The following is a 54,366-nucleotide window of genomic DNA, read 5'->3' as shown; positions in this document are numbered from 1 at the left end:
TTTACTGTGTAGAGTTCGGGTAGTATTGGACTTTGTTTTGTTAAGCAAACTCATCCACTCTACTTCAGCCTGATGTGATTTCTGTTCGTCGGTTCAGAATTTTGCCTCTAGCTTCCTTCAGATTCCACGTCACCATGGACACCCTTGCTCTTGGCTAACGGTTCCTACTACCAAGCCCGTAGTGGACTTTCACCACCTAGTTGTTGCTCATGCTGGGCACACTTAAAGAAGCCTAAAGCTAAGCTTTAGGCTTCTTTAATAGTCTTATTTATCTTCTTCCTCATCTTCCATGTACTCTTCTAAGCCATAATTGTCTTTACAGTCACAGCTTCCATCTCTGCAGCATTGATCATCATCATATTCATCAAAGTCAAAACCATCGTCGTCAAATTCATAGTCACTTTCATCACCGTATATGTCTTCTTCTACATCAGCCAAATCTTCGTCTATAAAGTTAACATATTCTTCTAGGTCCATATGATCTTCGATCAAGTCTCCTATAACATCAGAAAAATCTTCCAATGTCTCAACAATGCTCAATAATAGCTTCCCTTCCTTTGAATTCTCGTCAATTCCTAATCCGTCTGCAAGGCCTTTCAAATAAGCTACTTTTTGTACTAAATAATCCATATAAACCCCTCCTATACTCTTGATAAGTACTCACCAGTTCTTGTGTCAATCTTTATGATGTCTCCAACATTGACAAATAATGGCACACTTATAGTCATTCCTGTTTCCACAACTGCATTTTTCGTTGCTCCTTGTGCTGTGTCTCCTTTAACTCCCGGCTCAGTATCAATTACTTTGAGTTCGACGAAGTTTGGAGGCAATACTTCAAAAGCTTTCCCTTGATAAAATCTTATTATCGCTGTATCATTTTCCCTTAAATACTTTATTGCATCTTCAACAGCTGTGTAATCTAAAGGTAATTGCTCATAAGTATCATTATCCATAAAATAATATAATTCTCCATCTGTGTACAAATACTGCATTTCTTTTGTTTCAATTACTGCTTTTTCAAATCTTTCTGTTGGATTAAATGTAACTTCTTTTAGCCCTCCAGAAATTACATTTCTTATCTTTGTTCTGACAAAAGCTGCTCCTTTTCCTGGCTTAACATGTTGAAAATCAACAACTTGGTAAACATCTCCATCCCAGACAAAAGTAACTCCTTTCCTAAATTCACCTGCTTGTATCAAAATATTCCCTCCTAATCTCAATTCATTAATGATTTCCTAAAATATTATATCAGTAAGTCATATGTCTAACAAGTTAAATGTTTTGTAATTATCAATAATCTCATTTAAAATAATCTCATCATTCTTCCCTGTGAGGTCTATCTTGAAATGGCAAGCCCTTAAATATAGTTTTTCTCTAAAAATAAACATATCTCTTAACTGTGCGTATAAATCTTCGTTAGCGTTTAATAGAGGTCTTTTAACATGGCTATTTTTTAAATTGTTTTGAATGTTTGCCAAGGTGTCATTTAGAAAAAAAACAACTGCATGAGATTTAATCAGAGCAATATTCTCCTCATCTAATATGATACCCCCTCCTGTTGATATAACACAATTTTTTTTAGTCACTATCTCTTTTAGAACATATTTCTCTTCACTCCGAAAATAGCTCTCACCATGTATCACAAATATATCTTCAATGCTCATTTTGTTTCTCTTGACTATTAATTCATCAGTATCAAAAAAGTCAAAGATTAACTTTCTTGCAAGTTTTCTTCCCTTTACTGATTTCCCAACTCCACTCATACCTATTAATACAATTGCTTTCATATTTACTCCAATCAATATATAATTTTACTATTTCTTAATTCACCTTTTATATAATTCGGCAAATATATTCCATATTTATTCATTATTTCAGGGGAATACTTTACTTTTAAAGCTTCAGGGAGAGTAAAACTATTGCTTGATATGAGTTTCCCAGTTATTAAAGCACTTTTCCCATCTTCAATATACATTTCTCCCCCATTAACTATGATGATGCCATTGAATTTGAAATTATCAACTATGTAAATATCACCCTCTACATAAATAATTCCCTTAAAATAATCATTTTCATTATTCGAATCAATTATCAACTTGACTTTATCATAACTAGCTTTATTTTCTATGTAAATAAATGCTTCATTTGGCAACTTATAGTCGTTATCAATAGCTTCTTTCCTATAAACTTTGTACTCACTAGTACTGATTCTCTTTAATGTGATCTCTTCGCTATGATATAACGTCATTGAATGCATTCCACTCTTCAATGGTGGAATTTCATAACTATCAGCTAAAACTGACCAGAAATCAAGTAGATCTTTCTCTAAATCGGGTCTAGTTATAAAACTGTTATCATTAACATAAAATAAATTATTAAACGTAAAAACTTCATTAACATAATCTATATTTGCTTTTAATACGGCATTGTAGTTTTTATTGGGTGATTTTATTGAAACATTAATATATGGGTGATTGTCTTTTATATTATACTCCAAATCAGCTACTACATTTCCCTCTAAATCTCCATGATTAATATTTATTTTATTATGAGAATTTATCAACGGTGAACTACAATACTTTATTATGGATTTATTTACTTCACTATCAGCCTTTTTAAAGTCGTTTATTAAACAATTTAGCGAAGTCTCCAAATCATAATTGTTCTGCAATTTATCTCTGAGATTGTTTTGAAGATAACTCTCCATTACAGTGATATGCGATACATATAAGCAAATCATAAAAACAATCAGCATCGTAATGAGTGCAAATATAGTAATCGAACCCTTTCTCATTATTTACCTCATCTGTATATTTTATTCTCTACATTTATTCCACTGCTTATTTTGTAAGTAACTACTTCTCCAAAAGTAAAATCTAGATATATCATATTATTGTCGATATCTAAACCCGAATTGCCAATATCAGTTATACCGGCATCTAATTTATTGTAGCCATTGAATTTTGAAATATCTGGTAAATTAGTTGAATCTGTTTGATAACTCAATCTCACAATATCTTTTCCAGTATAATAATATGTCACATAATTGTTCGTTTTATCATCAATATTTAATATTACATATTTCAGATTAAATGGATATGTACTATCTAAGTTCTTTATCAGATAAGACGGTAAGATATAATCTCCATTTCTTATCTCATCTGATAAATACTCTATCACATATGTACCACTTACTAAGTAATCATCTTTTTCATTCTGAAAACTCATTGTTTTAGTAGAAACAAATATAATATTGTAAATTCCTATTACAAGTATAGACACTACAGCTATGGAAATAATTAACTCTATTAGAGTAAAACCATCATTTGATAAATCTCGAGCATTCAAATGAAACCTCCATTTCTGGCCTCAAAGCGTTTGTTAATTTGCAGGTGTAATATATCAATTCACCTTCAATTTTATTTAATTTAATCTCACAAATATACTTGTTTTCAATCTTATCGCTTGTATAAATGTAAGATCCATTAGTCAATAATTCAGTAAATAAAGCTTCATTCTTTTGAGTATTTGATTTCAATTCTTCAACTATCTCTTGACATGTATATGTCATGCTTAATTTTAATTCCGTTTTTTCGGTATTCGCAAACGAACTCTTTAATAAATTGTAGCTAGTAACACTCACTAGACCAAAAATAGCTAAACCTACTATTATTTCTACAAGTATAAAGCCTCTCTTCATTGTGATTTCACCTGACATTGTGGATATTTATTCTCCCTGTGGCAACTTCTATAGTTACATTGTATATTCCATAATTTTTTGTTGAAAAATTGATAGTTCCAGCAGTAGACGGCGCACCAGTGGTTTTAAAAACAATGCTACTTTCACCCGATGTTTGATTGCTACTAGATATAGTTATATAATTTAATTTTACTCCATTCTTGAAATTGTATTCTTTGATAATTTTATTTTTTTGAATTATCTTATACTTATTATTAGGAACATCAATTTTAAATTCAACTGGTGTGTTTTCTACCAATGCCTTTGCACGTGAATATTTTAAGTCTTTCTCAAAATTTTTTATTTCATTATACTCTCTATAACTTATAAGCAAAGAAATATTGGGAATACTTATTATCAGCAATATAGAAAGCAGGGCTAACACTACAATTAGCTCAATAAGTGTATAGCCCTTTTTCTTAGTCATCAGTACCTCCACTCGTTTAAATGATATAACATGTATGAAGCTTCTGCTCTTGTAATTTTATTGTTCATGCTGTCAAAACTTTTAGATCTGACTGTCTTATCGTACATGATCTGAGTAGCTATATCCGACCATTTAAATTTAGGTTTTTTTGTAACCCTTTGAATGATCAGTTCCACTTCTTTGTATGAAATATTGTTATTTGGTTTAAAAGTTTTATCAGGATAACCCTTTATATATCCCATTGAAAGTGAATAGCTAATAATTCTGTCATAGTTTTCAAATGTCTTGTAGTCTTTGAAATAAGTGGCATTTGCGACATAGCTTGGAAGAGTCCAATCTTCGATTCGACTAAGTAAAATCAAGAATTCTGCCCTTGTAATTTTATTTTCCGGTTTAAATGTCGCATCAGGATACCCCAATATTATGTTTCTGCGAACCATCGTGTTTATTTCATCTTTAGCCCAGTGGTTTCTTGTATCTATTAAGGTTTTTAAATTATTGTCAATAAAGGCTGCATATATACTTTCTTTATTTGCTATTGTACTTGGCATTACCGATGCTTTTATTTTCCCTTCTGTCACTAAAGTAGGCAGATAATACCATTTCTCGTTGACTAGTTTGTAAATTCCTACATTGTCTGGCTTTCCGTAATAAGGAAACTCGATGTCTATTAGTCCTTCATTATCTAATGATATAGAAGGGTTATCCAACTTGACTCTAAATATATCAGATACTAGAGTTAAGCCATTTGTGTTGAAATACTCGCTGTATTGATCTTCCAAGCTGACATATACATCTTTGTAAAATACTCCGCCAGGTATAGTTACACTCAATCCATTTTTATGGCTAATATTATCGCCTGAGATACCAATAATCTTAGAAACAGTTCTGTTTTGAGCTTCGCTAGCAGCAAGCGATCTATAAGTTTGATTATATGATATTTCGTAATTAGCGATAAATCCTTGTATAAAAGCATCTTTGTATTCTTTCGTATCTTTTGTTAAGTTGAACATAGTTACAATTTTCTCATCTGTAGGTAAATCTCTCTTGTAATTTATATTGTATTTCATAAGATAATCTTTTTCTGCAAGTGTTTTTCCCATAACAGCACCCGCACTGTTGCCGTCGCTTAATCCTTGTGACATGCTAGTCCTAACTGGCTCAATAAGCGCTTTCTCATAAGCATCGTTGTAACCTTTCTCAAATGCTATCTTAAAGGTATCTAGAAATTTTATCCTATACTCTGCATTCATCAAAGTTAAATTATACTTATTTACAATATCTGTATCTGAAGGCAGCCTATAGCGCCAATTACTGCTTACCCCAATTTTATAATCACTTGCTCCAAAACGCGCGCCTTCTGCATTCCCTAATGCATCCGCATAGTTAACAGATGGCGAGACCCCGTTTAGCGCATCGTTATAACCTGTCTTAAACCCTTCGCTGTAGTCTTTCCAACCATTCGCAGCATCCTTTGGTATATATCCATCATAACCATTGAGTGCATGAATTGTAAGTGCATTTTCTGCAGTTAATGCAGTCCCATATTTAGCATAATATTCTCTACCAACTGTATAGCCAGCATCATAATCAGGACTATATGCTCCATATGCCACTCCCGAAAAAGTCAGGAGGAGTATTATTATTAATAATATAACGAACTTTTTCCTATCCATTTTTTATCCTCCTATCTCTTTTTCAATACCAAGATTCTACCAGGCACGATTACATCTCCTGATGATATATTGTTGTTTTTCATTATCTCATTTTTATAATCTGTAGTGCCATAAAATCTCCTTGATATATCTGTAATCGTATCTCCTGTAACTACTTTATAGAAGAAGTATTCACTAAGTTCTTGACCTTCAGTTTCATAATGGTGTGGATAAAAGACTTCCAATTTATCAAATAAAATAACGCCGAAATCATCAGTGTTTTGCGGAACTTCATAATAGATGCTCGTTATTTTTATTGGATATAGCGAAAGCTCTTTTGGTAAATCAACACTTAAGTTTTTCCATCCTAACCAAGAAATACCCTCTTGTACTTTAATATGCATTGCATCTCCGTTATTTGTAGTTATTCTTAAGCCAATATTGCCAGGGCTATATGCAAAAGAGTAAACCCAAAATGAAAGTTTTTCAGGAGAATAATTAAATTGTATTTTTTGATTTGTAATATCAACATATACTCGATTCTCATCTTGTAACGAAATAATGTTATACTCAAGTCTAGCGGAATATTTTCCAGATTGCTTGATAGTACTTGGCATAACATTCCCACTAGTGTACTCATGAGAAGGAATGAAGAAGTAATTTTTGACTTCAAAGTCGTTTATTATATCACCTTTAATCTCTGTCACACCTTCTGATCCTCCAGGTATTGATCCAGTTCCGCCACCATTGCTTCCATTTCCGCCATTTGTTCCCCCTGAACCTGTAGAGCCTCCATTTCCCTCATTCTCAGTAGGAGAAGTAAAGCTCTCAAAGCTGTCAATGATGTTATTGTTCTCAGAATTGTCTGCAATATCAACATAAATAACATTTGGATCTTCGTCTACGAGACCCTCCAAACTATATACTTTAAAGCTTAAATTCCCTGAAACCGATTTGTCATCCAGTCTATCCATTGACAGATTTTCGATAGCCATTCTGCGCGGGCTTTCTTTTACAGTACTAACCAGTTCAAGCATTCCATCGTAACTGCTCTTAAAAGGTATGGTAATATCCATTCGCTTTACATCTGTATCTCCAATCGTCTCGGTAGAAGGTTGACTAAATGAAAAGTCCGATATTTCAACATCATCATATGGCAACAAATCATTTAGCAAGTAAATAATCTGAGCTTGATCAAGTGCGGGGAAGTAGTTTTTTAAAATCTCATTTCTTTCTCTTTCAAGCATTCCCCATTCTTTTTTTATCTCTGCTTCTCTCTTCATCATGGTATTTATCTCTTCTATTTGAAGATCTAAATCATTTTTTTTAGTTTCAAGCTCTGAAATTTTTGCAGCCTGTGGAGTTAGTATAAAATAATTTCCTAAGAATACAATTAATGCAATTCCCAAAATGCTCAACAACACTTTCTCATTTTGTGTTAGCGGCCTTTTTAACAAAGATCTGCTTTTACTCGCCTTTTTGTTCTTCTGTTCCATCTTCCTGCACCTCCTTTATCCCAGCGCTAATATCAAATCTGTAATATGAATCAACCTTTGTGATGCTTGGAACAAAAGTGCTTGTTATAATATCTATCGTCTCCAATCCCTTTTGAAATTCTGCAATCGAGTATCTGTCCATTGAAAAACCGGATATGCTAAGGTTTGCATTTGATGCTTGTAAACTTGATATGAAAACACCCTCTGGCAATTTTTTGCTTATTTCCTTAAAAAGGTCTGGAGTTATATTTTCATTTTCTACTATGTTTTTGTCAAGTGCGACTATTTTTTCAACTTCTGATTTGAATTGGGCTACTTCTTCATCAAATTTTTTTATCTCTTCCACTTTTTTGACTGTCTGAGGATCGTTGACAATTGCCTCACGATAATTAACATCTTTGTTTAGATTTGAAATTTTTAGTTGATTATACACCCCTAAAATTATGACAATAAGTAATGAAAGTCCTATCAAAGAATATAATATGGATAGGAAACTTATCTTTGTACTTTTTTTATCTATATAAGGTTCAAAAAAATTTAAATCTCTCATTTTCCCACCTCTTCTAGCCTTATTAAACCTCCAACTGCTGCTGCATAGAGATTTAAATAGGATGGTAGTTTTATATTCTCCATGTTTCTCAATGAATAGGAGTCAATGTCAAAAAATTCCTTAAACAACTCATCTATGCCAATAATTTCCGATCCTATTCCTCTAATGACTATATAGTTGATTGGATTAGTATTTTCTCTTGTCCTATAATATCTCATAATAAGTTCAATTCTTTCAAAAATATCGAAAATTTCTTCTTTCGAAAGCTTATAGAAAATTTGATCGATTTCATTTTGACTATCTTTTAAAGTACTAAACGAGAAAAATTTGTCTTTTAAATTATAATCTTCCATGTCTGAAATTGAAGATTTTAAGTTGTCTAGACAATCACTTAGATTTTTATCAATTATTCTTGAAATCTTCAATTTTTTATCATCGATAATTACTAAGTCTGTCTGTTTTAAACTCATATTGATAATTGCGACACAATTTGCTTTAGGTATAAGAGTATTCAATCTCCCGCCGATATTAACGAGTTTGGTTATGGCATTGCCTTCGTAATCCATAATTAATGGCTTTAATTTACATTCCTTCAGCAAAGTCATGTGAGCTTGTATAATACTATCTTTTATGCCAACAAGCAAAACTGATTGTTTTTCAAGTCCTTCTTCTAGGACAGTTCCTAAGTCAAGGTATTTAACTACATAATCTTCAGGATTCACTGGGATGTATTCTTCAAGTTGATAATTTATTATTGAATCCAATTCCTCCTTTTCAACTTTTGGAAATACCGCTTCCCTCATTACAACTGAAGTTGAGTTGATCACTGCAACAGCGTCTTGAGAATTGACTTTGTTAAAAGACAGTGCGTTTTGAAGAAGATAGGACATCTTCTCCATGTCAAGTATTTCACCGTCCTCATATAGACCTTCTCCTAATTCTATTCTAAAAGCTCTGTCAACGGTTACAACTTTCTTATTGAATTTCCCAGAAACCACATTCAAACTATCAGGTGAAAAATTAATGCTTATCATTTTCCTGGAATTAAAAGAGACCAAATAAATCCCCCCTCTGTAGTAAAAAAACTATATAAACAGCGAAAAATAAAATGAAATGATTCCGTCAGAGAAAAAATATGATAAATAAAAAGCTATTATAATAAAAGGTCCAAATGGAATAGGATCCTTCATTGTCTTAAATTTAAAAGCGAGTAAAAATAAAGAAATGATTGCTCCGATTATAAATGACAAAAGTATCATAAGTAGTGTATTTTTAAAACCTAGTGAAAATCCCAGTGCGCCAATTAGTGTAATATCTCCACCGCCCATTCCGCCGTGAGATACGAGTAAAATAATTAAAAAAAATCCAGCACCTGTTAGTAAGCCTAATACACTATCCAAAAATCCAAATGGAATATCGTATATGAAATAGCTTGCTGTTTTAAGAATTATATTTAATACTAATGCAGATAAAACTAAGCTATCGGGTATTATTTGGTGTTTAAGGTCTATAATCGCGATACTCAACAATATCGAAGTGAGCAAAGATAAATAAATAAATTCAAGAGTCAATCCAAATCTAGTAAAAAAAGACATATATATAATTCCATTTATAAGCTCAATCAAAGGATATCTTATGCTGATTTTTTCTTTACAGTATCGACATTTTCCTTTTAAAGTCAAATATGAAAATAGAGGTATATTGTCATACCACTTCAATACATGCCCACAATTCGGGCAATGTGACCCAGGAAATACAATGCTTTCTTCCCTGGGTAACCTGTAAATCAAAACATTTGTAAATGAACCAATTGCTAATCCAAATAGAAAAATAAAAATACTCATCTATAGCTCCTTGTCATTTAAAAGCCTCAATATTTATGTAGTCTTTTAAGAATTCATATTGGTTGTAGTAATCTAAAATTATATCAGCTTCTTTTTTAGCTAAATCTTCTTTGCCAGTTTTTATATAAATATCATAAAGAAGTATATGAATGTTTACTGCATCTTCTACGCCTATGTGTTTGTCAGATTCTGGCAATGCCATTATTTGATATTTTTCAAGTTTTGTAGCTTCTATTAAAGTCCTTATGGCGCTTTCAGTATCTCCTTGAGATAAGTAAAAATTTGCTAATTCAAAATGCCTAGAAACTACATATGCAGCATATTTTTTACCAAGTTCATATTCTTTCTTAGCATTTTCATAATCGCCTTTTGAATAATACAGCTGAGCTAAGTGTGTATGAAGTTTGCCATCAAATGGGGCGAGTTTTGTCGCTTTCTTAGCTAGTTCAATCCCCTTATCAAGCTTTTCTAAATCTAAAGTCTCGTTGTAATCTTTAACATAAATATTGCTTTCAAAAAGCATCCCATTCGGATTAATTGGATAGATGGTGTTTATTGTTTTATAAACTTTTAGAGCTTTTAAATCATCCCCGTTATCTTCAAATTTAAATCCTATTTTATAAGCATTTGTAGATACAGTATGCAATAAAACTAGTATTAATAAACTGATTGATATTATCCTTGAAAACAGAGGCTTTATATTTAAAGTATACTTTGATTTATAACTAGATAAATTCAATCCAATTATCCAAAATGCTGTCATGGTAACTGCCGGAAAGTTCCAACTAAATTCTATGAAAATGTGAGCAAAAAATGCCACAATAGCTGCAACTGATCCAGCAAAGAAAACGTCGTGTTCTTTCTTGTAGCTTTTGTACAATGAGTAGATGACAGACAGAACAAATACAAGGAACAAAATAAACCCAACAATCCCAAGCTCTGTCAGAGTTTGTATATAGTGATTATGCGCAAATCTTGAATACCACTGATTATTTCCATAACCCACATAATATGCAGAGAAAAATGTACCCAAGCCATATCCTGTCATCGGCTTGTCTATAAATGCTCTTAAGCCCGCTTTCCAAAATTCAATTCTCCCAATGAAAGATGTTCCAGTCAGTGAATCTTTTCTAATTAGGTTGCTCAAAAAATCTATATTTATATTTAAATTCTTTTGAACGATAGGAGTTATATACACTAAACCTCTAGTTAAAACAAACCCTGTCGCAATAATAATAAACACATTTAATATACTATTTTTAAAATTTCCCTTGCTGTCTACAAAAACAAAAGGCAGAGCGACAAACAAAGCAAGCAATGCACCTCTAGAACCGCTTAACAACAGAGCTATAAAAAAAACAATTGACGATAAAGCGAATTTTTTATCTGTGTTCTTTAAATAAAAGCCGAGTGAAAATAGAAACAGCATCACTAAATATGTACCAAAAGGATTTGGGTTGAAAAAAGTGGAAACAATGCGCTGTGGTTCTACAAACACATATTCCAATATGCCCAATAATGCAATTAGGGTTCCAAACAATGTGACAATTCTTATTGTCTTTATTTTTTCTTCTCTTGAGAGATTCGTTGTCAAATATAAAACCAAGCCATAAAGCACTAGCTGCAGCAATTCGATAACAGTTCTGAGTTTATATATGCTCCAAAAAAAACTTATTCCTGCAAACATTACAAAAAAAAGATAAAAGTACAATGGCGAGTTTTTCTCTATGCTAATTTTCTCTTTGTATTTGAAACTATAGTAAACTATACCTCCTAATCCTAAGATTAGGAGGATGTTTACTATATCATTATCCATCACGGCGTTAAGTATTGGGATCAATGTTAATGTAAGATATAGGTATATGAGTTTAAACATAGTTGATGAAGTTATTTAGCTAGATAATATGTTCCGTCACTTCCAACAAGCATTTCATTTGTTTTAATAGGCAATTTTTGAATATTAACCTTTGGCTCTCCATTCTCAACAACATATTCTGCATCTCCAGGTCCTTCTGGCCAGTTTTCCATTACGGATTGCGCTCCTTCTTTATCTACACTGGCTGTAGGAATATTTTTTTGTGCTGCGTACAATTCCACAGCCGACTCAATGCTTCTTAGGTTTGAAATTACTGTCTGAGTATTGGCAGACTCTCTAGTACCTGTAAATCTAGGTATAGCTAAAGCTGCCAAAATCCCTAGTATTGCAATTACTACTACTAGTTCAATAAGTGTAAATCCTTTTTTGTTTCTCTTTCTTTGAATGTAATTAATCATTTTTCTTCCTCCTTTATTATTATAAATAGTATTGCCTAAATGGTGTTGACTACTTCAAACATTGGTAGATACATTGCAATGACGATAAAACCTATAATTAGTGCCATAAATACAATCATCAAAGGTTCTAACATGCTTGTTAGTTTAGTCAATGCTACATCTACCTCTTCATCGTAGAAATCAGCTGTTTTTAGCAAGATATCATCAAGTGCTCCTGATTCCTCTCCGATCTTTACCATGGAGTCTACCATTGGTGGGAAAATTTCTATATCCCTTATCATACGAGACAATGGCACTCCTCTTCGTATGTCCTCTATACCTGAGATGAGCTTTTCTTCTACGACTTTGTTGTTTACTACTTTTGATACCACCTCCATACTTCTTAATAACGGAATGCCAGATGACATAAGCGTTGACAGAGTCCTAGTAAACCTTGATGTCACTATCTTTACAGTGGGACCTTTAACAATTGGCAATTTTAATTTTATGCTATCAAAAAATCTTCTGCCACTTTCGGAATTTATGTAACTAGAAATTCCGAATACTATTAAAGCCACTAATCCGATGAATATATACCAATAAGATTTCAGAAAGTCTGACAATCCTATGAGTATTCTTGTTGGTAAAGGCAAAGGTGTATCGCTTCCTTCAAACATGCCTACAAATGTTGGCAATATGAATATTAACATAAATATAACAACAGCAATACTTACTACCATGAGAACTATTGGATATACCATTGAACTTCTGACTTTGTTTTCAGTCTTGTTTTCTTTTTCAAAATGTACAGCCATTCTTTCAAGTATTGTGTCTAAATTACCACTGACTTCACCAGCTTCAACCATGTTAATGAGTATGGAAGGGAATACTTTTTCGTGTATTCTCATAGCTTCTGACAATGTAACCCCTTTTTGTACATCTTCAGCGACATCAGTTATAGCTTTTCTTAGAGTTTTATTTTCTGTCTGAACTGATAATATATCCAATGAATTTACGATATTTAAGCCAGCATCTAACATAGTATAAAATTGTCTGCAAAAAACTGCAAGATCTTTCTTTTTTACTTTTTTGGCAAATATTTCGATACCTGCTTCAGCTTCAACATCTCTGTCAATCGAGACAGGCAAGTAGCCATTATTTTTTATCATTCTTAAAACATCATTTTCACTATTCGACTCAACTGAACCACTTACTTTAAATCCATTTTTAGTTATCGCAGTATAGTTGTATTTCATTATAGATCACCTTTATAAATATTTTTTAATTTCCTCTTGCGAAATAGCTCTGGAAATAGCTGAGTCCTTTGAAATCTTTCCGGCTTTATATAATTGAATTAAAGAATTATCCATTGTCTGCATCTTATTTTTGGATCCTGTCAACATAGCTGTTTCAATTTGATGTATTTTTGATTCACGAATCAGATTTCTAATAGCAGGTGTTGCAACCATCACTTCAAACGCTGCAACCCTACCATTGCCATCTGCTCTAGGCAACAATTGCTGAGTAATAATAGCTTGAAGCACAGAAGCTAGCTGTACTCTTACCTGTTGCTGCTGATAAGGCGGAAACACATCTATAATTCTATCAATAGTTTGTGGTGCACCAATTGTATGCAATGTTGACAAAACAAGATGTCCCGTTTCAGCCGCTGTTATTGCAATTGAAATTGTGTCTAAATCTCTCATCTCTCCAACAAGTATTACATCAGGATCTTCTCTCAATGCTCCTCTTAGTGCATTGGCAAAGCTTTTTGTGTCCGACCCGATTTCCCTTTGATTAACTATCGATTTGTTGTGTTTGTGTAAATATTCTATTGGGTCTTCCAAAGTTATAATGTGACATTTTCTGCTCTTATTAATTTTGTCTACCATTGTTGCCAAGGTAGTTGACTTTCCACTTCCAGTTGGTCCTGTAACAAGTATAAGTCCTCTGGGTAATTCTGTCAATTCACTTATGACATTTGGTAAGCCCAATGAATCCATGGATGGTATATCATATGGGATAATTCTAAGAGCCATCCCAAAACTGCCTCTTTGCTTATATGCATTAACTCTAAATCTGCTTACACTTTGCATGGAATAAGAAAAATCAAACTCACCTTCATCTAAAAAATGTTTTAACTGATTTTCATTCATTGTCTGTTTTACCAAATATTCTGTGTCTTCAGGATATAAAATAGTATCACCGTAACTTACTAATTCACCATCAATTCTGAAAATCGGTGTCACTCCAGCCGTTATATGAATATCCGATGCTTTTCTGCGTATTCCTTCAAGAACAATCTCTTCTATATTCAAATTAAAATCACCTCTATCCTAAAGTAAATCCTACTTTAAGTACTTCCTCATAACTAGTTTGACCTTTTAATGCAATATCTACAGCCGATTCTAACAATGTAGTCATACCATTTGCAATTGATTTTTCTCTTATTAAATCTGTTGTTGCATTTGAATCAACAAGCCTTCTAATTTCTTCATTAATGGGCATTATTTCATGTACAGCAGCTCTCCCTTTGTAGCCTTTATTACATGAGTTGCATCCTACTGCTTTATAAAGTATAACTTCTTTGTCCAGGTTTAAATTAAGCATAGTTTTTTGTGTTTCACTAGCAATGTAGCTTTCTTTACATATTGGACATAATATTTTTACTAATCTTTGTGATACTATCCCAACAACTGCTGATGATACTATATATGGTTCAACGCCCATGTCAATCAGCCTTGCTATTGTAGATGGACTATCATTTGTATGAAGAGTTGAAAGAACTAGATGGCCAGTTATAGCTGCTCTAACTGCTATCTCTGCAGTTTCACTATCTCTAATTTCTCCAACCATAATAATATCTGGATCCTGTCTTAATATTGATCTTAATCCCGATGCAAATGTAAGACCTGACTTAACATTCACTTGAACTTGATTAATCCCATTTAGCTTATACTCAACTGGATCCTCTACAGTAATTATATTCTTATCTACTTGGTTTAATTCACGCAAAACTGTGTATAAAGTAGTTGTTTTCCCACTTCCTGTTGGACCTGTAACTAGAAGCATTCCATAGGGTTGTCTTAGAATGTCATCAAATAATTTTAAATTGTGTTCACTTAATCCCAAACCCTCTTTAGTGAAATTAAAACTTGATTTATCTAAAATTCTAATTACAATTTTTTCTCCATAAATTGTTGGCAAAGTCGATATTCTCATATCAATCTCTTTATTGTTAACTTTAGTTTCTACACGCCCATCTTGAGGAACTCTTTTTTCCGCTATATTCATACGCCCAATGATTTTGATTCTAGTTATTAGTGCAGATAAACTAGTCTTAGGCAATTTCATAATTTCATGTAAATCTCCGTCAATTCTTAATCTAACTCTAATGTCATCTGAATTTGGTTCAATATGAATGTCAGAAGCATTTTGTCTGATAGCTTGTTCAATTATAGTATTTATGAGCCTAACAATTGGAGCAGATGCAACTTCTGCTTGTTCTTTATCTATGCTCTCTTCTTCCTTAAAATCAAGCTGATTATCATTATTAAAACCGTCTAATACTTTTTGGGATATAAGACTCGAATATAATTTATTTATTAATTCTTCAATTTCATTACCTGTGGCTAAAACAGGTTCTACATCCATCTTGGTATACATTCTAACATCATCAATTGCATAAAAATTAAGCGGATCTTCCATAGCCAGAACAATTTTGTTATCCCTAATATCAATAGGTAGAACTCTGTGTTTTCTCACTACTGATTCTGGCAATAACTTGCTAATTTCTGTGTTTATCTCGTATTTAGCTAAATCTATTTTAGGAAATCCAAGTTGAGCTTCTAGTACTTGTAATATATCATCTGGGGTAATCCATCCTTTGTTTAATAGAATTTCACCTAACTTATTATTAGTAGTTTTTTGTTCGTCTAAAGCTTCTTTAAGTTGTGACTGGCTTATTTTTCCAGAATAGAGTAATATTTCTCCAATTTTTAATGTATTTTTTTGCATGTCTTACCTCTTTCTCTTAATTAGTTATCTGAAATTTTCCATTTTCTCCATTATATATCGATATTTTTCCAAACAAAATTGATGTTACCGCTCCTTTATCTAAGGAATTGTCTCCTATAGGTAAATTTATATTACTAGGTTTGTTTTTTAAATTTATAATTAATTTCTTTTTGTCACTAACATCTACCACCGCTGTATTAATCGCTCCAAAAACAGAATTTAGTTTAATTTTCGATTTATCCGGATCTTTTACTTCTTGGTTAAATGTTATTTCTATTGTCTTATCCATATTGTAGGTTGCAGATTCAACAATTAGAGGTTTCGTAATGTATATAAGATTGCTAATCTTCTCTTCACCAATTCTACCAGCAATTGAGTATGGAGTTATTCCATACCTTATATATCTATTGCCAAATCTATCAATTAAATCTTCATCGGTCAAATTTAGATTAGTTTTTAACTCATAAGAACTTAGTCTATTGTAATTATCCTTTATGTTTGGTATAAAAGCTAAATTATCTGATTCAGAATACTGAAGTTGTTTTTTAGCTTCATTCCATTCTTTTATTGCAAAATAATTCTTCATTTCATTTCCTGGTGTAGCTCCGTAGTCGGTTTCATCTGTCATATACCACCTATAGACGTTCATTAAAAAATCTGGTTTTGTAGCATTTGTAACTGCAACTTCTGCAACAAACATTTCCCAATTAAAATCTAAAACATCTACATATAATGGTTGGGGATTATATTGAGTGTTAGTTCCTATATTATTAATTTTTATAATAGGATTAGAAGATAGAACAGGAACTGTATAGTTTATTGTTTCTTTTGGAATATATGCATAAATCTCATTTTTGTTATTTGTGATAAATTTTATCTCATGAGCAGAAATTGCTTTCCCAAATATCGTAAAATCTTTTTTTGGATTTGTTGGATTTATCTTTTTCTTTTGCTCAATAATATTCTCTATGTTTTGCTGCTCACTGTACATGCTAACGGTCCTATTTTCCATCTCTACTATATTTTTATACCCGTATGAAATTGAAGTCATGAAATACATCGATATCAATGCTAATATCGCAATAGCTAAAATTAATTCAACTAGAGTATAACCTTTTTTTTTCATAGTAGTACCTCCTAATTCGGTCCACCAATATGCCAAAGTGCGTCAGATATTTCTCTTTGAATAGATAAGAAAATTTGATTTAAAGCCTCTTGACTATCTGCTTTGTAATATACCGTATCACCTCTTGTAGCCTTGGCTATATCTTCTAAACTCCCATAATCTGATTGATCACTTGAAAAACCGATAACAAAAACATTTATTGCTTCATTTGTCCCATTCTTATATGTTTTTACCAGTTCTCCAATTTTATCAACATATTCAGTGCCATAAGCATCAAGATATACCCCATTTCCTATTACACGACCATCTTGATATTTTTTGTCTCTATAATCTGGGTAGAATAATTCATAATTAACTGTCTTGACATCAGAATTACCAAGAAAATATGATGTATCAGTTCTACAATAATAAAAAAAATAATCGTGCTTATAGTATCTATATTCTAATCCTTTATAATTATATACTGGTCCATGGTAATTGTAAAAAATTTCCTCATTTCGTAAACGATGTTGAGTAGCACTCGCAAGTGTCGTAACCCCGTCAACTAATATTATCATGAAATTTTTGTTAGTTTTGTTTATGTTTTCCTGCCTTTCGTTGAATTCTTTTATTCTGTAATATCCTCTCCTTATTCCATCTCCTGTATTTGTCCCTCCGTTAGCTTTTAGATTATTTATTGAAGCCAAAAAATTTCCCTTATTTGCTTTAGAATTTAACATTTCTGTTGGACCATTTGCCGTTGTGTTAAATGGTATTAAACTTACATATATATTGGGATATTCAGAAAAGCCATTCAATAGTTTTGTTGCCTCATCTTTCATTATAGAAATCCTACTTTTATTATTTGAATTGGCATTCCCTCCGCTAAGAGAATAAGCCATACTTCCAGAAGTATCTAATATCATGCTTACTACAGCTTGAGAATTTGAAACCTCTGTCAATTTTTTATCATTTCTATACGCCAATGTGTTTGCTATTTTTCCATATGCTCTATCTACTACTTGGAGCGAATTAACACTTTCAAGTTCAGATGTGATTTCCCTGTTACCATCTTCTTGATTAAGAATAGTTAAAGTAAATTCTAGCAAATTATCTTCATTTGGCTTTGATCTTTTATTGTATACAATATCTAAAGTAGACCTGCCATCAACTCCTAATAGCTCAACTTGTTTGTGCGTTTGTGATGTGTCATCCCATCTCCATTCAACTAATTTATCTTTAGAATCATTTAACATAATATAATTCCATTCCTCAGTAAGCTTATTAGAATTATCTCTATGCAGTATGAATATTCCGCCTGAATCTCTAATAGTATTATTTAAAATAGTTGCAACAACTCTCAAATCAGATTGTAAATCGAATTCCTCTACCGCCATACTATTTGCATTTTCGCCTAATAAAAGCATACTAGTTGCCGTAGGCACTACTAGTCCAATCAGGGCCAGAACAAGTATCAATTCAATTAATGTCACAGCTTTTCGGTTTTTCATATTATCAACTCCTATTTATTAACCCAAACATTCTCTCCTGGATCCTCGGGATTGATGTATAAAACTCTAGTAAATGTCATTTCTGCATCATCTAAAGTTGCTATTGAATTTATTTCTATCCATCCTTCATAATTTTCATTGTTAGATTGCTTTGCTGTTATATTGATAATTCCATTATCTAATGTTAATTTTTGAGTATATACTATTGTGTTGTTTCCTTTAAGCTTTTTAAATAAGTCATTATTGTCCATAAAAAGTGATTCTTTAGCAAGTACAGTCCCTGAATATGCCAAATAGTAGGCTTCCATGGTTTGCTCTTGTAATCTTATTTGATAATTATTAGTGTTTAATAAGTGTAAAATTACTGTTACAAAAAGTATTAATACCATGAAAATTAACAAAGAGAAAACTAGAAAACTACCTTTTCTTTTTCTCATATTAAAACTCCTCGTATAATATGTTTAGAAGCACTTTTGCTGAGTGTTCTAAGCATATTTTATTTTTAATACAATTTTTATTTGAGATATCCTAATGCTATAATTATCTTAAGAATAATTGGCAAAGGACAATTCATTTTCTCCTTGCAAGACCTTAAAGGTTATTGCCTAAAAAGCATGCTTCCTGACTTAATTATCATAATCCTCCAACTCAGATGCTGCATCTCTTTTACTAGACCAACAGCAAGGTAATTTTAAAAGATGAATGCTAATAGTGCGAGGTTGAGGTTAGTAATTAAGATTAGGATATCTCTTTTACTAATTGTTCTCCACTTAAACCGAAAGGCGGTGATATTATGAAGAACAAATTTCTTAACACTTTATTTATTGGTATTGATGTAAGCTCTAAGACTAATGTCTTATGTGCTCTTGATTTCGAAGGCAATAAACTTCTTAACCTAAAGGCTTTAAATGATCAAAATGGTGCTGAATCCATCTTACAATCTCTATTAGATTGCTTGATCTCCAAAGAACTTGAAAATGCTGTTATTGCCCTAGAATCTACTTCCGTATACAGCATTCACATAGCTAACTTTTTATCTTCAAGTGAAGAATTATTACCTTTTAATCCTAAAGTTTACTGTCTTAATCCAAAGACTATTGTAAATTACAGAAAGTCTTTTGTAGATATGGATAAAACTGATCCACTGGATGCTTATGTGATTGCTGATTTTGCTAGATGCGGCCGAATCTCTTCTTCCCCTTGGCGTGGTTCTCAGTTCCTTGCCCTCCAAAGACTGACTCGCCATAGACTTCATCTAGTTGAATGCATTACTCGTGAAAAAGCATATATGGTTTCTAATATATATCTTAAGTTCAGTCAGTTAGCTGTCCTTGATAAAGAAGAAAAGCCTTTTTCTAACAATTACGGTGCTACTTCTATGGCTGTTTTAACCGAGTTTTTGTCATTAGATGATATTACCTATTCTCCTCTTGAAGATTTAGTTGCCTTTGTAAAGGAGAAAGGTAAGAATCGTTTTGAAGACCCAGAAGCTACTGCTAAGCTTTTACAAAAGGCTGCAAGAGACTCCTATCGACTAGATAAAGTATTATATGAACCTTTAAACGTCTCATTGGCTTCTTCTTTTAATGTTATCAAAACATTTGAAACTGAGATTAAAAGCATTGATAAAGCCATTGAACAGAATATTAAAGGTCTTAATACTAATGAGTATCAATCTCTTATGAGTATACCAGGAATTGGTCCTGTGCTTGCTGCCGGAATACTTTCTGAGATTGGATCTATTAATGCTTTTGAATCTAATGATGCCTTAGCTAAATACGCAGGCCTTACTTGGAGAACCAATCAGTCAGGTAATTATGCTTCTGATGAAACTTACATGACTAAAACTGGTAACAAATATTTAAGATATTATTTAATTGAAGCCGCTAACAGTGTCAGAAAACATATTCTAGAGTACAAAACCTTTTACAACAAGAAATTTGGTGAAACAACAACTCACCAGCATAAAAGAGCACTCGCACTTACATCTCGTAAATTAGTACGCCTGATTTTTGGATTGCTGACTAAAAATCAAATCTACTCCGGTGATAAAGTAGGAGAGACACAGTAAAATATATTTAAATTGAAACCCGTTTTTTTTACTAAAAACGATAGGTTTTATTTGAGTTACCCTTTTTTAATCGTTTCTTTTCTTTTACTTAGAAATTATCTCTTGACATATTACCAGATTGCTTTTACAAAATACTATATTAATTATTATAATACTCTGTCTAGAAAAAATATTCAATAAATATTAATTTTGATTCAAGAATAATATTTATATCTCAATAATATATTATCGCTTTAAAGCGTTATTGTCAATAAAAAAAGCAGGTTTCCCTGCTATAATTTTTGCCTAATTATATCGTTTATTTTTGTTACAATTATGTCTATGGCTACTTTGTTGTATCCTCCTTCTGGGATTATAATGTCCGCATACCTTTTGGTAGGCTCTACAAATTGTAGATGAGCTGGTCTAACAGTGTTCATATATTGGTTAATAACAGATTCCAAAGTCCTACCTCTAAAGTTTATATCGCGATTAATTCTCCTAATCACTCTTACATCAGCATCAGTGTCGACGAAAATTTTTATATCCATCATGTTTCTGAGCTCTTCATCGTATAGTATCAATATACCTTCTAATATAATTATGTCTTTTGGCTCAACTAAAATTGTTTCTTTTTTACGATTGTGATTTTCAAAATCATAAATAGGTTTTTCTATTGGCTCCCAGTCAATTAATTTTTTCAAGTGATTTATTAATAGTTGGTTGTCAAATGCGAGTGGGTGGTCATAGTTAGTCTTTACTCTTTCTTCAAAACTTAAGTCGCTTTGGTCTTTATAATATGAGTCTTGTTCTATTACAGCAACATTTTTGTCTGTGATAGCTTTAAATATTTCATTTGTAACTGTAGATTTCCCAGAACCTGTACCTCCAGCTATTCCAATAATTATAGGATTCTTCATTTGTCATCCTCTCTTTTCTTTCTAATTAAATAAAAAGGTTTGACTTTTTTATCAATTTTTGTCTTAATTATTTGCTGAGCATGTGGAGCAGACTCTATAGCTTCATCATCCTCATTCCACATTTCATTGATTTCCAGCTCAAAATAATCTATATCAGGTCCAAAAACTTCAACTACATCTCCAAGGTTAATTCTATTTCTCTGTTCTATTGTCGCAATTTGTGTATTATCATCGTAATCTACAATCATTCCCACAAAATCATATTTCCTGATATATGAGTTTGTAGTAAAAACTTGAGCGTTAGTCTTTGCTTCATTGTAGAAAAATCCAGTAGTGAAATCCCTATGGCTTACTTTCCTTAGTTCATTTAAGAGCTGTTCATCAAATTTATAATTAGTTGGATCCTTGTAGTAATTATCTATCGCTTTTCTATAAGCACCTACAACTGTAGCTACATAATACGAACTTTTTACCCTGCCTTCTATTTTGAAGCTCTTAATCCCAGCGTCAATAAGTTCATCAATATGTTCAATCATACACAAATCTTTTGAATTAAATATAAATGTACCCTCTTCATACTCTTCTATCGGAAAGTATTCTCCAGGCCTTTTTTCTTCTACAACATTGTACTTATATCTGCAAGGTTGGGCACAGTCGCCTCGATTTGCATCTCTGCCTGTCATGTAACTGCTCAGCAAACACCTGCCAGAATAACTCATGCACATGGCTCCGTGGACAAAAACCTCTAGTTCTAAATCATTAGGTACCTTTTTTGATATAGCTCTTATCTCATCTAGCGTCAATTCCCTAGCTAAAACAATTCTTTTTATTCCAAGATTATACCAGAACATAATAGTTTCATAATTAGTTACGCTTGCTTGAGTGCTTAGATGGATTGGCAAATCTTTTGCTGAATTTCTCACAATGCTAAAAATACCAGGGTCCGAAACAATTACCGCATCAACATTGGCTTTATATAGTTCTTTAACATACTCATCTAATCCAATCAAGTCATTATCGTGAGGCACAATGTTTAATGTTACATACACTTTCTTGTCTAGACCATGTGCAATTTTTACAGCTTCCTCTATGTCTTCTAATGTAAAGTTCTTTGAAGCTTTTCTCAGCCCAAACGCTTCTCCTCCAAGATATACTGCATCTGCGCCATAGGTGATTGCCATTTTCAATTTCTCAAGATCACCTGCTGGAGCTAATAATTCAACTCTTTCCAAACTCAATCCCCCTTGTACGTTAATGCCACTCCATCACCTATAGGTATAACAGAAGTTAAGTAGCCATCTATATTAGTAATATATTCTAAATATTTTCGCATGTTATTTACAATTGTTTTCTTTCTCTTTTCAACAGAATTTTCATTGGCTGTCATCCCTTTAAATAATACATTGTCTGATATGATGACGCCACCATTCTTTAACAACTTTCTTCCCATATCAAAATACTCTGTATATCTAGATTTGTTGGCATCTATGAATATCAAGTTATATTCTTTTGTCAACATTGGTAAAATTGAAATAGCATCTCCTTCAATCACTTGTATATTATTTGATAAATTGGCATTTTTAATGTTTTTCAATGCTATATCAACTAGAAGAGGATCTATCTCAATAGTTGTTATTTTACATATTGAATCTAGATTTTGAGCCATCAAAATGCTAGAATAGCCAATAGCTGTCCCTATTTCAAGTATTTCATACGGTCTAATAATCTTCAGTAGGATCTTTAATAATTGAGCTGTCTCCCTTTGTAAGATAGGAACTCTATTGATATCAGCATATTCTCTCATTTCACCTAATATTTCATTTTCATTTTGGCACAAATTTTGTATGTAATTAATTATTTTCTCATCAACAATATTAGTTGTCATTCTACCATTCCTTATATTTTGAAGCTTTGTCATAAACGTAAAGTATTATATTTCCAAATATCAATACTGATGCCAATTCTCCAGCACTTATTCCGAGAACAGTATATAAATATGGTATTTTAGTAAAATAGGATACCCAAATAGATACAATGAATCCATTTAATAATACTGGATACACAATTGCCAATAATTTGTTCTTTGCTTTCGATGTCAAGTAAGCTGCTGCAAGGGTTACTAAAGAACCTCCTATAATATCTACAAGTCCAAAACCTGAATAAGGAGCGAGAATAACATTGGAAAGCAATACCCCAACAAACAAACCAGGAACTGCTGCTGATTCAACGAATGGCAATAATGCTAGACCTTCAGCAATACGGAGTTGTACTGGGCCATATGTTAAATTAAGAATTGGAAATGGCAATGCTTGTATTATTATGAGGACAATGTATATGGCCGCTATTAGACTGGCTTTTGTCAAATATTTTATATCCATCTTCATTTTGTTTTCTCCTTATAAATTTAGTATAAATGGAACTAAAATGGGTACTGCAAATGTGCAAGTAGCACCAGTTATAAAAGCTATCAATGCAATTTCAGAGTCTGTTGCTTTTGATATAATCGGCAAACTAGTGTCCATTGCTGTTGCACCGGCAGGCGCTATCGCTTCTACAAATCCTATTTTTTTGGCTATCAAGGGGATAGTAATAATCGCTATAAGCTCTCTTATTACATTTGATATAAATGCTAAAGCTGATAGTTCATTTGAATAGCTAGCTATGAGTATCGAAGATAACGAGTACCATCCTAATCCCGCTCCAATCGCTCCTGCTTCATTAAATGGTAATTTCAGTATTATTCCTGCAATAGCAGATCCAGTAATACTTCCTATGATTATAGCTATTGGAACCAACAAAATCTTAATACCTTTTGCTTTTATTCTGCTAAATACAGATTTATTTAGTCCAATATCAATGCCTACAAAAAACAGTAGCAACATCAAGCCAAAATCTATTATGTAGTCTGCATAATTTAGGATGTCTTTTGGCAATACATAATACCCTGAAACAATTCCAAGTAAAACAGCAATTACAATTTTAAGAGTCATTCCTTACCTCCCAAACACAATTTATTAATGATGTATACAAAAATGATGCTGAACCCAACAGTGAATATGCTCATAATAAGTGCATTCAATCCGATTGACAAGAATGAGTTGATAACTTTTTCATCCATTCCTATCTTAACACCCATGATGAAAAGTAAAAAAAGCAGACAGGCAGTTTGGAAACTGCCTAGCCTCTTTATGAAATTTTCTTTTAATTTAGCTCTTGCGCCAATTAAGCCGCCTAATACAATTATTCCCAAATACAAGAAAAGCCTAGTAGTCATATTAGTTAAACCTCCATAATTATTGGCAATATCATTGGATTTCGCTTTATTGTAGTATATAGATAAGTTCTTAAATCATCTCTAATATTAGACTTTATAGCTGACCAATCTGAGATCTTTTTTGCTTCGCAAACATCTAATGTCTGTTTTACAATTTTTCTAACTTCTTCCATTAGTTCTTCAGATTCTCTGACATATACGAAACCTCTAGAGACAATATCTGGCCCTGATTCTACTGCGCCAGTTTGTTTATTAATAGTTACTACCACAACAATTAAACCATCTTCAGATAAGTGCTTCCTGTCTCTTAAAACTATATTTCCAACATCACCAACACCTAGCCCATCTACTAGGATATTCCCAGCTTGAACCATTTGTCCTAAATTAGCACTGCCTTTAGTAAATTCAAGAGTCTGTCCGTTTTCCAATATGAAAATATTTTCTCTAGGTGTACCTAGTTGATGACTAATATCCGCGTGATGTTTAAGATGTCTTGTTTCTCCATGCACTGGTACAAAATATTTTGGTTTTACTAAGCTATGAATTAACTTTAACTCTTCCTGACAAGCATGGCCAGATACATGTATATCAGCCAATGCTTCATATATAACATTTGTACCTTTTTCCAATAATTTGTTGATTACTTTAGAAACAGTAATTTCATTTCCAGGAATTGGTGTTGCCGAAATGATCACCATATCATCAGGCATAAGCTCAATTTTTCTATGCTCATTGTTGGCAATCCTAGTCAGAGCACTCATAGGTTCACCTTGGCTTCCTGTAGTGATAATTACAATTTCCTTTTTATTATACTTATTCATATCATTTATATCTATCATTGTGTCAGGTTTAACCCTCAAATATCCAAGTTCATTTGCAACATTCACAGTATTTACCATTGATCTACCTGAAATTACTACTTTCCTATCATTCAATTCTGCTGCATCTATTATTTGTTGAATTCTATACACATTTGATGCAAAAGTCGCAACGATAATTCTTCCTTCTGCTTTATAAAACAAGTCTCTGAAAGTTTCACCGACAGTTCTCTCGCTCAAAGTATACCCTGGTCTGATTACATTCGTTGAATCAGACAACAATGCAAGTACACCCTTGTTTCCAAGCTCAGCGAACCTATTTAAATCCATAACATCTCCTGACATAGGTGTAAAATCAACTTTAAAGTCTCCAGTTTGAATTACAGTCCCTATAGGTGATGTCAAAGCTATTGCCGCTGAATCAGGTATGCTGTGTGTTGTTCTGATAAATTCAATTTCAAAATATCCTAATTTGAATTTTTCACCATGTTTTACAACATTTAGGTTAGAATTTTCTAAATTATGCTCTTTAAGTTTATTTTGCAATAGGCCAATTGTCAATTTTGTTCCGTAAATAGGCATGTCAATCTTCTTTAAAACATAAGGAATTGCACCTATGTGATCTTCATGCCCATGAGTTAGAAGTAAACCCTTTATTTTATCTTTGTTTTTCATCAGATATGTTATATCTGGTATTACGACATCGACTCCAAGCATTTCATCGCCTGGAAATGTCATCCCGCAATCAACTATGACTATACTATCTTTGTATTCATAGACAGTCATGTTCTTTCCTATTTCCCCTAGTCCTCCTAAGGGAATGATTTTTAATTTGTTTTCTTTTGCCACTATATCACTCCCATTTATTTTTTTCTTTCTTTTTGCATTCTTTGCAAATTCCATAAAATTTTACATCGTGGTCGCTTACCATAAAACCTTCTTCAATTTCAATTTCATGTTCAAGCGACTCCAATAAATCCAACTTTACTTCCGTTACTTTCCCGCATTGTGTGCATATTAAATGATGGTGGTGGTGATATTCGCCCTCAGTATTTAGCTCATATCTTGTAACTCCATCATCAAAATTAATCTTATATACAATGCCTAACTTTTCAAACAACTGCAAAGTTCTATACACTGTTGCAATGCCAATGTCTTTCTTCTCCTTTGATATGATGTTATGAACATCCTCGCAACTTAAATGTTCATTTTTATTATCAAACAAAATATTGAGTATTTCTTCTCTTTGGCTAGTAGACTTGTACCCTTTCTGTTGTAATGCACATAGATACTTTTCTATTTTACTCTCCACTTTAACCACACCACCTATTGCAGTTGTTCTTTCATTAACTCTTCGTATACTTCTTTCGCTTCTTCTAACTCTTCATCATCAATTCCAACTAGTATTTCATCGCCATTTTCATCCAAGTCCACCTTTAATATATATGTTGGTGAATCAATATCTTCACTTGGTAGCAATACTACATAATCTGTATCATCTATACTAAATTTAGCCTTGACTAAAAACTCAATTTCATTACCCAATTCATCATAAAATACAGCTTTTTGTTGCATGTTCTCCTCCTTATTTTCTATCTAAATAGCTTTGTAGTATATATGATGCAGCGATCTTATCTACTACATGCTTTCTGTTCTCTCTTCTCACATTAGCTTCTAACAACACTTTAGTTGCGGAAACTGTTGATAATCTTTCATCGATGTAAATAATCTCAACATTAAATTTATTTTTGATTTTTTCAGCAAAATTTCTAACCATTTCGCAGGGTTCACCCATGCTTCCATCCATATTAAGTGGCAATCCGACAACTACTTTCTTAATATCGTATTCTGCAATTATTTTCCCTATCTCATCAAAGTCTTTCTTTTTCCCAACTCTATTAATAGTCGCTAAGCCTTGTGCAGTTAAACCTAAAAGGTCGCTTAAAGCCACTCCTATTCTTTTTTCACCAATATCTAGCCCAAGAATTCTTTCCATATTATCACCTAAATAACTTTTATACAAAATTCCGGACATACAGTAGCACAATAACCACACAAGATGCAACTGTCATTTGGCGTGGCTCGACCGTCTATTATCTGTATTCCATTTTGTTTACACCTATTTACACATCTCCCACAAGCTATACAATAATCAGCAACAATCAGTCTTCTATTTTTCTGTCTTAAGTTGTTCGCAATGTTTAAATCAACATCATCTTTTTCAATTATCTGAATGTTAGCATCTATCTCATCACAAGATTGCATGCCGATTGCAATTGAATCTATGAATGGTATCTTGTTTACAAAATTAATAGCTTCTTTAGCTCTATTGATTAAATGCCCTCCACCCAGCGCTTTCATACTATATATGCCTTTTCCCATGAAGTGTAGTTGTTCTAATACATTTAACATGTCGTCGATAGTTCCATCGTGAATTCCTATACCTGACATATTTACCAGTGGGTGAATAATATCAAGCTCTTTGTATTTTAATAATGCTTTAGCCCCAGCAACTCTATGAGTTGATATGCCAATTGCTCTTATTTTACCTTCATCTTTAGCTTTTAGAAAATACTCTATGGCTTCATAATGCCCTTTTATAGTATATTCGCTCTCTTGTTCATGCAATAAAAAAATATCTATATAATCTGTTCCAATTTCTTTCAAAGCCTTTTCTAAGCTGTTCTGTGCTAGTTCTTTTGTATAGGCATATGATTTAGTCGATATAACATATTTCTCTCTGCTAATGCCTCTTATTCCTGCTTTAATATAACTATAATTATCATATATCTCAGCTGTATCCAAAAAATTGATGCCTTTTTCATAAGCATATTTTATCAAATAAGCACCATTTTCAACAGATAAATTTGCCTGAAATGGCGTCATAGTTAAAGAACCAAAGCATATCCTAGAAACATTTATCCCTGTATTTCCCAATTCGATTCTGTTCAATTTTTACCCCTCACTATTTACATAAATAAATGGATAGCTTAAGCCATCCATCTATCCTTAAAACTAGTCTCTATTAGTTTCCAAATACGCCCTTAGAATTTCTTCTAATAGTTCATCTCTTTCTATCTTTCTAATTAGATTTCTCGCATTATTGTGGCTCGTAATGTAGGTTGGATCTCCGGATAGGATATATCCTATAATTTGATTAATAGGATTGTACCCCTTTTCTTCTAATGATTTGAAGACCGACATCAGTATCTCTCTTGGTTCTACTGGGTTGTCTTTCGTAGCTTCAAACTTAACGGTTTCATTGAATTTACTATCTTTTTCCCTATCCATGGTACCACCCCTTCTATTTATTATAACATAATTTTAATATAAATTTACATTTTTAATTGTTCTTTTATAATAATTTCAACTTCTTTCAAAGCTTCTTCTAATTTATCAAGATACTTTCCTCCGCCTTGAGCTATATCTTTTCTTCCTCCTCCGTTGCCGCCGACAATGTTCGACACTCTTTTTACTAGCAATCCAACATTTACACCTTTTTCTACTGCATCATTAGTAGCCATTGAAATAAAAGTTATTTTGCCTTCATCTTGAGAAGTCAAGAAAATAATGCCATTGTCTATCCTTGATTTAATAGCATCTCCTAGTTCTCTCATATCTTGCACATCCATTTTATCGCAATCATGAATTATAAGATTTAATCCGTTTAAATTTATGGAGCTATTGATGATATTCTCTATTGAGCTGGATATTATAGTCTTTCTCAAATTTCTTATTTCATTGTCTTTTTCTTCAGACTCCTCTATTATGTGCATAGCTTTTTCCAACACATTTTGCTTACTGCTGTTAAGCGTTATAGCTATTTGGTTTATGTTGTTCTCCAATTCCACTATATAATCATACACATTTAAGCCTGTCAGCGCCTCTATTCTTCTTACTCCAGAAGCTACACTAGATTCTGACAATATCTTAAACAAACCTATTTGCCCAGAATTCTTTACATGGGTACCTCCGCATAGTTCTTGCGAAAAGTTTCCAATGCTAACAACTCTTACAAACTCTCCGTATTTCTCTTCAAATAACCCGGTTATACCCTGTTGCTGTGCTTCTTTCAATGTCATAATTTCAGTTTTCACATCTTGAGCTTTTAGTATTTCCAAATTGACAATTGTTTCGATTCTTTTAATTTCCTCTTCTGATAATGGCTCAAAATGAGTGAAGTCAAATCTAAGTCTTTTAGGAGTAACTAATGAACCAGCTTGATTAACATGATTCCCTACGACTTGTTTTAAAGCCTTATGCAACAAATGAGTTGCTGAGTGGTTTCTCATTGTAGCTTCTCTCAATTCTACATCTACTTCAGCTTGGACAGATTTATTAGTGCTGATTTCCCCACTTATTACAGTTACTTGATGAATTGGCGATTTTGAAGGAGTTAATTTAGTGTCGTTTACTTGAGCCATTCCTTGATCGCATTTGATTATCCCTTTATCGCCTATTTGTCCACCAGATTCGCCATAAAATGGTGTTTTCTCTAAAATAACGAATCCACTTTCGCCTTCTGTCAATTTCTCAACTTTCTGATTATCTTTAAAAATAGCTTTGACAATTGTCTCTGTTTTTAATGTATTATACCCTATAAATTCAGAATCAATTCCTCTAGTAATATCTTCTTCATTTTTAGTGCTCCAGCCAGCATCTGTCTCTTCTCTTGCTCTTCTTGCTCTCTCTCTTTGAGCATTCATGTAATCTTTAAAACCATTTAAGTCTATTTGATAACCTTTTTCTTTCAAAATTTCCTCTGTAAGTTCAGGTGGAAACCCAAAAGTGTCATAAAGTTTGAAAACCTTATCTCCATCTAATACCTTTGCATTGCTTTTCTCTAATTCATCTATCATGCCTTCAAGTATATTCAGCCCTTGATTTATTGTTTCTTGAAATTTTTCCTCTTCTATTGAGATAACTCTTTTTATTTGATTTTCATTTTCTTTGAGTTCTCTGTATTCGACCATCCATGAATTAATTACAACTTCTGATACTTTGTCCAAAAATGTATCCTCTATACCAAGAAGTTTGCCATGTCTTGAAGCTCTCCTTATGAGTCTCCTAAGTACATATCCTCTTCCTTCATTGCTTGGAACAACGCCATCGCTGACTAAAAATGTTATGGCTCTGATATGATCTGTAATTATTCTAACTGATACATCTTTCTCTTTATCTGAACCATATTTATATCCGCTTATTTCTAAAACTTTATTTAATATATCTTTTATAGCTCCAATTTCAAATATGTTGTCAGTATTTTCCATTATAGTGGCAATTCTTTCAAGTCCCATTCCTGTGTCTATATTAGGGTTTGGTAGTGGATGATAGACTCCGTTTTCATCTTTGTCAAATTGTGTAAACACCAAATTCCATACTTCCAAAAATCTGTCACAATTGCAACCTGGTTTACAAGTTTCTTTGCCACAGCCGTACTGTTCTCCTCTATCTACATAAATTTCTGAGCATGGGCCAGATGGTCCTACTTCCAATTCCCAAAAATTATCTTCTTTTCCCAATCTTACAATTTTTTCACTTGGAATTCCAATCATCTTATTCCATAGCTCGTAAGCCTCATCATCTTCGTAATATACTGTTACCCAAAGATCCTTTGGATCTAATTCAAGCCTTTGTGTTAAGAACTCCCAAGCCCATGAAATAGCTTCCTTTTTGAAATAATCGCCAAAAGAAAAATTACCTAGCATTTCAAAAAATGTAGCATGTCTTGCAGTCCTTCCAACATTATCTATATCTCCAGTTCTAATACATTTTTGACAAGTTGTCATACGTCTACTAGGAGGTGTTTTTTCACCAGTAAAATATGGTTTTAAAGGTGCCATTCCAGCTCCAATAAGTAAAAGTGATTTGTCATTCTTTGGCACTAATGAAAAACTAGGAGCTACTAAGTGCCCTTTCTCTTTAAAAAACTCTAAATATTCTTTCCTTATATCATGAAGTCCTAATTTTTTCATATTTACACCTCGCTAAGTATTATAAAAATCCTCCCCTTAAGGGAGGTTGTGTTACTACTTTATTTTAGAATATATATGGTTATTTGTCAATGAACTACAATAATTCCCTCGATTCTTTATATTTGTTTATAATAAATTTAACTAAAATCATCATTATGGCAGTTACTGGTACCGCTAATATCATTCCCAGCACTCCAAATATTCCTCCACCAATTATTAAAGCCAAGAGCACTGTCAGGGGATGAAGACCTATGCTCTGCCCGAGAACTTTAGGTGCTAAGATATTATTCTCAACCCACTGTATAACAACAAAAAATATAGCTACCCATAGTGCTTTTAATGGACTTGAGAAAAATGCTAAAATAACGGCTGGTAAAAACCCCAAAAATGGTCCAATGTATGGAACTATATCTGCAATTGCCGTTATAAATCCTATGACAATAGCAAATTGAACATCCATTATCAACAAAAATATCGCAGTCATTGTGCCAACAAAAATAGCCATTAGAAGTCTGCCTTTTATGAATTGATTCATTACATCATTTATCTGATGTGACAGAGTAAAAATATCATCTTTGTATTTTTCAGGTATATGTTCTTTAAGCTTTTTTACAAAGTAATTTTTATCAACAAGAAAATAGAATGTTATTATTGGTATTAAAATTAAAGTTACAGCCTTTGACAAGAACCCACTTATCCCTGTTATTAGATTTGTCAATCCACTTGATATTGAATCTTGAAGTTTTTGAGTATTACTTTCTATTACCTTTTCTATACTCTGCAACAATTCAGGCGTATCGCCCAATACATTGGAATATCCAGCATAGATTTTGTCAATAAAGGTATTGAAATTGCTGATATAAATAGATAAATTCTCAGCTAAGTTCTTAATTTCTTTCCCTGTCCTCGGGATAAACGACACTAGCAATATCGCTAAAATTATGACTATTCCTATATAGACTATTGCTGTGCTTACTGTTCTTTTTAATCCTTTCTTTTGTAAATAATTTACCAATGGATTTAAAAAATAAGCCAGAATAATAGATAGAATTATAGCCAATACAATATCCGATAATATGCTAAATTTTGAAAACAATTCATAAATCACATATATTATAGAAACTATAGAAGCAATAGCTACTAATATTTTAGTGTCGTATTTAATTTTTTTTCTCTTTTCTACAAAGTTATTCCCGATATTTATCAAATAATAACTAATTAAAAATAGCAAAACTGTTAGAAGTATCCATACTAGTTTGACAAACAAATCTGGTGGAGCAGCTATTTTCATGCTTTGCCTCCTAAATAAGACTTATTTACTCCTCGGCTTCTATTTCATGTAAGTCATCATCGTCAAATTCAGTTTCATCTAGTCCTTCTATCTTTACCCCAGTTTTCTTCGAATAATCAAGCAACGCTTTTCTTATTGCTTGTTCAGCTAATACACTGCAGTGCATTTTAACAGGTGGAAGACCGTCCAGCGCTTCAGCAACAGCTTTATTAGTTATTTGCATAGCTTCTTGTATAGATTTCCCTTTGATCAATTCAGTTGCCATGCTTGAAGATGCAATTGCAGATCCACATCCAAATGTCTTGAATTTTACATCTGTGATTATTCCATCTTCAATTTTTAGATACATTTTCATTATATCTCCACATTTTGGATTGCCTACTTCTCCAATTCCATCTGCATTTTCAATCTCTCCTACATTCCTTGGATTCATGAAATGATCCATTACTTTTTCCGAATACATTATTTACCCTCCTGTTTTTTTTCATAAAGTGGTGACATTTGTCTTAATCTATCTACAATTGTAGTAAGTTTCTCCACTACAAAATCTACTTCTTCTTTAGTGTTTTCTATCCCTAAGGATAATCTTAGTGAGCCATGTGCAATTTCATGCGGAAGGCCAATTGCTAAAAGCACATGAGATGGATCCAAGCTTCCTGATGTACATGCAGAACCACTTGAAGCTTCTATCTTATACATATCTAAGCTCAATAGCAAAGATTCCCCTTCTATATATCTAAAGCACATATTTACATTTCCTGGTAATCTTTTAGTTGGATGACCATTTAGTCTTACGTCAGGAATACGGCTTTGTATACTTTTTATCATATAATCTCTAAGTTCTATCAGCTTAGCTGTATTTTCTTCTAATTCGGAATACGCTAGCTCAATAGCTTTTCCAAGTCCTACTATCCCAGGTACATTTTCAGTCCCAGCTCTTTTATTTCTCTCTTGAGCTCCTCCATGGATTAATGGATCTATTTTAATTCCTTTTCTTATATACAATGCTCCAACGCCTTTTGGGCCATATAGCTTATGCGCAGACATAGACAATAAATCAATATTCATGTCCTTTACATCAATAGGCAAGCTGCCAACAGCCTGGACAGCATCTGTATGAAAAATTACATTGTGTTTTCTCGCTATCTCACCAATTTCTTTTATTGGCTCAATAGTTCCAATCTCGTTGTTTGCAAACATTATAGAAATCAGTATTGTCTCATTTTTAATAGCTTTTTCAAGTTCATCTAAAGAAATCATTCCATATTCATCGACATCAAGATAGGTAATTTCATAACCAAGCTTTTCTAAGTACTCACATGTGTGCAAAATAGCATGATGCTCTATTTTAGATGTAATGATATGATTACCCTTATCTCTTAACTTCGAAGCAACCCCTTTTATAGCCCAATTATCAGATTCAGATCCACCTGCAGTAAAATAAATTTCATTTTTTTCAGCATTAATTGCTTTTGCCACTCTTTCTCTCGCTTTATCTATAGCCATTTTAGAAAAGTTGCTTAAATAATATATGCTTGATGGGTTGCCGTAATACTCGTTGAAATATGGTATCATTTCATCAAGCACTTCTTTTCTAACTTGAGTAGTTGCAGCATGATCCATATAAATTATTTTTTCCACTTTAGTCCTCCTTAAAATCTGATTTTACAGTATTAGATTCTTCAACCATATCCTGCAGAGTTATTGAGTCAATAACCTGGTCAATACCATTTTTAATCTTCGCTAATACTAATTTTGTAGCACACATTTCCTCTTTTTTGCATTCAAATCCATCACTAGAAACACATTCAGCTGGATAATTCTCTCCTTCTAGAGAACGCAATATCTCACCAACTGTTATTTCTTTAGGATGCCTAGAAAGCATATATCCTCCATAAGCTCCCCTGCTACTAATGATAAGTCCATCTTTTTTTAAAGTTGAAAAAAGTTGTTCTAAATAGTTTTCACTTAGTTCTTCTTCTCCAGCGATTGACTTTATGGATATAGGGCCTTCACCATAAACAATTGCTAGTTGATACATAGCCATTAAACCATATCTTCCCTTTGTAGATAATTTCATTGTTTCACCTCGTTAATACCAACTAAATTACTTGGGTTTGTTTTTTCATTATAGTATATCCAAGTAACATTGTCAACATTTATACAATAGAAAAGGTGCTTAAAGCACCTTTAATTACTTGACATTTAATTTAATTTTTAATTTTTCAAGCATATCTTTTGTCATGCTATCTAAATCGTATTTTGGTTTCCATCCCCATTGTTTTCTAGCTTCTGAATCATCAAGCGAATTTGGCCATGATTCTGCTATTTTTTGTCTAACTGGGTCAACATCGTAATCTAATTTGAATTCAGGTATAAATTTTCTGATAGAATTTGCTATGTCTTCTGGTTCTATGCTCATAGCTGTTATGTTAAAGGCATTTCGATGAATTAGTTTACTACCATCAGCTTCCAATAAATTTATTACTGCATCTAAAGCATCAGGGATATACATCATATCCATATATGTTCCCTTATCAATAAAGCTAGTATATGATTTTTTGAGTACAGCATCATAGTAGATATGGACTGCATAGTCTGTGGTGCCTCCACCAGGTAAAGTGTTGTAGGAAATGATGCCTGGGAATCTAACACCTCTGGTGTCTACTCCAAATTTCTTATAATAATAATCGCATAGTAATTCTCCAGATACTTTTGTAACACCATACATAGTAGTCGGTCTCATGATTGTATCTTGAGGAGTTAAATCTTTAGGTGTGTTAGGTCCAAATACAGCAATCGAACTAGGTGTAAATATTTTTAACCCTTTTTCTCTTGCAATTTCTAATATGTTATATAGCCCAGTCATATTAATCTGCCAGCATAAATTTGGATTTTTCTCACCTACTGCAGATAATATAGCAGCTAGATTTACGATAGTATCAATATTGTACTTATCGACAACCTCAGATATTTGTTTTGCATCTAATACATTGATTATTTCAAATGGTCCACTCTCAGTTAAGTCTTCTTTTCCACTCTTTTTTTCAATATCACTTATGACAACGTTATCCCTGCCATAAAGCTCTCTCATCTTTACAGTTAGCTCTGAACCAATCTGTCCCAAAGCTCCAGTAATTAATATTTTTTTCATTATACACCTCCTAATATTTTTTCCCGTTATTATTATAACATATTCTTACACAAATAAAAGCAAAAAGGACTTTTTTACAGTACTTTTTGCTTTTGATTTTAATACCAGCAGATTCCCATAGTTTTAGGACCAAGGTGAGATCCTATAACAGGTCCAATTTCTTCTATGTCTATATTTAAGTTTGGGTGTTTTTTTTGTAATAGCTCTCTAAATTTAAGCGCATCTTCCATACACAGTATCTGACATATTGTTGCTCTTTGAACTTCTTCATCAACTAATTCAATAACTCTATAAAGGGCATTATTCTTACCTCTGACTTTTTCCAAAACTGTAAGCTCACCATCTTCTAATTGAATTATGGGTTTTATATTTATTAGATTTCCTATGTTAGCTTGAATAGGAGATATTCTCCCTCCTCTTTTAAGGTATTCCAAGGTGTCTGGCAAAGCTAATACCTTCAATTCTGTTTTTTTCTCCTCTATATACAATGCTATTTGTTCAGAGTTTTTCCCATTCTTAGCTAAATCTACTGCATCCTCAACTAGAAACTTCAGAGCCGCTACTGTCGCAAAAGTATCTACAACAGTAATTTTTTTATCTTCTAACAATTCTTTTGCAGCCACTGCACTATTGTAAGTGCCGCTGAGTTTAGAAGATAAAACAATCACTATTATTTCATCGTAATTTTCAAAAGCTTTTAAATAAGCTTCTTTAAATTCGCCTACAGAGGGTTGTGAAGTTGTTGGAAAGGATTTGCTATTTTGGAGTTTTTCAAAATAATCATCAAATTCGCCTTTAAATCCCTCTATATACTCTACCCCATCGAACATATAATGCAAAGGAACAACTGTTATATCTTCTTTTTCAACATATTCTTTTGATAAATACGCTGTACTATCCGTAATTATCTTTACCGTCATATCAATCGCCTCCGATATAAATTAATTTAGTTCTGCTTGTATAACTATACAAGCAGAACTGTGATTTATTTTACTACAATATTGTATATTTTTCTAGGTACATAAATCTCTTTTATAATTGTCTTACCTGAGATAAACTTAGCAACAACTTCATTATTATATACTTTTTCTTTAATAGAATCTTGATCTTCATCTATTTCCACATTTATTGTTGTCCTTACTTTGCCATTTATTTGTATTGGGAGTTCAATTATCTCATCTATTGTTTTTTCTTCCTCATATTTTGGCCAAGCGCTTTTATTTAAACTTGATTTAAAACCTAAAATTTCCCACATTTCTTCGGTAATATGAGGAGCTACTGGATTTAACAAGAGCAGATATGTTTCTATGTCTTTTTTAGTAATTCTCCCATAATCGTTAAACTCATTTAGCAAACTCATTAGCGATGCAATAGCAGTATTGAATTTTAAATTTTCATAATCAAAGGATACTTTTTTTATAGTCTTGTGTATACTTGTTTCTAGCTCTTTTGTATATTCATCTCCCTCCACTACAATATCTTGTAGTTTCCAAACTCTTTCAAGAAATCTTCTACAACCCTTTAATCCATTATCAGACCAAGGAACACTCTTTTCAAAATCCCCGATAAACATCTCATATGTTCTTAATGTATCTGCACCATATTCATTTACAATATCATCTGGATTAATTACATTCCCTCTAGATTTGGACATTTTCTCATTATTATCGCCTAAAATCATGCCATGAGAAGTTCTCTTTATATATGGTTCTGGATCTCTTACCACACCACAATCATATAAAAATTTATGCCAAAATCTTGAATATAATAAATGCAATGTTGTATGCTCCATGCCACCATTGTACCAGTCAACTGGCATCCAATAATCTAGAGCTTCTCTTGAGGCTAATTCTTCATCATTATGCGGATCAGTATATCTTAAAAAATACCACGATGATCCTGCCCACTGAGGCATAGTATCAGTTTCTCGTTTAGCTGGTTTGCCACATTTTGGGCAAGTCGTGTTAACCCATTCGGTTATGTTTGCTAAAGGTGATTCTCCATTGTCGGTTGGCTCGTAATTTTCAACTTCAGGCAATAATACTGGGAGTTCTTCTTCTGGTACTTTTACCCATCCACAATCTTCACAGTAGATCATTGGTATTGGTTCTCCCCAATATCTTTGTCTTGAAAACACCCAATCTCTTAACTTATAATTTACTTTTCTCTTCCCAAGTTCATTTTTTTCGAGCCACTCAATGATTTGTTCTTTAGCATCCTTCACATTCATTCCGTTTAAAAAGTCAGAATTAACTACAATTCCATTTTCAGTATCAGTATAGGCTTCTTTTGAAACATCTCCACCTTTGATTACTTCTACAATAGGTAGATTGAATTTATTAGCAAATTCCCAATCTCTTTCGTCATGTCCTGGAACTGCCATAACCGCACCTGTGCCGTAAGTTATCAATACATAATCTGAAATCCAAATAGGTATCTCCTTATTGTTAGCTGGATTAATTGCTTTTATTCCTTTAAGCTCTACGCCCGTCTTTTCCTTCGATAGCTCTGTTCTTTCAAATTCTGATTTTTTCATTACTTCTTCTCTATATGCCAATACCTCATCAAAATTTTCGATTAGCGATTTGTGTTCATCTATTAATTTATGCTCTGGTGCAAGAACCATATAAGTTGCTCCAAAAATGGTATCAGGTCTTGTAGTGAAAACTTTTATAGACTCATTTGTTTTGGAAATTTTAAATTCTACCTCGGCTCCCTCTGACTTTCCAATCCAATTTTTTTGTTGCAATTTTACTCTTTCTATATAGTCAACCATATCCAAATCATTTATAAGTCTTTCAGCGTACTCAGTTATCTTAAGCATCCATTGGTTTTTAACTTTCCTTATTACCTCTCCACCGCATCTCTCACAATGGCCTCCTACTACTTCTTCATTTGCAAGCCCTATTTTACAATTAGGGCACCAGTTGATTGGCATCTCTTCTTTGTATGCTAATCCCTTATCAAAAAGTTTCAAAAATATCCATTGTGTCCACTTATAGTAGCTTGGATCAGTAGTATTTATTTCTCTAGACCAATCAAAAGAAAAACCTATTGACTTTAACTGGGACTTAAATCTTGCAATGTTTTTTTCAGTGACAATCTTGGGATGAATTTTGTTCTTAATAGCATAATTTTCTGTAGGCAATCCAAAAGCATCCCACCCCATAGGGAATAAAACGTTATATCCTTCAAGTCTTCTTTTTCTTGATACTACATCTAATGCTGTATAAGGTCTAGGATGACCTACATGTAAACCTTCTCCAGATGGATATGGAAATTCAACTAATGCATAATACTTTGGTTTTTCGCTGTCATTATAGGCTTTAAAAGTCTCTTCTTCATCCCAAATTTTTTGCCATTTTTCTTCAATTTGTTTGTGATCATAGTTTTTCATATAATAACCTCCGTAAACAAAAAATTAACCTCTCGTCTTAGAGACGAAAGGTCTTTCCGCGGTACCACTCTTTTTGATTAATCCACTCATTTATATAACGAGATATCCCGTCCAATTAGCTTGGAAACTCTAAGACGAGTTCAGATACCCTAAATATTGCCTTTCACCATTCGACAACTCTCTGGAAATTAAAGCATATCTTACTACTTCTTATCATTGTTTATATTAAATTTGTTTAAAGTATACCAGATGGTAATTCAAATTACAACAAAAATCTAAAATTCACAACTATTTACAGTTCTTGGAAATGGAATTACATCTCTTATATTTGACATTCCTGTGATATACATAACTGCTCTTTCAAATCCAAGTCCAAATCCAGCATGTTTAACTCCACCGTACTTTCTTAACTCAAGATACCACCAATAGTTTTCTAAATTCATATTGTTAGCTTTCATTTTATCTAATAATACATCGAGCCTTTCTTCTCTTTGACTGCCTCCTATAATTTCTCCAACTCCTGGAACTAGCAAATCCATAGCTGCAACAGTTCTGTTGTCATCATTAACTCTCATGTAAAAAGCCTTGATTTCTTTTGGATAGTCAATTACAAATATCGGTTTGTTGAACTCTTGTTCTGTCAAATATCTTTCATGTTCTGTCTGTAAATCCATACCCCATTCTACAGGGAATTGGAACTCTACACCTGACTTTTTCAATAAATCTATGGCTTCAGTATAAGTAATTACTCCAAAATCTGAATTTACAATGTTGGTAAGTCTGTCAATCAATCCGTTTGATATAAAGGAATCAAAGAAATCCATTTCTTCTTTTGCGTTTTCTAAGACATAGTTAATAATATATTTAAACATCTCTTCGGCTAATTTCATATCATCAGCTAAATCTGCAAATGCTATCTCTGGTTCAATCATCCAGAACTCTGCTGCATGCCTAGCTGTATTCGAATTCTCAGCTCTGAAAGTAGGCCCAAAAGTGTACACATTTTTAAATGCTAATGCAAATGCCTCCGCTTCAAGTTGTCCACTTACAGTCAAGTTAGTCTCTTTGCCAAAAAAATCTTCTTTGAAATCTATTTCTCCGTTTTCAGTTCTAGGTAGGTTGTTTAAATCTAGTGTCGTCACTCTAAACATCTCTCCAGCACCTTCTGCATCAGAGGCAGTTATAATAGGTGTGTTTACATACACAAAACCTTTTTCCTGAAAAAATTTGTGAATTGCAAAAGCCATCATTGATCTTACTCTAAAAACTGCATTAAATGTATTTGTTCTAGGTCTTAAGTGTTGTAAAGTCCTTAGATATTCAAGCGAATGTTTCTTCTTTTGAATAGGATAATCATTGTCTGATGGAGCTAATATATTTATCTCGTGAGCCCTTATCTCAAAAGGTTGTTTAGCCTGTGGTGTTTCTACGACTGTCCCTATCACTTTTATAGCGGTATATATAGGCAATTTATCTATATCATCGAAATTATTAATATTTTCTTCATATATCACTTGCAAATTTTTAAAGAATGTACCGTCATTTAATTCTATAAATCCTAATTTTTTTGATGATCTTTTTGTTTTAATCCATCCCTCAATCTCTACTTCCTTGCCAATAAAGCTTTCTTTAAATTTGTACATATCTTTTACAGATGGTTTCATGTTATCCTCCTTTTGTAATTTATTTTAGTTTATCTTTTTTAATAAAGCTCAACCACTTTTTTATTGTAGCTTCATGTCCTAATTCAGTCGGTTTATAATAAATTTTGTTTTTAAACTTATCAGGTAAATAGTTTTGATTAACGTAGTGATTGTCGTAATCATGTGGATATTTATAATCGATGCCTCGTCCTAGTGCTTTCGCTCCAGAATAGCTAGCATCCTTCAAATATATTGGTATGTCCCCAGACTCCTCATTTTTTATGTCTTCAAGTGCTGCATCAATGGCTAGATATGAACTATTACTTTTTGGCGCACAAGCCACATAGATAGCAGCTTGAGATAATATTATTCTGGCCTCAGGCATTCCGATAGCATTGACTGCATAAAATGCATTTGTAGCAACTATAATCGCATTTGGATCAGCATTTCCAACATCTTCAGAAGCAGCGATCATAATTCTTCTTGCTATGAATTTGGGATCTTCTCCTGCATTTAACATCTTTGCAAGATAAAAAACTGCAGCATCTGGATCTGAACCTCTCATGCTCTTGATAAATGCAGAAATTGTATCATAATGTTCATCTGAACCTTTGTCATATTTAAAGGATTTCATTTGAATTGAGTTCTTAATATCTTCTAAAGAAATATGCCTTACTCCATCTTCAAGTGGATCTGTTGATAAGACTCCTATTTCCAACGAATTCAATAAAACTCTTGCATCGCCGTCAGCAACAGTAAGTAAGTAGTCTATCGCATCATCATCTATATCAATATTTAAGTTTCCTAATCCATATTCGGTATCCTTTAATGCTCTATCTAACAAAATTAAGAGCTCATCTCTGCTTAATGGTTTTAGTTCCACTACCATCATTCTAGACAAAAGTGCTTTGTTTATCTCGAAATATGGGTTTTCTGTTGTGGCGCCTATTAGAATTATAATTCCTTTTTCAACAAAAGGCAATAAAGCGTCTTGTTGAGCTTTGTTAAATCTATGAATTTCATCGATAAAAAGTATAGTTCTCTTATTTGCTATTTTTAAAGCTTCTTCTGCTTTGTTAATTACTTCTCTTATATCTTTGACGCCAGAAGTAACAGCTGATATTTTTTCAAAGTTCATCTTAGTTGAATTTGCGATTACCATTGCTAATGTAGTTTTTCCTGTCCCTGGCGGACCATAAAAAATCATCGAAGTGATTCGATCAGCTTTTATAGACCTAGTTAAGAATTTACCATCTCCTATAATATGTTCTTGTCCTATAAAGTCTTCAATTGTTCTCGGTCTAAGTCTATCGGATAATGGCGCGTTTTTTTCTAAAAAATTGTTCATTGAAATTGAGAATAAATCCATTACATCACCAACTAAATATAATTAATTATAATTATTTTATTATATCATAAATAAAATCAAATATTAAAATAAAATCAAATTCCTATCAATTTGTATTAAAATCAGGTATAATAATGTTGTAAAATATTTTTTCCTAAGGAGATGTTTTTATTGAACATATTAGTATGTCTAGACTCAAATTATATAAATCCGCTAAAGGTAATGCTTTATTCATTATTTACTAACAATGAAAATAATAATTTTGATGTTTATTTAATGCATTCAAGAATTCCGCAAAATGAGTTGGATTCATTAAATGATTATATAGTAAAAAATTGGCCTAATAATTCATTTAACCCAATCAAAATTCCGAGCGATGATTTTAAAGAAGCCCCAGTAGTATCATATTATAGCGAAGAAATGTACTATAGGTTATTTGCCCATAAATACTTGCCAAAAGACATGGAGAGAATTCTTTATCTCGATCCAGATATATTAGTAATAAATGAAGTTTCCAACCTATATAATGTAGATTTTAATAATAATCTCTTTGCAGCTTGCCACCATAATAAGATCTTTATAAAGGGTATTAATAGAATAAGACTTTTACAATACCAAATTGAAGAATACTACAATTCTGGTGTACTGATGATGAATCTTACTGAACAAAGAAAAAGAATTGACGAGAGTGAAATATTTGATTTTATAGAAAAAAACAAAGCTATATTAGTGCTGCCAGACCAAGATGTTTTAAATTCCCTATATTCTAAGGATATAAAAGATGTCGATGAGATCCTGTACAATTATGATACCAGATTTTATACTTATTATAAATTCTTAAGTAAAGGAAAAGTTGATATGGATTATATCTTTGACAACACTGTTATACTTCATTTCTGCGGAAAGAAGAAGCCTTGGAAAAAGCCATACAGCGGTGAATTTTATTCTCTGTATAAACACTATCAAAAACAAGTACAAAAATTAGAAAATAAATAAATGATTAGGAGTGTTCATTATGAAGCCTGGAGTTAAGAGTACCATTTTTATTCTCATGTTGGTTTTGGCAATTTCTTTAACTGGATGCGTAAACGAAAATTCAGATAATGGAAATATTCAAAATGAAGATGAAAACACAAAGAAAATTATATACTCTTCCTCACCAGAAGATATTTCTCAGTTGACTATGTTAGAGACTTTCAAATATGATTTTGATGTTGATGGGACTGAAGAAGAAATAAATTTATATACGTCTGCACAAAAAGATAGTAAAGGTGAAATAATGTGGGATGATGGACAGGTTTTTAAGCTTATCATTCATGATACTAATGAAAATTTTGTTCTATTTGATGAATATGTCCAACTTGGTAAAGTAAATTACTATGTATACCTTGAAAAAGATGTATTTACTATAAGTATAATTAGTCCTAGAACTGCAAGTTTGACGATCACTGATTATGTCTATGACAAAGATGTAAATGGATTCTTAGAGAAAAAACTTATAGAAAAAACAACAGATATTAACATGTTGAAAATTTAAGGGGCTTATAGCCCCTTAAATTATGATTTTTTCTATATATTCAGAAGTCATAGCTCTTAACATGCTCACATAGTGGAGATTAAATGCTAATATGTCCCCAACGCTATAATCAATTTTAGAATCTGAAGCATCTATAATAGTGTGATCTGAACTTCCACCTAAAATTATCAAATCTTTATCTAATGGATATAAGCTGTCTAAATCAATGTCTTGTTTGCCAACTGCACAAATAATTCTTTTTCTTACTCCTCTATCCACAAAAGTTGGCACTTTTCCAAAAGCGTCTCTGCCTATTTCTTCAGTTGGTACTGATGGTTTCTCTTTGATTTCTATAATTTCAGCTTCTAACCGAAACGCGGTGCTATCAGTCCCATCAATATGTCTACCATATGCAGATTCCGTTCCGAATATTATGGATTCTCCGAGTCTTAAATTGTTGATGCCATTAGGAATCTCGCCCGTACCTAATAAATGGACTGTACTTGAGTTGCCTCCTGACAACATTTCTAGCTTTATTTCAAATTTTTCTTCAATTTCATTTTTATAATCTACAAGTTTTTGCAATATATGTCTTTTGGGTATAACTCCACCATAACAAGTCAAATTTACTCCTAAGCCATAAAGTTCAATGTTATTCAATTCTAATATTTCATCAACAGCATGCAATAATTCTTCTTTGTTAAAATAGCCTTCTCTTAAATCTCCTAGATCAGCCATTAAAATTACTTTGTGAACTTTCCCTAAACTTTCACTTGCTTCATTTAATGCGTATATAGTTTCTAACTCAGAGTTTAGCGATATGTCAGCGTATTCTACTGTTTCCTTAGCTTGTGAAATCATTGGCAATCGGAGCATCATCTTCGGGATATCAAATTGTGCGATCTTTTTTAAGTTCTCTATTCTAGAATCTGCTAAAAAATCTACACCTCCATTGATATAAGCTTTAACAATTTCTGGATATGCGCAATAACCTTTAGTAACACCAGCGATTGTTATTCCTTCTTTCTTTGCAAGCGAAACTACTGTTGATACATTTGATTCAATTTTCTTAGTATCTATAATTACTCTTGGGTAAGACACTTTTATTCCCCTTTCATATTTATGTCTAAGCTATCATAAAGCAATTTTATTGCTGCATCAGGATACTTATATGACATGACCCCTATAGATGCCATTATATAATGATTGTCTATCAAAATCTCAACATCAGGATTAGGTAATAACTCCATTCCACTATTAGAATGAGAAATATTTCTTAATATTTCTATCCTATGTGGCAATCTCGTTAATGCTCCACCAGTACCTATTACATATTTTACGCTTGTTAAATCTTTTCCTTCGGCAAATGTTGTCTTACCAGTAGGACCATATAGATTCTTTAAAATACCAGCATGACGTTTTATTGCAGTTACACAAGCATATTCTGTCAAAGTTTCAATAAACTTAATCTCATCTTCACTCTCAGGTATTGGTTTGATTCCTGATATTAAACAATTTAATTTTTCTTTAGATACCCCTAGTTTTCTAATTAAAACATCTTCTCCTAAACCTTCTATTATATTTTTTGCGTTCACATATACCCCTAGGTCACCTTCTACCGTCCTCTTAGCTTTTGGTTCTGGACTTATCAGCATTCTATTGATTTCTTCACTGCCTTCAGTGACTGAATGGACATCAGTTGTAGCACCGCCAACATCTATTGTGACTAGATCTCCCATATGTTCATATAATAATTCGCTTGCTTTCATAACTGCTCCAGGAGTTGGCACTATGTTGCCATTTACCATCTCTCTAATCTTTGTCATACCTGGTGCATGTATGATGTGTTTTTCAAAAACTTGTTGAATTATTTTTCTAGTTGGTTCAACATTCAATTGATCAATTTCGGGATAAACATTTTCCGTTATATATAATTCCATTTTTGTATCTTTAAATATTTCTTTTATTTCATCATGATTTTCTATATTCCCTGCATATATAACGGGTATGTCTAAGTTTAAGCTTGCTATTAATTCACTGTTGTAAAGTGCAGTGTCTCTTTCCCCATAATCAACGCCACCTGCTATCAATATTATGTTGGGTTTTATTTCTTCAATCTTTTTTAAATCGGATTTTCTCAATCTACCTGATGTAATATATTTAATATTTGCTCCTGCTCCCAAAGCAGCTTCTTTTGCAGCTCGAACTGTCATATCGTATACCAATCCATGTACAGTCATTTTTAATCCGCCTGCCGCTGAGCTTGTAGCAATAAGTTCATTGTATTCAAGGTCTGGAATACCCATACTTCGTTTAAGATCCTCTATGGCACCTTTTAAGCCTATGTTTACATCTCCTTCTAATACCGAGGTAGGAGCTTGCCCCTGTCCAAGAAAAACAGGGGCTATTTGTATATTATCAAATGCATTTACTACAGTTGTGGTACTTCCTATTTCAGCAACTAATAAATCAATTCTCATTTTCCATCTCACGTCTTTTCTTGACAAGGAATGTTGCAACATGAGAGCCTTTTGTTCCTCTTCCAAATCCTGCATCCATTCCATTTTTCACAGCCATTTCATTAGACACTTGAGTTCCGCCAGCAGCAATTATCAACTTGTCTCTGACACCCTTTTCAATAGCGTAATCATTTAACTTCTTCATATTCTTGTAGTGGATGTCATCATGGGAAATAATAGTAGAAACTAAAATTGCATCTGCATTTAATTCGATTGCTGCATCAACCAATTTTTCTACTGGAACAGAAGTCCCTAAAATGTGGCACTCAATGCCATATTTTTCTATACCTCCATGTTTGATGTCAATTATCTCTCTTAGTCCAACTGAATGTTCATCATCTCCAACTGTAGCTGCAACAACTTTCATTGGTTTTCTCGATATCTCAGCTCTGATTTCATCTTCACTCATTTCTTCTGGCTTTGGTGGAATAACCAATTTAGATATGTCTATTGAAAAATCAACTCTTCCTTTTAACTCAATCCTAGTGCCTTCTGCTTGTTGCATTACTTCCCTGTGAATGACTTCGCAATCTTTTAAATTCAAGTTTTTGCCAATTTCAAGTGCTGCGAATTCAGCAGTACGTACATCTGTAGGTAAAAACATCGTGAGTAAAACAACCCCATCTCCAAGCCATTCCATTTCAGGCTTAATGAGATTAGTGTTCAATAAGTCTTTTACTTCTTCTAACCTTACATTGACATTATCAGTTTCGTCAAGTTCATCTATAAAGATGATTTTTTCTGGTTTTTCAAATGTAGAACCATTAATCAGTAGAGAAGGATTCTCAACATATTCTTGCCCATATTGTTCTAAATTGTTATATCCGAAGTGAGCAGTTACAGGTGCCATGTATTCCTTGTCTCTTTCGAATACTGTTCCTACACCAACTCCTCCGTCTATCTTTCTGACAATTCCATCCCCATTTCTTTCAGGATAATAGCCGGAGTCTACGAAGAAACCTTCCTCAACAGCTTTAAAGTATCCACCTATTTCTAATATTTCTTCCATAAATAGAACTGCTCTTTCTTTAAGCTCTCTAACTTTTGTAGATAGATATTCGCCGTCTCTATCTACTTTTACCATTTTCATTAAACCATCCATTCCGTTGAAAGCTTGCTTAGCTGTGTCAACAGCCTCAATGTTAAAGATATGCCAAGGAACATTTCTACCTTCATCTGGTGTTATTGTGGATTGAATATCTGCCGATGTCAATTCTGAAATCAACAAATTTAGTACATGTGTTACAGTAGCTTCTCTAGTAGATGATTCCATGTACTTAGTATTCATCTGAGCTCTCATTCTATATTCTTTAAATAATTCTCTCAATGCAATTGCGTATGGTAGATCAAGCCTCATACAAGGTGCTGGTGGTGCAGTTGGTGGAACAGTTGACAAGCATATATTTGACTTTTTCATGCCTATTTTTACAGAATACATTGAGTTTAAAGCATGCTGTACCATTAATTCAGGCATTACTTTCCAAGCTTCTCTTGCCGTTGCATTGGCGTTATGTGCGCCATCAATTTGTGCTATATCAGCCCAAGTCATAACCTTCTTCGCTTCTGCTGCATCGACAAAAGATCTTACCATGTTTATATTTCTATATAAAACGTTGTATTGAGGATCTTGGTGTGCTCCATTGACTCCTTCTTCTGCAAACATTACAGCAATTTCTGGGCCTGCTACTCCGGATACGTATGAGTGATAATTAATTGGCCTTCCTACTTCCTCTTCAATCAAATCTAGAGCTTTTCTCTGTGCTCTTACTTGTTTTCTACTAATTGGTATACCACCCACACCTTGTGGTGTACCTTCAATCAAGCTTTCAAAGTGAGATTGTCCTGCTGTACGAATTACCATTATATGATCTGCGCCATGCCATGCAGCCATCCTCATCCTTCTTATATCGTCCTCAAAACGACCTGATGCTATTTCTGTAGTAATTACTGGAGCAGGTTGTGGATCAATGTTATCAAAATACTTTGCTGCTGGAAGGGGTTGACTTTGTATTAAGTTTTCTGATGTTTCATAGTAGTCAAATTTGCCTATTTTTCTAACCTCTCCAACTCCTTCTCTCCAATGCCAACCTCTTCTTTTAGGTCTATAACTCTCTAAATCCTTTAAAATCTCTTTAATGTTTAATTTTTCATTTGGTTTAAGTTCCATTAATTTGCACCTCCATTAAATAGAGGTTTTACCTCATCCCAAGAGTTAGGCTCTATTAATTCTAATCCTGCTTCTCTTATTCCTAAGCCTTTGTGTTTTGAGTATTTGTATACAATATTCCCTACACCTTTCCCTATAAGGCCTCTATCTATTGCATTTTCGACAATGCTTTTTGCTTCTATGCTTGAAAATCCCATTCTTAGCAATACACTTCTTTCTATCGAAGGAGTTGTGTGATTATAAGCTAAATCTACTAATGGATCAACTATTTTTTCTGCTAATTGCCAAAAATAAGCTTCTAGTTCTGATTCTGACAAATCCGCTAAATGTTTTCTTCTTTCTTCAAAATCGTCTTCTCTTCTCATTTGTACACTACCTTTCTACATTAACATTTAGTTCTCTTAGTACATTAATTACATATTCTACGCTTGATTTAGTGTCTTGAGCTAAGAATTCTATGTCTGCTCTAGTTACAGTTTCAACTTTATAATTGACAATGCAATTTTTAATATAAGATCTCTTAATTTTATCTAAATCAATTTCAGCAGTATGCATATATCCTGGATCTTTTGGTAGTACGATGTTTTTGCCTGGAATTTCTTCTTTTGGATCACCAATTACTAATTCTATGCCATTTTCTTTAGCAAATGTCAGCTGTGGCAATATGTGCTTCCCTGCGCCTGTGTACTCGGTCTCTTGTACTACAATTATCTTATCTTCATCAAGCTCTTGAGCTAAGCTGAATGCAGCTGCTAGAGCTGTATTTCCTGCAGGACCTCTTTCAAGTCCTTCGACTTGTGCCAATAATTCAGTCATATAAAATACGGAACCTTGATTTACGGTTACATATCTATCCATATATCTCAGCGGTCTTGCTGCAGATCTAGGAACATCAGATCGATCCGGCCATGTTGCAAAAGGTATCCCAAATCCAGTATGTCCAGTAGTGAATGATTTCTTGTTAAATTGTTCATCACTTGCCATGTGAAGCCCTTCTAAATTTACACTTGCACCTACTATTTTAGTATCAAATGCTCCTGCTTTAATCAATCCCCTAGCTGTACCTGTTAAATTTCCGCCTCCTGCATTTGTTATGACTACAACATCAGGATCTCTTCCCTCTCTTTGCCTAAAATCCATAGATATTTCATATCCTAATGTTTCTACTCCTGCTATTCCAAATGGAGTATAAAGTGAAGCGTTAAAATATCCAGTTTCCTCTAATAGCAATAAGAATGAGTAAAATAGTTCTGGGCCAACAGTCAATTGTACTACCTCTGCACCATATGCCTCGCAAGCTCTTGCCTTTTCAATTATTTCAGGTTGTCCTATTCCTCTTGAATCATAACATTCCTGGACTATAATACATTTAAGTCCTCTCATAGCTGCTTGTGACGCAACAGCAGCACCATAATTCCCTGAAGTTGCAGCTATGACACCTTTATATCCTAACTTTTGTGCATGATATACTGATGTAGCCGCACGTCTTGCTTTGAAAGAACCAGAAGGATTGCACGCCTCATCTTTTATAAATATTCGCGCACCCTTCCCAGGTTTAGAAAATTTTCTAGCCAATTTAGTTATATTTTTCAACTCATAAAGTGGCGTAGAACCTACTGATGTTTGCTTTTGTATTTCTTCTATTTCCTGTAAGGAATAGCCAGTTTCTTTCATCATTCTCTCATAGTCAAAAGCTATCGAACCTGATTCAAATATGCTATAATCAATCCCTACAGATTTCTTCATTATTTCGCTTTTTCTTGCCATCACATCATCATAGCTATTACTCATTATCTTCACCTTCTTCCAATAAAGCCCTAGCTTGTCTGCCTATATATAAAACTTCTGGAACACATTTGCCAAAATCATGCCCCCAATATGGATTGATTTCAATTAATGTTCCTGTTACTTTTCTTCCAATGTAAGTTTCCACTTCTACCTCTTGCCCGATATTAGCTTCTTCATTTAGTAAGAATCCTTTGTCCCACATTTCTAGTGGTACTTTTCTTGTGTCTTCTGGTAAATTCGAAGCCCTTTGTTCTGGTGTCAGGATTATCTTATGAATTCTTACCCAATCTCCTCTTTTAGCATCCATTAATATCTCCCTTTCATCCTTAATCTTCTTTAATCATTTCTCTCATATCACCCATGATTGCTCTTGGAACGGGTAAATCAATCATTGTCTTTAATCCTGGTGTAGCATTTATAATATGTGGAATCATATTAACGCACATTGCTATTGTGCCAATCCCGCCAGGTACTTCTGGAACTATTGACATATTTATATCTGGAGTTCCCTTTATAGTGATGTAATCACCAGTTTGTACTCCAGCCAACTGTGGTTCTATTTGTTGAGGATGAAGCATTTCTATCTTTAACTCACCATCAACGTATCCATATCCTTTCATTTCACAGCCTGCTACATCTCCAGGTTGAACTTCTGCATATGGAGATTTTCTATACACATCACTTACTATTGGTGCTCTAAATTGCTCTATTTCTTTGGATAACTTCCAGCCTAGGGCATCAGCTATCATATTAATAGATTCTGGGAATCCAACATGACCTACCAATGTCTTTTCTTCTAATCTTTTATTGAATTCTTCTAAACTGATGCCAACGCCTTGTTCTTTCATTACAGAAGGTCCAAATGGTGACAATGAGTTGATTCTTTCTGCTTTTATGCTTTCAACGTCTATGCATGCTCCAGTCAATGTAATAACCAATAAATCCATTATTAATCCTGGGTTTATACCAGTTCCTAATACTGATACGCCATTTTCTTTAGCGATTCTGTCAAGTTCTTTCGCTAATTCAGGTTCTTGCGCATATGGATATGCCATTTCTTCAGCAGTTGAAATTATGTTTATTTTCTTTTCTAAAATATATTTCAATTTATCGAATGTTTTTCTAGTAAAAGAATCAGTAGCTACTAAAACTACATCTGCAGCTTTCTCTGTAATTACATCTTGATATTCTCCGATAATTATATCTTTTCTATCTCCTCTTTCTACATCTAAATAATCATACATGCTTTTTCCAACTTTTTCTCCTCTGCCAACAACACCAACTATTTCTACTCCCTTTTTCTTTAAGAGCACTTCTGCCATACCTTTGCCCATTGATCCTAAACCCCAAATTATTACTTTAACGTTTTCCTTTCTCATAAAGCACCTCCATAAAATTTTTTACACTTAATACTTATGCAAAATTTATGCCAAATCATTTTGTTAAATATTATGAATTTTTAGGCATTCTATGCAATCTAATATTGATAAAATAAAAAAAGATGCAAACTAATTTGCATCATCCGCAATTATTTTTGCATCAATTGGTATTTTTTTATTTTCGCTTGTAGAGTTTGTCTTTTTATTCCTAAAAAACTTGCTGCATTAGATATATTGTAATTGTTTATCTTAAGTGCTTCATTGATCACTTTTTGCTCAATGTTTCCAATCATTTCAGGCAATGTTTGATTATCAAAATTATTAAATATTATTTTCTCTTTGCTGCTTGGTATAAAATTCGAAGTAACAAAGTCTTCTTTATTTAAAATCTTGTCATTGTATGATACCATATTCATTGCCCCTTCAATAAAGTTTTCTAGTTCTCTCACATTTCCAGGCCAAAAATAATTCTTGAAATCTTTTAAGACATCAGGAGAGACTTTGTTTATATTCTTATTCAATATTTTGTTGTATTTAGAAATAAAATAATATGTTAGAAGTTCAATGTCATCTAATCTTTCTCTTAATGGCGGAATATTGATATTGATGACATTTAATCTGTAGTACAGGTCCTTTCTTAGTGTTCCTTTCTCAATGCTATCGATAGGATTTTCATTGGTCGTAGCTATAATTCTAACATCGATAGGTATATCCTTCGTTCCACCAACTCTTCTAATATAGCCTTCTTGTAAAACCCTCAATAGTTTGGCTTGAAGTGTTAAGCTCATAGAATTTATCTCATCTAATAGTAATGTGCCTCCATTTGCTTGCTCAAATATTCCCTCTCTTTCAATTGCACCAGTAAATCCGCCTTTTTCTGTTCCAAACAATATACCTTCAAGTAAAGAATCTGGAATAGCAGCACAATTTTGCGCTATGAATGTCTTATCTTTTCTAATACCATTGTAGTGTATACTTTGCGCAAACATCTCTTTACCTGTTCCTGTTTCACCATATATGAGGACACTAGAAGGCGACTCGCAAGCTTTTTGAGCGATTTTTTTAGCTGCTATCAACTTATCATTTTGGCCTATGATGTTATGTAAACTATATTTTTTAATAAACGGTTTCGCTCCTTTATTGTCTTTCCTTAATGCATTTTGAAGCTCGAGTAGCTGATCTGAAAGAATTTTAGTATGTGTTAAATCTTGAGCTATTTCAACAGCACCTATTATTTTTTTGTTGTCAATCAATGGAATTGTGGAACTAATAGTAGTTATTGAGTGACCTTTGAAGTTTAGGTAAGTTTGAGTACTATTTATTATTGGCTCTCTTGTTTTTAAAACTTTAATAAGTGTTGAAGTATCCTCGTCCAAACTAGGGAATATCTCTAACAAATCTTTACCAATAACTTGATCTATTTCCAATCCTTCTAATTGAGCCATGGTTGAATTGTAAATAGTAGTTTTTCTACTATTATCTATTACATGAATTCCAATGTTTCCGAACTGCAAAATATTTTGCAGCAACAGAGAATCCAATGAGTTAATCATAATACCACCCAGTCTATTCATTATCATCCAACAATTTTTTCAGCTCATCCAAAAACGAATTTACATCTTTAAACTGCCTGTAAACTGATGCAAATCTAACATATGCTACTTCGTCTACATCTTTTAGTTTTGTCATGACCATCTCGCCAATCTCTTTTGATGTTATTTCTTTCTCTAACGAATTAAATATTGCCTTTTCTATATCGTCAACCATTTTTTCAATAACATTCATAGGAACAGGCCTTTTTTCGCATGCTTTTATGATGCCATTCATGATTTTATTTCTATCGTACACTTGTCTATTGCCATCTTTTTTTACTATCATAACGGGAACTTCTTCTATTTTCTCATAGGTTGTAAATCTCTTACCGCATCTTATACACTCTCTTCTCCTTCTTATCGCTTGACCTTCATCAGTTGGTCTAGAATCAACAACTTTTGATTCAGGATAATCACAAAATGGACATTTCATAGCATCCTCCAAATTAAGACTAAAACGTATCCAAAGATACGTTTTATCTATTTCTATCTCTTCTTCTTAGAAAAATTGGAACATCTAAATCTTCAAAATTCAATTCTTCGCTTTTCTTATCATTTTCATTGTTTCTATTTGAATTAAACAAATTGCTTTCTTTAGAAATAGTTGATTTATTACTTATTCTATCAGCTTGAAAACCAGTAGCTATTACAGTTATCTTGATTTCATCATTCATACTTTCGTCAATTCCTGCTCCAAATATAATATTTGCGTCTGGATCTACTGCTTGTCTAATTATATCTGCAGCTTCATTAACCTCAAATATTCCTAAGTCTTTACTCCCGGTTATATTAAGCAGGACTGATTTTGCTCCTTCTATTGATGTTTCCAATAAAGGACTGGTTATAGCTTGTTTTGCAGCTTCTTGTGCTCTGTTATCCCCCTTAGCTATGCCTATGCCCATATGTGCAATGCCTTTGTCATACATAATTGTCTTTAC

At 32.9% G+C, this 54,366-nt stretch carries 55 protein-coding genes and 1 other annotated feature (1 of these 56 cut by a window edge); of the genes, 3 read left to right on the top strand and 52 right to left on the bottom strand.

Annotated elements, in window-relative coordinates; translation table 11 throughout:
- Nucleotides 1–264: 264 nt before the first annotated feature.
- From BO51_RS01325 to BO51_RS01230, 20 genes are all read right to left on the bottom strand, one after another.
- Nucleotides 265–630 carry a CD1247 N-terminal domain-containing protein gene (locus BO51_RS01325; RefSeq protein ID WP_496483218.1) on the bottom strand — a complete coding sequence of 122 codons (366 nt, stop codon included), beginning with the start codon at nucleotides 628–630 and terminating at the stop codon, nucleotides 265–267.
- 11 nt (nucleotides 631–641) lie between these two features.
- Nucleotides 642–1,199 carry an elongation factor P gene (gene efp, locus BO51_RS01320; RefSeq protein WP_496483216.1) on the bottom strand — a complete coding sequence of 186 codons (558 nt, stop codon included), beginning with the start codon at nucleotides 1,197–1,199 and terminating at the stop codon, nucleotides 642–644.
- A gap of 57 nt (nucleotides 1,200–1,256) precedes the next feature.
- Nucleotides 1,257–1,787 (bottom strand): shikimate kinase, encoded by a 531-nt coding sequence (locus BO51_RS01315; protein ID WP_496483214.1) that lies wholly within the window; start codon nucleotides 1,785–1,787, stop codon nucleotides 1,257–1,259.
- Nucleotides 1,788–1,798: 11 nt separating this feature from the next.
- Complete coding sequence (locus tag BO51_RS01310) at nucleotides 1,799–2,794, bottom strand: hypothetical protein (RefSeq protein ID WP_496483212.1); 996 nt, start codon at nucleotides 2,792–2,794, stop codon at nucleotides 1,799–1,801.
- An 8-nt stretch (nucleotides 2,795–2,802) separates the two neighbouring features.
- A complete protein-coding gene (locus tag BO51_RS01305; protein WP_496483210.1) occupies nucleotides 2,803–3,348 on the bottom strand; it encodes a PilW family protein in 546 nt (181 codons plus the stop codon).
- Entirely contained in the window at nucleotides 3,323–3,700 is a 378-nt protein-coding gene (locus BO51_RS01300; protein ID WP_496483208.1) for a hypothetical protein, read from the bottom strand. Before BO51_RS01300 ends, BO51_RS01305 begins: the two co-directional genes overlap by 26 nt.
- Before the next feature lie 7 nt (nucleotides 3,701–3,707).
- Nucleotides 3,708–4,166 (bottom strand): GspH/FimT family pseudopilin, encoded by a 459-nt coding sequence (locus tag BO51_RS01295; RefSeq protein WP_496483206.1) that lies wholly within the window; start codon nucleotides 4,164–4,166, stop codon nucleotides 3,708–3,710.
- Nucleotides 4,166–5,842: an S-layer homology domain-containing protein gene (locus tag BO51_RS01290; protein WP_496483204.1), complete on the bottom strand. Its 1,677-nt coding sequence runs from the start codon at nucleotides 5,840–5,842 to the stop codon at nucleotides 4,166–4,168. The genes BO51_RS01295 and BO51_RS01290 overlap by 1 nt, the downstream gene beginning before the upstream one ends.
- Nucleotides 5,843–5,853: 11 nt before the next feature.
- Nucleotides 5,854–7,317: a LysM peptidoglycan-binding domain-containing protein gene (locus BO51_RS01285; protein WP_496483202.1), complete on the bottom strand. Its 1,464-nt coding sequence runs from the start codon at nucleotides 7,315–7,317 to the stop codon at nucleotides 5,854–5,856.
- The gene (locus BO51_RS01280) at nucleotides 7,289–7,867 is read right to left on the bottom strand and encodes a PilN domain-containing protein (RefSeq protein ID WP_496483200.1); all 579 of its coding nucleotides are present in this window, start codon (nucleotides 7,865–7,867) and stop codon (nucleotides 7,289–7,291) included. Before BO51_RS01280 ends, BO51_RS01285 begins: the two co-directional genes overlap by 29 nt.
- Nucleotides 7,864–8,925, bottom strand: coding sequence for a pilus assembly protein PilM (gene pilM / locus BO51_RS01275; RefSeq protein ID WP_496483198.1), 1,062 nt, complete (start codon nucleotides 8,923–8,925; stop codon nucleotides 7,864–7,866). The genes BO51_RS01280 and pilM overlap by 4 nt, the downstream gene beginning before the upstream one ends.
- 27 nt (nucleotides 8,926–8,952) lie before the next feature.
- The gene (locus tag BO51_RS01270; RefSeq protein ID WP_496483196.1) at nucleotides 8,953–9,711 is read right to left on the bottom strand and encodes a prepilin peptidase; all 759 of its coding nucleotides are present in this window, start codon (nucleotides 9,709–9,711) and stop codon (nucleotides 8,953–8,955) included.
- Between the two features lie 13 nt (nucleotides 9,712–9,724).
- The gene (locus BO51_RS01265; protein ID WP_496483194.1) at nucleotides 9,725–11,527 is read right to left on the bottom strand and encodes an O-antigen ligase family protein; all 1,803 of its coding nucleotides are present in this window, start codon (nucleotides 11,525–11,527) and stop codon (nucleotides 9,725–9,727) included.
- A 71-nt stretch (nucleotides 11,528–11,598) separates the two neighbouring features.
- Nucleotides 11,599–11,985, bottom strand: a complete 387-nt coding sequence (locus BO51_RS01260; protein WP_496483192.1) for a type II secretion system protein — start codon at nucleotides 11,983–11,985, stop codon at nucleotides 11,599–11,601.
- Nucleotides 11,986–12,020: 35 nt separating this feature from the next.
- Nucleotides 12,021–13,220 carry a type II secretion system F family protein gene (locus BO51_RS01255; protein WP_496483190.1) on the bottom strand — a complete coding sequence of 400 codons (1,200 nt, stop codon included), beginning with the start codon at nucleotides 13,218–13,220 and terminating at the stop codon, nucleotides 12,021–12,023.
- Nucleotides 13,221–13,232: 12 nt separating this feature from the next.
- The gene (locus BO51_RS01250) at nucleotides 13,233–14,282 is read right to left on the bottom strand and encodes a type IV pilus twitching motility protein PilT (protein WP_496483188.1); all 1,050 of its coding nucleotides are present in this window, start codon (nucleotides 14,280–14,282) and stop codon (nucleotides 13,233–13,235) included.
- Nucleotides 14,283–14,295: 13 nt separating this feature from the next.
- On the bottom strand, nucleotides 14,296–15,981 hold the full coding sequence (locus BO51_RS01245; RefSeq protein ID WP_496483186.1) for a GspE/PulE family protein: 1,686 nt from the start codon (nucleotides 15,979–15,981) through the stop codon (nucleotides 14,296–14,298).
- Nucleotides 15,982–15,997: 16 nt separating this feature from the next.
- On the bottom strand, nucleotides 15,998–17,107 hold the full coding sequence (locus tag BO51_RS01240; RefSeq protein WP_496483185.1) for a prepilin-type N-terminal cleavage/methylation domain-containing protein: 1,110 nt from the start codon (nucleotides 17,105–17,107) through the stop codon (nucleotides 15,998–16,000).
- Nucleotides 17,108–17,118: 11 nt separating this feature from the next.
- Nucleotides 17,119–18,597, bottom strand: a complete 1,479-nt coding sequence (locus tag BO51_RS01235) for a VWA domain-containing protein (protein ID WP_496483184.1) — start codon at nucleotides 18,595–18,597, stop codon at nucleotides 17,119–17,121.
- Nucleotides 18,598–18,608: 11 nt separating this feature from the next.
- On the bottom strand, nucleotides 18,609–19,034 hold the full coding sequence (locus tag BO51_RS01230) for a hypothetical protein (RefSeq protein ID WP_496483183.1): 426 nt from the start codon (nucleotides 19,032–19,034) through the stop codon (nucleotides 18,609–18,611).
- Between the two features lie 356 nt (nucleotides 19,035–19,390).
- Between BO51_RS01230 and BO51_RS01225 the strand changes: the two genes are divergently transcribed.
- The gene (locus BO51_RS01225; protein ID WP_496483182.1) at nucleotides 19,391–20,668 is read left to right on the top strand and encodes an IS110 family RNA-guided transposase; all 1,278 of its coding nucleotides are present in this window, start codon (nucleotides 19,391–19,393) and stop codon (nucleotides 20,666–20,668) included.
- 272 nt (nucleotides 20,669–20,940) lie between these two features.
- On the opposite strand, the gene udk is transcribed toward BO51_RS01225, so the two are convergent.
- The 22 genes from udk to BO51_RS01115 all read right to left on the bottom strand — a co-directional run bounded on the left by udk (nucleotide 20,941) and on the right by BO51_RS01115 (nucleotide 42,488).
- Entirely contained in the window at nucleotides 20,941–21,567 is a 627-nt protein-coding gene (gene udk, locus BO51_RS01220; protein WP_496483181.1) for a uridine kinase, read from the bottom strand.
- Complete coding sequence (locus tag BO51_RS01215) at nucleotides 21,564–22,799, bottom strand: peptidase U32 family protein (protein ID WP_496483180.1); 1,236 nt, start codon at nucleotides 22,797–22,799, stop codon at nucleotides 21,564–21,566. The genes udk and BO51_RS01215 overlap by 4 nt, the downstream gene beginning before the upstream one ends.
- A 2-nt stretch (nucleotides 22,800–22,801) precedes the next feature.
- A complete protein-coding gene (locus BO51_RS01210; protein WP_496483179.1) occupies nucleotides 22,802–23,452 on the bottom strand; it encodes an O-methyltransferase in 651 nt (216 codons plus the stop codon).
- A gap of 1 nt (nucleotide 23,453) precedes the next feature.
- Nucleotides 23,454–23,951, bottom strand: a complete 498-nt coding sequence (locus tag BO51_RS01205; protein ID WP_496483178.1) for a QueT transporter family protein — start codon at nucleotides 23,949–23,951, stop codon at nucleotides 23,454–23,456.
- 12 nt (nucleotides 23,952–23,963) lie between these two features.
- Nucleotides 23,964–24,557 (bottom strand): LysO family transporter, encoded by a 594-nt coding sequence (locus BO51_RS01200; protein WP_496483177.1) that lies wholly within the window; start codon nucleotides 24,555–24,557, stop codon nucleotides 23,964–23,966.
- Nucleotides 24,554–24,841, bottom strand: a complete 288-nt coding sequence (locus BO51_RS01195; protein WP_496483176.1) for a LysO family transporter — start codon at nucleotides 24,839–24,841, stop codon at nucleotides 24,554–24,556. The genes BO51_RS01200 and BO51_RS01195 overlap by 4 nt, the downstream gene beginning before the upstream one ends.
- A gap of 5 nt (nucleotides 24,842–24,846) precedes the next feature.
- Nucleotides 24,847–26,508 (bottom strand): ribonuclease J, encoded by a 1,662-nt coding sequence (locus BO51_RS01190; protein ID WP_496483175.1) that lies wholly within the window; start codon nucleotides 26,506–26,508, stop codon nucleotides 24,847–24,849.
- 4 nt (nucleotides 26,509–26,512) lie between these two features.
- The gene (locus tag BO51_RS01185; protein ID WP_496483174.1) at nucleotides 26,513–26,971 is read right to left on the bottom strand and encodes a Fur family transcriptional regulator; all 459 of its coding nucleotides are present in this window, start codon (nucleotides 26,969–26,971) and stop codon (nucleotides 26,513–26,515) included.
- Between the two features lie 14 nt (nucleotides 26,972–26,985).
- On the bottom strand, nucleotides 26,986–27,234 hold the full coding sequence (locus BO51_RS01180) for a DUF1292 domain-containing protein (protein WP_496483173.1): 249 nt from the start codon (nucleotides 27,232–27,234) through the stop codon (nucleotides 26,986–26,988).
- 10 nt (nucleotides 27,235–27,244) lie between these two features.
- Nucleotides 27,245–27,655: a Holliday junction resolvase RuvX gene (gene ruvX, locus BO51_RS01175; RefSeq protein WP_496483172.1), complete on the bottom strand. Its 411-nt coding sequence runs from the start codon at nucleotides 27,653–27,655 to the stop codon at nucleotides 27,245–27,247.
- A gap of 8 nt (nucleotides 27,656–27,663) precedes the next feature.
- Nucleotides 27,664–28,611, bottom strand: a complete 948-nt coding sequence (locus BO51_RS01170; RefSeq protein ID WP_496483171.1) for an aldo/keto reductase — start codon at nucleotides 28,609–28,611, stop codon at nucleotides 27,664–27,666.
- A 63-nt stretch (nucleotides 28,612–28,674) separates the two neighbouring features.
- Nucleotides 28,675–28,950: an IreB family regulatory phosphoprotein gene (locus BO51_RS01165; protein ID WP_496483170.1), complete on the bottom strand. Its 276-nt coding sequence runs from the start codon at nucleotides 28,948–28,950 to the stop codon at nucleotides 28,675–28,677.
- A 44-nt stretch (nucleotides 28,951–28,994) separates the two neighbouring features.
- On the bottom strand, nucleotides 28,995–31,634 hold the full coding sequence (gene alaS, locus BO51_RS01160) for an alanine--tRNA ligase (RefSeq protein ID WP_496483169.1): 2,640 nt from the start codon (nucleotides 31,632–31,634) through the stop codon (nucleotides 28,995–28,997).
- A gap of 94 nt (nucleotides 31,635–31,728) precedes the next feature.
- Nucleotides 31,729–32,925: an AI-2E family transporter gene (locus tag BO51_RS01155; protein ID WP_496483168.1), complete on the bottom strand. Its 1,197-nt coding sequence runs from the start codon at nucleotides 32,923–32,925 to the stop codon at nucleotides 31,729–31,731.
- Nucleotides 32,926–32,950: 25 nt separating this feature from the next.
- Nucleotides 32,951–33,388 (bottom strand): Fe-S cluster assembly scaffold protein NifU, encoded by a 438-nt coding sequence (nifU, locus tag BO51_RS01150; protein ID WP_496483167.1) that lies wholly within the window; start codon nucleotides 33,386–33,388, stop codon nucleotides 32,951–32,953.
- Nucleotides 33,388–34,548: a cysteine desulfurase NifS gene (nifS, locus tag BO51_RS01145; protein WP_496483219.1), complete on the bottom strand. Its 1,161-nt coding sequence runs from the start codon at nucleotides 34,546–34,548 to the stop codon at nucleotides 33,388–33,390. Before nifS ends, nifU begins: the two co-directional genes overlap by 1 nt.
- Nucleotides 34,549–34,567: 19 nt before the next feature.
- Nucleotides 34,568–35,005 (bottom strand): RrF2 family transcriptional regulator, encoded by a 438-nt coding sequence (locus BO51_RS01140; protein WP_496483166.1) that lies wholly within the window; start codon nucleotides 35,003–35,005, stop codon nucleotides 34,568–34,570.
- Nucleotides 35,006–35,119: 114 nt separating this feature from the next.
- Entirely contained in the window at nucleotides 35,120–36,079 is a 960-nt protein-coding gene (locus tag BO51_RS01135; RefSeq protein WP_496483165.1) for an L-threonine 3-dehydrogenase, read from the bottom strand.
- A gap of 98 nt (nucleotides 36,080–36,177) precedes the next feature.
- Nucleotides 36,178–36,999, bottom strand: coding sequence for a DegV family protein (locus BO51_RS01130; protein WP_496483164.1), 822 nt, complete (start codon nucleotides 36,997–36,999; stop codon nucleotides 36,178–36,180).
- 65 nt (nucleotides 37,000–37,064) lie between these two features.
- Complete coding sequence (leuS, locus tag BO51_RS01125) at nucleotides 37,065–39,476, bottom strand: leucine--tRNA ligase (RefSeq protein ID WP_496483163.1); 2,412 nt, start codon at nucleotides 39,474–39,476, stop codon at nucleotides 37,065–37,067.
- Between the two features lie 36 nt (nucleotides 39,477–39,512).
- Nucleotides 39,513–39,702, bottom strand: a binding site (T-box leader).
- A 49-nt stretch (nucleotides 39,703–39,751) separates the two neighbouring features.
- Nucleotides 39,752–41,140, bottom strand: coding sequence for an asparagine--tRNA ligase (asnS, locus tag BO51_RS01120; RefSeq protein ID WP_496483162.1), 1,389 nt, complete (start codon nucleotides 41,138–41,140; stop codon nucleotides 39,752–39,754).
- Nucleotides 41,141–41,159: 19 nt separating this feature from the next.
- Entirely contained in the window at nucleotides 41,160–42,488 is a 1,329-nt protein-coding gene (locus BO51_RS01115; RefSeq protein WP_496483161.1) for a replication-associated recombination protein A, read from the bottom strand.
- Between the two features lie 150 nt (nucleotides 42,489–42,638).
- Between BO51_RS01115 and BO51_RS01110 the strand changes: the two genes are divergently transcribed.
- Together BO51_RS01110 and BO51_RS01105 are read left to right on the top strand one after the other, a co-directional pair.
- Nucleotides 42,639–43,463, top strand: coding sequence for a glycosyltransferase family 8 protein (locus BO51_RS01110; RefSeq protein ID WP_496483160.1), 825 nt, complete (start codon nucleotides 42,639–42,641; stop codon nucleotides 43,461–43,463).
- A gap of 19 nt (nucleotides 43,464–43,482) precedes the next feature.
- A complete protein-coding gene (locus BO51_RS01105) occupies nucleotides 43,483–44,004 on the top strand; it encodes a hypothetical protein (RefSeq protein WP_496483159.1) in 522 nt (173 codons plus the stop codon).
- 15 nt (nucleotides 44,005–44,019) lie between these two features.
- On the opposite strand, the gene orr is transcribed toward BO51_RS01105, so the two are convergent.
- The 10 genes from orr to ftsZ all read right to left on the bottom strand — a co-directional run.
- The gene (gene orr / locus BO51_RS01100; RefSeq protein ID WP_496483158.1) at nucleotides 44,020–45,084 is read right to left on the bottom strand and encodes an ornithine racemase Orr; all 1,065 of its coding nucleotides are present in this window, start codon (nucleotides 45,082–45,084) and stop codon (nucleotides 44,020–44,022) included.
- A gap of 2 nt (nucleotides 45,085–45,086) precedes the next feature.
- Complete coding sequence (locus BO51_RS01095; RefSeq protein WP_496483157.1) at nucleotides 45,087–46,463, bottom strand: GlmL-related ornithine degradation protein; 1,377 nt, start codon at nucleotides 46,461–46,463, stop codon at nucleotides 45,087–45,089.
- Nucleotides 46,453–48,669, bottom strand: a complete 2,217-nt coding sequence (gene oraE, locus BO51_RS01090) for a D-ornithine 4,5-aminomutase subunit OraE (RefSeq protein ID WP_496483156.1) — start codon at nucleotides 48,667–48,669, stop codon at nucleotides 46,453–46,455. Before oraE ends, BO51_RS01095 begins: the two co-directional genes overlap by 11 nt.
- Nucleotides 48,669–49,034, bottom strand: coding sequence for an ornithine aminomutase subunit alpha (locus tag BO51_RS01085; RefSeq protein ID WP_496483155.1), 366 nt, complete (start codon nucleotides 49,032–49,034; stop codon nucleotides 48,669–48,671). The genes oraE and BO51_RS01085 overlap by 1 nt, the downstream gene beginning before the upstream one ends.
- Nucleotides 49,035–49,041: 7 nt before the next feature.
- A complete protein-coding gene (gene ortB, locus BO51_RS01080) occupies nucleotides 49,042–50,460 on the bottom strand; it encodes a 2-amino-4-oxopentanoate thiolase subunit OrtB (protein WP_496483154.1) in 1,419 nt (472 codons plus the stop codon).
- Complete coding sequence (gene ortA, locus BO51_RS01075; protein WP_496483153.1) at nucleotides 50,453–50,764, bottom strand: 2-amino-4-oxopentanoate thiolase subunit OrtA; 312 nt, start codon at nucleotides 50,762–50,764, stop codon at nucleotides 50,453–50,455. Before ortA ends, ortB begins: the two co-directional genes overlap by 8 nt.
- A 19-nt stretch (nucleotides 50,765–50,783) precedes the next feature.
- A complete protein-coding gene (gene ord / locus BO51_RS01070) occupies nucleotides 50,784–51,836 on the bottom strand; it encodes a 2,4-diaminopentanoate dehydrogenase (RefSeq protein WP_496483152.1) in 1,053 nt (350 codons plus the stop codon).
- A 149-nt stretch (nucleotides 51,837–51,985) separates the two neighbouring features.
- Nucleotides 51,986–53,389 (bottom strand): sigma-54 interaction domain-containing protein, encoded by a 1,404-nt coding sequence (locus BO51_RS01065; RefSeq protein WP_496483151.1) that lies wholly within the window; start codon nucleotides 53,387–53,389, stop codon nucleotides 51,986–51,988.
- Between the two features lie 13 nt (nucleotides 53,390–53,402).
- A complete protein-coding gene (gene nrdR / locus BO51_RS01060) occupies nucleotides 53,403–53,861 on the bottom strand; it encodes a transcriptional regulator NrdR (RefSeq protein ID WP_496483150.1) in 459 nt (152 codons plus the stop codon).
- 43 nt (nucleotides 53,862–53,904) lie between these two features.
- Nucleotides 53,905–54,366, bottom strand: partial view of a cell division protein FtsZ gene (gene ftsZ, locus BO51_RS01055; protein ID WP_496483149.1) — the final stretch only. The gene runs 639 nt beyond the window's last position; 462 of the gene's 1,101 nt are visible here — the last part of the coding sequence; its start codon lies beyond the right edge, outside the window — the gene reads right to left on this strand; it ends in the stop codon at nucleotides 53,905–53,907.

Source organism: Soehngenia saccharolytica DSM 12858, assembly GCF_059568515.1.
The sequence above is the reverse complement of the archived record's forward strand: the minus strand, read 5'-3'. Positions and strand labels throughout refer to the sequence as shown.

Excerpts from the sequence above, each read along its gene's own strand:
- BO51_RS01325 (WP_496483218.1), bottom strand. The coding sequence starts at position 630 with ATGGATTATTTAGTACAAAAAGTAGCTTATTTGAAAGGCCTTGCAGAC.
- BO51_RS01315 (WP_496483214.1), bottom strand. The coding sequence starts at position 1,787 with ATGAAAGCAATTGTATTAATAGGTATGAGTGGAGTTGGGAAATCAGTA.
- BO51_RS01310 (WP_496483212.1), bottom strand. The coding sequence starts at position 2,794 with ATGAGAAAGGGTTCGATTACTATATTTGCACTCATTACGATGCTGATT.
- BO51_RS01300 (WP_496483208.1), bottom strand. The coding sequence starts at position 3,700 with ATGAAGAGAGGCTTTATACTTGTAGAAATAATAGTAGGTTTAGCTATT.
- BO51_RS01295 (WP_496483206.1), bottom strand. The coding sequence starts at position 4,166 with ATGACTAAGAAAAAGGGCTATACACTTATTGAGCTAATTGTAGTGTTA.
- BO51_RS01290 (WP_496483204.1), bottom strand. The coding sequence starts at position 5,842 with ATGGATAGGAAAAAGTTCGTTATATTATTAATAATAATACTCCTCCTG.
- BO51_RS01285 (WP_496483202.1), bottom strand. The coding sequence starts at position 7,317 with ATGGAACAGAAGAACAAAAAGGCGAGTAAAAGCAGATCTTTGTTAAAA.
- BO51_RS01280 (WP_496483200.1), bottom strand. The coding sequence starts at position 7,867 with ATGAGAGATTTAAATTTTTTTGAACCTTATATAGATAAAAAAAGTACA.
- BO51_RS01270 (WP_496483196.1), bottom strand. The coding sequence starts at position 9,711 with ATGAGTATTTTTATTTTTCTATTTGGATTAGCAATTGGTTCATTTACA.
- BO51_RS01265 (WP_496483194.1), bottom strand. The coding sequence starts at position 11,527 with ATGGATAATGATATAGTAAACATCCTCCTAATCTTAGGATTAGGAGGT.
- BO51_RS01260 (WP_496483192.1), bottom strand. The coding sequence starts at position 11,985 with ATGATTAATTACATTCAAAGAAAGAGAAACAAAAAAGGATTTACACTT.
- BO51_RS01255 (WP_496483190.1), bottom strand. The coding sequence starts at position 13,220 with ATGAAATACAACTATACTGCGATAACTAAAAATGGATTTAAAGTAAGT.
- BO51_RS01245 (WP_496483186.1), bottom strand. The coding sequence starts at position 15,981 with ATGCAAAAAAATACATTAAAAATTGGAGAAATATTACTCTATTCTGGA.
- BO51_RS01240 (WP_496483185.1), bottom strand. The coding sequence starts at position 17,107 with ATGAAAAAAAAAGGTTATACTCTAGTTGAATTAATTTTAGCTATTGCG.
- BO51_RS01235 (WP_496483184.1), bottom strand. The coding sequence starts at position 18,597 with ATGAAAAACCGAAAAGCTGTGACATTAATTGAATTGATACTTGTTCTG.
- BO51_RS01230 (WP_496483183.1), bottom strand. The coding sequence starts at position 19,034 with ATGAGAAAAAGAAAAGGTAGTTTTCTAGTTTTCTCTTTGTTAATTTTC.
- BO51_RS01225 (WP_496483182.1), top strand. The coding sequence starts at position 19,391 with ATGAAGAACAAATTTCTTAACACTTTATTTATTGGTATTGATGTAAGC.
- udk (WP_496483181.1), bottom strand. The coding sequence starts at position 21,567 with ATGAAGAATCCTATAATTATTGGAATAGCTGGAGGTACAGGTTCTGGG.
- BO51_RS01210 (WP_496483179.1), bottom strand. The coding sequence starts at position 23,452 with ATGACAACTAATATTGTTGATGAGAAAATAATTAATTACATACAAAAT.
- BO51_RS01205 (WP_496483178.1), bottom strand. The coding sequence starts at position 23,951 with ATGAAGATGGATATAAAATATTTGACAAAAGCCAGTCTAATAGCGGCC.
- BO51_RS01200 (WP_496483177.1), bottom strand. The coding sequence starts at position 24,557 with ATGACTCTTAAAATTGTAATTGCTGTTTTACTTGGAATTGTTTCAGGG.
- BO51_RS01195 (WP_496483176.1), bottom strand. The coding sequence starts at position 24,841 with ATGACTACTAGGCTTTTCTTGTATTTGGGAATAATTGTATTAGGCGGC.
- BO51_RS01180 (WP_496483173.1), bottom strand. The coding sequence starts at position 27,234 with ATGCAACAAAAAGCTGTATTTTATGATGAATTGGGTAATGAAATTGAG.
- ruvX (WP_496483172.1), bottom strand. The coding sequence starts at position 27,655 with ATGGAAAGAATTCTTGGGCTAGATATTGGTGAAAAAAGAATAGGAGTG.
- BO51_RS01165 (WP_496483170.1), bottom strand. The coding sequence starts at position 28,950 with ATGGATAGGGAAAAAGATAGTAAATTCAATGAAACCGTTAAGTTTGAA.
- alaS (WP_496483169.1), bottom strand. The coding sequence starts at position 31,634 with ATGAAAAAATTAGGACTTCATGATATAAGGAAAGAATATTTAGAGTTT.
- BO51_RS01155 (WP_496483168.1), bottom strand. The coding sequence starts at position 32,925 with ATGAAAATAGCTGCTCCACCAGATTTGTTTGTCAAACTAGTATGGATA.
- nifU (WP_496483167.1), bottom strand. The coding sequence starts at position 33,388 with ATGTATTCGGAAAAAGTAATGGATCATTTCATGAATCCAAGGAATGTA.
- nifS (WP_496483219.1), bottom strand. The coding sequence starts at position 34,548 with ATGGATCATGCTGCAACTACTCAAGTTAGAAAAGAAGTGCTTGATGAA.
- BO51_RS01140 (WP_496483166.1), bottom strand. The coding sequence starts at position 35,005 with ATGAAATTATCTACAAAGGGAAGATATGGTTTAATGGCTATGTATCAA.
- BO51_RS01135 (WP_496483165.1), bottom strand. The coding sequence starts at position 36,079 with ATGAAAAAAATATTAATTACTGGAGCTTTGGGACAGATTGGTTCAGAG.
- BO51_RS01130 (WP_496483164.1), bottom strand. The coding sequence starts at position 36,999 with ATGACGGTAAAGATAATTACGGATAGTACAGCGTATTTATCAAAAGAA.
- leuS (WP_496483163.1), bottom strand. The coding sequence starts at position 39,476 with ATGAAAAACTATGATCACAAACAAATTGAAGAAAAATGGCAAAAAATT.
- asnS (WP_496483162.1), bottom strand. The coding sequence starts at position 41,140 with ATGAAACCATCTGTAAAAGATATGTACAAATTTAAAGAAAGCTTTATT.
- BO51_RS01115 (WP_496483161.1), bottom strand. The coding sequence starts at position 42,488 with ATGGATTTATTCTCAATTTCAATGAACAATTTTTTAGAAAAAAACGCG.
- BO51_RS01105 (WP_496483159.1), top strand. The coding sequence starts at position 43,483 with ATGAAGCCTGGAGTTAAGAGTACCATTTTTATTCTCATGTTGGTTTTG.
- BO51_RS01095 (WP_496483157.1), bottom strand. The coding sequence starts at position 46,463 with ATGAGAATTGATTTATTAGTTGCTGAAATAGGAAGTACCACAACTGTA.
- oraE (WP_496483156.1), bottom strand. The coding sequence starts at position 48,669 with ATGGAACTTAAACCAAATGAAAAATTAAACATTAAAGAGATTTTAAAG.
- BO51_RS01085 (WP_496483155.1), bottom strand. The coding sequence starts at position 49,034 with ATGAGAAGAGAAGACGATTTTGAAGAAAGAAGAAAACATTTAGCGGAT.
- ortB (WP_496483154.1), bottom strand. The coding sequence starts at position 50,460 with ATGAGTAATAGCTATGATGATGTGATGGCAAGAAAAAGCGAAATAATG.
- ortA (WP_496483153.1), bottom strand. The coding sequence starts at position 50,764 with ATGGATGCTAAAAGAGGAGATTGGGTAAGAATTCATAAGATAATCCTG.
- ord (WP_496483152.1), bottom strand. The coding sequence starts at position 51,836 with ATGAGAAAGGAAAACGTTAAAGTAATAATTTGGGGTTTAGGATCAATG.
- BO51_RS01065 (WP_496483151.1), bottom strand. The coding sequence starts at position 53,389 with ATGATTAACTCATTGGATTCTCTGTTGCTGCAAAATATTTTGCAGTTC.
- nrdR (WP_496483150.1), bottom strand. The coding sequence starts at position 53,861 with ATGAAATGTCCATTTTGTGATTATCCTGAATCAAAAGTTGTTGATTCT.